57 protein-coding genes (2 of these 57 running past the window's edge) are annotated in these 56,411 nt (G+C 54.8%); 31 read left to right on the top strand and 26 right to left on the bottom strand.

Annotation, left to right across the window (positions count from 1 at the left end; all coding sequences use genetic code 11):
- The 7 genes from IEV29_RS08465 to IEV29_RS08435 form a co-directional block, all read right to left on the bottom strand.
- On the bottom strand, positions 1-303 hold the 5' portion of the coding sequence (locus tag IEV29_RS08465) for a P-loop NTPase family protein (RefSeq protein ID WP_188380756.1). Its footprint begins 57 nt before the window's first position; only the first 303 of its 360 coding nucleotides appear in the window; the start codon lies at positions 301-303; the stop codon falls past the left edge of the window.
- On the bottom strand, positions 300-1,031 hold the full coding sequence (locus tag IEV29_RS08460) for a response regulator (RefSeq protein WP_188380755.1): 732 nt from the start codon (positions 1,029-1,031) through the stop codon (positions 300-302). Before IEV29_RS08460 ends, IEV29_RS08465 begins: the two co-directional genes overlap by 4 nt.
- 61 nt (positions 1,032-1,092) lie before the next feature.
- The gene (locus tag IEV29_RS08455; RefSeq protein ID WP_188380754.1) at positions 1,093-3,387 is read right to left on the bottom strand and encodes a sensor histidine kinase; all 2,295 of its coding nucleotides are present in this window, start codon (positions 3,385-3,387) and stop codon (positions 1,093-1,095) included.
- Positions 3,388-3,390: 3 nt separating this feature from the next.
- The gene (locus IEV29_RS08450) at positions 3,391-3,972 is read right to left on the bottom strand and encodes a DUF4390 domain-containing protein (protein WP_188380753.1); all 582 of its coding nucleotides are present in this window, start codon (positions 3,970-3,972) and stop codon (positions 3,391-3,393) included.
- A 41-nt stretch (positions 3,973-4,013) separates the two neighbouring features.
- Positions 4,014-5,339 carry a 16S rRNA (cytosine(967)-C(5))-methyltransferase RsmB gene (rsmB, locus tag IEV29_RS08445; RefSeq protein WP_188380752.1) on the bottom strand — a complete coding sequence of 442 codons (1,326 nt, stop codon included), beginning with the start codon at positions 5,337-5,339 and terminating at the stop codon, positions 4,014-4,016.
- Between the two features lie 171 nt (positions 5,340-5,510).
- Positions 5,511-5,867 carry a DUF1840 domain-containing protein gene (locus IEV29_RS08440; protein ID WP_188380751.1) on the bottom strand — a complete coding sequence of 119 codons (357 nt, stop codon included), beginning with the start codon at positions 5,865-5,867 and terminating at the stop codon, positions 5,511-5,513.
- A gap of 173 nt (positions 5,868-6,040) precedes the next feature.
- Entirely contained in the window at positions 6,041-6,586 is a 546-nt protein-coding gene (locus IEV29_RS08435; protein ID WP_188380750.1) for a hypothetical protein, read from the bottom strand.
- 101 nt (positions 6,587-6,687) lie between these two features.
- Between IEV29_RS08435 and IEV29_RS08430 the strand changes: the two genes are divergently transcribed.
- Positions 6,688-7,473 (top strand): 5'-3' exonuclease, encoded by a 786-nt coding sequence (locus IEV29_RS08430; RefSeq protein ID WP_188380749.1) that lies wholly within the window; start codon positions 6,688-6,690, stop codon positions 7,471-7,473.
- Between the two features lie 80 nt (positions 7,474-7,553).
- Positions 7,554-7,841, top strand: coding sequence for a hypothetical protein (locus IEV29_RS08425; RefSeq protein ID WP_188380748.1), 288 nt, complete (start codon positions 7,554-7,556; stop codon positions 7,839-7,841).
- Positions 7,842-7,880: 39 nt separating this feature from the next.
- Here the strand turns inward: IEV29_RS08425 and IEV29_RS08420 are convergent, their stop codons facing one another.
- From IEV29_RS08420 to IEV29_RS08410, 3 genes are all read right to left on the bottom strand, one after another.
- The gene (locus tag IEV29_RS08420) at positions 7,881-9,404 is read right to left on the bottom strand and encodes a YifB family Mg chelatase-like AAA ATPase (RefSeq protein WP_188380747.1); all 1,524 of its coding nucleotides are present in this window, start codon (positions 9,402-9,404) and stop codon (positions 7,881-7,883) included.
- Positions 9,405-9,438: 34 nt separating this feature from the next.
- Positions 9,439-9,795, bottom strand: coding sequence for an aminoacyl-tRNA synthetase (locus IEV29_RS08415; RefSeq protein ID WP_188380746.1), 357 nt, complete (start codon positions 9,793-9,795; stop codon positions 9,439-9,441).
- 72 nt (positions 9,796-9,867) lie between these two features.
- Positions 9,868-10,113 (bottom strand): accessory factor UbiK family protein, encoded by a 246-nt coding sequence (locus IEV29_RS08410; RefSeq protein ID WP_188380745.1) that lies wholly within the window; start codon positions 10,111-10,113, stop codon positions 9,868-9,870.
- A 233-nt stretch (positions 10,114-10,346) separates the two neighbouring features.
- Between IEV29_RS08410 and IEV29_RS08405 the strand changes: the two genes are divergently transcribed.
- The 8 genes from IEV29_RS08405 to ptsP all read left to right on the top strand — a co-directional run bounded on the left by IEV29_RS08405 (position 10,347) and on the right by ptsP (position 18,016).
- Positions 10,347-11,066 (top strand): TorF family putative porin, encoded by a 720-nt coding sequence (locus tag IEV29_RS08405; RefSeq protein WP_188380744.1) that lies wholly within the window; start codon positions 10,347-10,349, stop codon positions 11,064-11,066.
- 25 nt (positions 11,067-11,091) lie between these two features.
- Positions 11,092-11,430, top strand: coding sequence for a P-II family nitrogen regulator (locus IEV29_RS08400; protein WP_011869727.1), 339 nt, complete (start codon positions 11,092-11,094; stop codon positions 11,428-11,430).
- A gap of 10 nt (positions 11,431-11,440) precedes the next feature.
- A complete protein-coding gene (locus IEV29_RS08395) occupies positions 11,441-12,856 on the top strand; it encodes an ammonium transporter (RefSeq protein ID WP_188380743.1) in 1,416 nt (471 codons plus the stop codon).
- A gap of 204 nt (positions 12,857-13,060) precedes the next feature.
- A complete protein-coding gene (gene gshA / locus IEV29_RS08390) occupies positions 13,061-14,359 on the top strand; it encodes a glutamate--cysteine ligase (RefSeq protein WP_188380742.1) in 1,299 nt (432 codons plus the stop codon).
- Between the two features lie 113 nt (positions 14,360-14,472).
- Positions 14,473-15,426, top strand: a complete 954-nt coding sequence (gene gshB, locus IEV29_RS08385) for a glutathione synthase (RefSeq protein WP_188380741.1) — start codon at positions 14,473-14,475, stop codon at positions 15,424-15,426.
- Positions 15,427-15,475: 49 nt separating this feature from the next.
- Complete coding sequence (locus IEV29_RS08380) at positions 15,476-15,880, top strand: PTS sugar transporter subunit IIA (RefSeq protein WP_188380740.1); 405 nt, start codon at positions 15,476-15,478, stop codon at positions 15,878-15,880.
- A 50-nt stretch (positions 15,881-15,930) separates the two neighbouring features.
- Complete coding sequence (locus IEV29_RS08375) at positions 15,931-16,200, top strand: HPr family phosphocarrier protein (protein ID WP_188380739.1); 270 nt, start codon at positions 15,931-15,933, stop codon at positions 16,198-16,200.
- Positions 16,201-16,267: 67 nt separating this feature from the next.
- Positions 16,268-18,016 (top strand): phosphoenolpyruvate--protein phosphotransferase, encoded by a 1,749-nt coding sequence (gene ptsP, locus IEV29_RS08370; RefSeq protein WP_188380738.1) that lies wholly within the window; start codon positions 16,268-16,270, stop codon positions 18,014-18,016.
- 6 nt (positions 18,017-18,022) lie between these two features.
- Here the strand turns inward: ptsP and IEV29_RS08365 are convergent, their stop codons facing one another.
- Together IEV29_RS08365 and IEV29_RS08360 are read right to left on the bottom strand one after the other, a co-directional pair.
- Complete coding sequence (locus IEV29_RS08365; RefSeq protein ID WP_188380737.1) at positions 18,023-18,607, bottom strand: chromate transporter; 585 nt, start codon at positions 18,605-18,607, stop codon at positions 18,023-18,025.
- A complete protein-coding gene (locus IEV29_RS08360; RefSeq protein WP_188380736.1) occupies positions 18,604-19,176 on the bottom strand; it encodes a chromate transporter in 573 nt (190 codons plus the stop codon). Before IEV29_RS08360 ends, IEV29_RS08365 begins: the two co-directional genes overlap by 4 nt.
- 355 nt (positions 19,177-19,531) lie before the next feature.
- Here IEV29_RS08360 and galE point away from each other — a divergent pair, with 355 nt between their 5' ends.
- The 3 genes from galE to metW all read left to right on the top strand — a co-directional run bounded on the left by galE (position 19,532) and on the right by metW (position 22,551).
- Positions 19,532-20,554, top strand: coding sequence for a UDP-glucose 4-epimerase GalE (galE, locus tag IEV29_RS08355; protein WP_188380735.1), 1,023 nt, complete (start codon positions 19,532-19,534; stop codon positions 20,552-20,554).
- A gap of 246 nt (positions 20,555-20,800) precedes the next feature.
- Entirely contained in the window at positions 20,801-21,952 is a 1,152-nt protein-coding gene (metX, locus tag IEV29_RS08350; protein WP_188380734.1) for a homoserine O-succinyltransferase MetX, read from the top strand.
- Positions 21,949-22,551 (top strand): methionine biosynthesis protein MetW, encoded by a 603-nt coding sequence (gene metW / locus IEV29_RS08345; RefSeq protein WP_188380733.1) that lies wholly within the window; start codon positions 21,949-21,951, stop codon positions 22,549-22,551. The genes metX and metW overlap by 4 nt, the downstream gene beginning before the upstream one ends.
- Positions 22,552-22,563: 12 nt before the next feature.
- On the opposite strand, the gene IEV29_RS08340 is transcribed toward metW, so the two are convergent.
- From IEV29_RS08340 to IEV29_RS08330, 3 genes are all read right to left on the bottom strand, one after another.
- The gene (locus IEV29_RS08340) at positions 22,564-23,895 is read right to left on the bottom strand and encodes an AmpG family muropeptide MFS transporter (RefSeq protein WP_188380732.1); all 1,332 of its coding nucleotides are present in this window, start codon (positions 23,893-23,895) and stop codon (positions 22,564-22,566) included.
- A 138-nt stretch (positions 23,896-24,033) separates the two neighbouring features.
- On the bottom strand, positions 24,034-25,179 hold the full coding sequence (locus tag IEV29_RS08335) for an MFS transporter (RefSeq protein ID WP_229726284.1): 1,146 nt from the start codon (positions 25,177-25,179) through the stop codon (positions 24,034-24,036).
- Positions 25,180-25,371: 192 nt separating this feature from the next.
- Positions 25,372-26,145, bottom strand: a complete 774-nt coding sequence (locus tag IEV29_RS08330; RefSeq protein ID WP_188380731.1) for an exodeoxyribonuclease III — start codon at positions 26,143-26,145, stop codon at positions 25,372-25,374.
- Positions 26,146-26,363: 218 nt separating this feature from the next.
- Between IEV29_RS08330 and pyrE the strand changes: the two genes are divergently transcribed.
- The 3 genes from pyrE to IEV29_RS08315 all read left to right on the top strand — a co-directional run bounded on the left by pyrE (position 26,364) and on the right by IEV29_RS08315 (position 27,879).
- Positions 26,364-27,032 carry an orotate phosphoribosyltransferase gene (pyrE, locus tag IEV29_RS08325; RefSeq protein WP_188380730.1) on the top strand — a complete coding sequence of 223 codons (669 nt, stop codon included), beginning with the start codon at positions 26,364-26,366 and terminating at the stop codon, positions 27,030-27,032.
- 16 nt (positions 27,033-27,048) lie between these two features.
- Positions 27,049-27,621, top strand: coding sequence for a DUF4124 domain-containing protein (locus IEV29_RS08320; RefSeq protein ID WP_229726283.1), 573 nt, complete (start codon positions 27,049-27,051; stop codon positions 27,619-27,621).
- A 69-nt stretch (positions 27,622-27,690) separates the two neighbouring features.
- Complete coding sequence (locus IEV29_RS08315; protein WP_188380729.1) at positions 27,691-27,879, top strand: hypothetical protein; 189 nt, start codon at positions 27,691-27,693, stop codon at positions 27,877-27,879.
- Between the two features lie 78 nt (positions 27,880-27,957).
- On the opposite strand, the gene gatB is transcribed toward IEV29_RS08315, so the two are convergent.
- The 3 genes from gatB to gatC form a co-directional block, all read right to left on the bottom strand.
- Positions 27,958-29,418: an Asp-tRNA(Asn)/Glu-tRNA(Gln) amidotransferase subunit GatB gene (gatB, locus tag IEV29_RS08310; protein WP_188380728.1), complete on the bottom strand. Its 1,461-nt coding sequence runs from the start codon at positions 29,416-29,418 to the stop codon at positions 27,958-27,960.
- A 62-nt stretch (positions 29,419-29,480) separates the two neighbouring features.
- Positions 29,481-30,953 (bottom strand): Asp-tRNA(Asn)/Glu-tRNA(Gln) amidotransferase subunit GatA, encoded by a 1,473-nt coding sequence (gene gatA, locus IEV29_RS08305; RefSeq protein WP_188380727.1) that lies wholly within the window; start codon positions 30,951-30,953, stop codon positions 29,481-29,483.
- A 130-nt stretch (positions 30,954-31,083) separates the two neighbouring features.
- Entirely contained in the window at positions 31,084-31,386 is a 303-nt protein-coding gene (gene gatC / locus IEV29_RS08300) for an Asp-tRNA(Asn)/Glu-tRNA(Gln) amidotransferase subunit GatC (protein WP_188380726.1), read from the bottom strand.
- 266 nt (positions 31,387-31,652) lie between these two features.
- Between gatC and IEV29_RS08295 the strand changes: the two genes are divergently transcribed.
- The 6 genes from IEV29_RS08295 (at position 31,653) to IEV29_RS08270 (ending at position 38,596) form a co-directional block, all read left to right on the top strand.
- The gene (locus IEV29_RS08295) at positions 31,653-32,696 is read left to right on the top strand and encodes a rod shape-determining protein (RefSeq protein WP_188380725.1); all 1,044 of its coding nucleotides are present in this window, start codon (positions 31,653-31,655) and stop codon (positions 32,694-32,696) included.
- Positions 32,697-32,854: 158 nt separating this feature from the next.
- Positions 32,855-33,841: a rod shape-determining protein MreC gene (gene mreC, locus IEV29_RS08290; RefSeq protein WP_188380724.1), complete on the top strand. Its 987-nt coding sequence runs from the start codon at positions 32,855-32,857 to the stop codon at positions 33,839-33,841.
- On the top strand, positions 33,841-34,356 hold the full coding sequence (mreD, locus tag IEV29_RS08285; RefSeq protein ID WP_188380723.1) for a rod shape-determining protein MreD: 516 nt from the start codon (positions 33,841-33,843) through the stop codon (positions 34,354-34,356). Before mreC ends, mreD begins: the two co-directional genes overlap by 1 nt.
- A 71-nt stretch (positions 34,357-34,427) precedes the next feature.
- The gene (mrdA, locus tag IEV29_RS08280) at positions 34,428-36,347 is read left to right on the top strand and encodes a penicillin-binding protein 2 (protein WP_188380722.1); all 1,920 of its coding nucleotides are present in this window, start codon (positions 34,428-34,430) and stop codon (positions 36,345-36,347) included.
- 4 nt (positions 36,348-36,351) lie between these two features.
- Positions 36,352-37,464 (top strand): rod shape-determining protein RodA, encoded by a 1,113-nt coding sequence (gene rodA, locus IEV29_RS08275; protein ID WP_188380721.1) that lies wholly within the window; start codon positions 36,352-36,354, stop codon positions 37,462-37,464.
- Between the two features lie 76 nt (positions 37,465-37,540).
- Positions 37,541-38,596 carry a septal ring lytic transglycosylase RlpA family protein gene (locus IEV29_RS08270; protein WP_188380720.1) on the top strand — a complete coding sequence of 352 codons (1,056 nt, stop codon included), beginning with the start codon at positions 37,541-37,543 and terminating at the stop codon, positions 38,594-38,596.
- A 24-nt stretch (positions 38,597-38,620) separates the two neighbouring features.
- On the opposite strand, the gene rsmI is transcribed toward IEV29_RS08270, so the two are convergent.
- The gene (gene rsmI / locus IEV29_RS08265; RefSeq protein WP_188380719.1) at positions 38,621-39,541 is read right to left on the bottom strand and encodes a 16S rRNA (cytidine(1402)-2'-O)-methyltransferase; all 921 of its coding nucleotides are present in this window, start codon (positions 39,539-39,541) and stop codon (positions 38,621-38,623) included.
- 12 nt (positions 39,542-39,553) lie between these two features.
- Between rsmI and IEV29_RS08260 the strand changes: the two genes are divergently transcribed.
- The 8 genes from IEV29_RS08260 to IEV29_RS08225 all read left to right on the top strand — a co-directional run bounded on the left by IEV29_RS08260 (position 39,554) and on the right by IEV29_RS08225 (position 47,563).
- Positions 39,554-40,813, top strand: coding sequence for a penicillin-binding protein activator (locus IEV29_RS08260; RefSeq protein ID WP_188380718.1), 1,260 nt, complete (start codon positions 39,554-39,556; stop codon positions 40,811-40,813).
- Positions 40,814-40,821: 8 nt separating this feature from the next.
- Positions 40,822-41,208 (top strand): YraN family protein, encoded by a 387-nt coding sequence (locus IEV29_RS08255; RefSeq protein WP_229726282.1) that lies wholly within the window; start codon positions 40,822-40,824, stop codon positions 41,206-41,208.
- Positions 41,209-41,253: 45 nt separating this feature from the next.
- Positions 41,254-41,850 (top strand): phosphoheptose isomerase, encoded by a 597-nt coding sequence (locus IEV29_RS08250; protein WP_188380717.1) that lies wholly within the window; start codon positions 41,254-41,256, stop codon positions 41,848-41,850.
- The gene (locus IEV29_RS08245) at positions 41,843-42,523 is read left to right on the top strand and encodes a BON domain-containing protein (protein ID WP_188380716.1); all 681 of its coding nucleotides are present in this window, start codon (positions 41,843-41,845) and stop codon (positions 42,521-42,523) included. The genes IEV29_RS08250 and IEV29_RS08245 overlap by 8 nt, the downstream gene beginning before the upstream one ends.
- Positions 42,524-42,610: 87 nt before the next feature.
- Positions 42,611-43,201 (top strand): LemA family protein, encoded by a 591-nt coding sequence (locus IEV29_RS08240; RefSeq protein ID WP_188380715.1) that lies wholly within the window; start codon positions 42,611-42,613, stop codon positions 43,199-43,201.
- 87 nt (positions 43,202-43,288) lie between these two features.
- Complete coding sequence (locus IEV29_RS08235) at positions 43,289-45,295, top strand: M48 family metallopeptidase (RefSeq protein WP_188380714.1); 2,007 nt, start codon at positions 43,289-43,291, stop codon at positions 45,293-45,295.
- A 151-nt stretch (positions 45,296-45,446) separates the two neighbouring features.
- Entirely contained in the window at positions 45,447-46,964 is a 1,518-nt protein-coding gene (locus tag IEV29_RS08230) for a BCCT family transporter (RefSeq protein WP_188380713.1), read from the top strand.
- A gap of 74 nt (positions 46,965-47,038) precedes the next feature.
- Positions 47,039-47,563 (top strand): TlpA disulfide reductase family protein, encoded by a 525-nt coding sequence (locus tag IEV29_RS08225; protein WP_188380712.1) that lies wholly within the window; start codon positions 47,039-47,041, stop codon positions 47,561-47,563.
- Between the two features lie 10 nt (positions 47,564-47,573).
- Here IEV29_RS08225 and prmC read toward each other — a convergent pair whose 3' ends face one another.
- The 7 genes from prmC to IEV29_RS08190 all read right to left on the bottom strand — a co-directional run bounded on the left by prmC (position 47,574) and on the right by IEV29_RS08190 (position 56,017).
- Positions 47,574-48,419, bottom strand: a complete 846-nt coding sequence (gene prmC, locus IEV29_RS08220) for a peptide chain release factor N(5)-glutamine methyltransferase (protein ID WP_188380711.1) — start codon at positions 48,417-48,419, stop codon at positions 47,574-47,576.
- Positions 48,420-48,430: 11 nt separating this feature from the next.
- Entirely contained in the window at positions 48,431-48,904 is a 474-nt protein-coding gene (locus IEV29_RS08215; RefSeq protein ID WP_188380710.1) for a disulfide bond formation protein B, read from the bottom strand.
- A 77-nt stretch (positions 48,905-48,981) separates the two neighbouring features.
- A complete protein-coding gene (gene prfA, locus IEV29_RS08210) occupies positions 48,982-50,064 on the bottom strand; it encodes a peptide chain release factor 1 (RefSeq protein ID WP_188381125.1) in 1,083 nt (360 codons plus the stop codon).
- An 86-nt stretch (positions 50,065-50,150) separates the two neighbouring features.
- Positions 50,151-51,440 carry a glutamyl-tRNA reductase gene (gene hemA, locus IEV29_RS08205; protein WP_188380709.1) on the bottom strand — a complete coding sequence of 430 codons (1,290 nt, stop codon included), beginning with the start codon at positions 51,438-51,440 and terminating at the stop codon, positions 50,151-50,153.
- Between the two features lie 74 nt (positions 51,441-51,514).
- Positions 51,515-53,881, bottom strand: coding sequence for a CHASE2 domain-containing protein (locus tag IEV29_RS08200; RefSeq protein ID WP_188380708.1), 2,367 nt, complete (start codon positions 53,879-53,881; stop codon positions 51,515-51,517).
- 12 nt (positions 53,882-53,893) lie between these two features.
- Positions 53,894-55,300 carry a FecR domain-containing protein gene (locus IEV29_RS08195; protein WP_188380707.1) on the bottom strand — a complete coding sequence of 469 codons (1,407 nt, stop codon included), beginning with the start codon at positions 55,298-55,300 and terminating at the stop codon, positions 53,894-53,896.
- 27 nt (positions 55,301-55,327) lie between these two features.
- Complete coding sequence (locus IEV29_RS08190; RefSeq protein WP_188380706.1) at positions 55,328-56,017, bottom strand: response regulator transcription factor; 690 nt, start codon at positions 56,015-56,017, stop codon at positions 55,328-55,330.
- Positions 56,018-56,340: 323 nt separating this feature from the next.
- Between IEV29_RS08190 and IEV29_RS08185 the strand changes: the two genes are divergently transcribed.
- Positions 56,341-56,411, top strand: partial view of a hypothetical protein gene (locus tag IEV29_RS08185; protein ID WP_188380705.1) — the start only. It continues 121 nt past the right edge of the window; the window shows 71 of its 192 coding nt (coding positions 1-71); it begins with the start codon at positions 56,341-56,343; the stop codon falls past the right edge of the window.

Below are 56,411 nucleotides of genomic sequence, written 5' to 3'. Positions count from 1 at the left end.
TAGCACGTCGCGTAATTGTGCCAAGTGCAAGTCGTTGGCGACCGAAATGAAAAGACGATCCGGTTTGCTGCGCAGCAGTCGGTTTAAGGTAACGCGCATGACAAGATTGCCAGTACAACACATACAGCCAGCGGCAATACGGTGCAGTTGAATGCGGGACACGTCGGGAGAGGGAAAGACATCGCGGCCGTCCGACAGGCCTTCCAGAATGATGGCAGTGTGGAGCGCGGGATCGAGCTGCGAGAGGATGGCGGTATCGCGGTGAAAGGAAGAGCTGCCGGTCACCAAGGTGGTGGGGATCATGTTCCTCGCTTGGAGGCCTTTCCTGGTTCAACACCGAGTTGCTTGAGCTTGCGATACAGATGGGTGCGCTCAAGTCCGGTTTTTTCCGCAACGCGTGTCATGCTGCCGCCTTCACGACCGAGATGATGTTCGAAATAAGCGCGTTCGAATGCATCGCGTGCTTCGCGTAATGGCAGTTCGAACGAGGCGGTGAAAAAGTGCGGCTCTGTGGTGGTGGCTGGTGCCGATACGGGCGGATAGACGGGCAGCGGGGGTGTCGTTTGCGGCAGACCGTTGTCGGTGCCGATGTGACGCACGGAATGAGATTCGTGCTGAGCGATAGGGGCACGTACAGGTGGTGCGGTCGACACGCGTGCCGGTTCCTGACCACGCGTTAAACCTTGTTGTACGGCTTTCAGCAGTTTTTGCAGCGAGATCGGTTTTTCGAGGAAATTGAGTGCGCCGATACGGGTTGCTTCGACGGCGGTATCAATCGTTGCATGGCCGGACATCATGATCACCGGCATGGTCAGCAAACCATCGCGCTGCCATTCCTTGAGCAGCGTGACGCCATCGGTATCCGGCATCCAGATATCCAGGAGCACCAGATCCGGCTTCGCAGCGGCGCGTTCGGCGCGTGCCTGATGGGCATTCTCGGCTGTAGTGACGACATGCCCTTCATCGCCGAGAATTTCGGACAACAGCTCCCGAATTCCCATCTCATCGTCGACAACTAGAATATTGGCCATCAGTTTTTCCCCTTCTTTCGAATGTCACCCTTGGGCTCAATGCGGTTCATGGCAATGGCTCTCAGGAAGATAACTTTAACAGCAAAATTGCCACTCTGGCACCATTGCCGCTACTGCGATTGCGGATATCAATACGTCCACCGTGCTCTTCGATGATTTTTTTCACCATTGGCAAACCTAAGCCGGTGCCGCGCGGTTTGGATGTGATGTAGGGTTCAAATGCATGCGCGAGGATCTTCGGCGAGAAGCCTGGACCGTTGTCCGTAATCGTCAACTGCACGGCATTATTCACTGCCCCATCCGAACTGCGGTAGTGGATTTCTTCAGTAATAATATCAATCTGCGGGCGCACCTTGTCGTCACGATCTTTTTCGTTGACTGCGTCCTGTGCATTTTGCAGCAGGTTATGTATGACCTGACGCAGTTGGGTGGCGTCGCCCATGATCTGTGGCAGACCGCTGGCCAGCGACGCATGGATGATGTCGCGGTCATCGCCCGCCAGATAAAGATGCAGAATTTCCTCGATCAGATCATTGAGATCAAGTGCAGACAGAACGGCTGGTGGCGTCTTTGCATAATCGCGGAAATCATCGACCATGCGCTTCATCGCAGCTACCTGATTGACAATGGTTTCGGTGCTGCGTTCCAGCACCTTGGCATCGATCGAATCCAGCTTGCCTTCGAGCTTCATCTGCAGCCGTTCGGCAGAAAGCTGAATCGGTGTCAGCGGGTTCTTGATTTCGTGCGCCAGTCGTCTTGCCACCTCGCCCCATGCAATCGAACGCTGGGCGGAAATCACGTCCGATATGTCATCGAACACGACGACGTAACCACTTTCCCGCACGGCTGGCAGGCGTGAGCCGCGCGCCAGCAAGGAAATCTCGTTATCACCTTCATTGCTGTTGCGACGCGGTACATCAATCTGATGTTGCCAATGCAAACTGCTGTCGGCTGCATTGCCGGCAGCGGATTGCGCACTTTGCGTGGAAAAAGCCTGGGTGATGATCTGTGCAAATTGCGCGAGTCCCTCAATATCCTTGAGCGGGGAGCCGATGTACTGCGAGAAATCATGCTGCAGGATGCGCTCGACCGATTCGTTGCAGGTCACGAGTTTGAAGTGCCGGTCCAATACCATCACACCGGCCGACATGTTTGCCAGTACGGATTCGAGATAGGCCTTGGCGGCTTCCAGTTCGGTTCGATTTTTTTCCACCGAGGCACGCGCATCGAACAACTGGCGCGTCATGGCGTTGAAGGATTTGGTCAGTGTGCCCAGTTCATCCGATGTGGCAACAATCGGTCGTGGTGATAGATTGCCTTCGGCAATCGCTTTAGTGCCTTCGGCAAGCAACAGCAGCGGCTTGGCGAGGTCGCCCGCAATCAGGAAGCCGGCGGCAATCGCGCCAAAAATGGCGAGAAGCAGCGTCAGTGTCAGAGTGACGATATAGATCTTGCGCAGACCGGTACGTGCGAGATAACGTTCCTGATACTCGCTATACGCAACGCGGAGCGATTCCGCGTTTTGCGCCAGCTGGTCAGGTACTGGCTGAATCAGTTGCAGGTAGCGTTGCTCGGTTTGCAGCGATAACGCGCGGGATGAGTTCGGTATTTCGACCAGGACGCGCAAACGCAAGCCTGGCGGCCCGGTCGAGGGTTTTGTCAGGGTGTTGGCGTCACTGTCAGCCATCGGGCTCTCGGGGAATTCGGTGGAGCCCTCGATGACACCATACGTTCGCATCAATCGTGCCTGACGCATCATTTCGGCGGTGGGAAAGTCCGGAAGTAGTGAACCCAGTTGGGAGCCCGAACTGGCAATCATCTGACCTGTACTGCTAACGATCAATGCATCCTGCATCAGATTCTGATCGCGCATGCGGGACAGTTGCGTGATTTGTGTGGCGTCCGACATGTCGGACAATTCCAGCGCCATATTGCGAGCCTTGACCTGCAGTTCACGCAGGGACGAGTCCAGCGCAGAACGCCCGAGATTGAGGCCCGATTCCAATGCAGATTCCACGCGTACATCGAACCAGGATTCGATCGACCGCGAGACGAACTGGACAGAGACGGTATAAATCACCACGCCCGGCAAAATGCCGACCAGTGCAAACAGCATGACCAGTCGCGCCATGAGTTTGGAGCCGAATTTGCCTGCACGATACCGTTTGTAGAGGCGGAACAGCAGCAGACCGACCAAGCCCAGCAGCGATGCGGCGACGACGGCGTTGAGAACGAGCAACCAGGGATAGTTGCGTTCAAAGAGGGTGGAGTTCTCGGAGGCAGATGCCAGCAGGAACAGAAGGATACTGACGACCGCACCGCCAACAACGAGGAGATAACGTAGCAGTCGTGTCACGGTCTAGTCGGCGGTGAAGGAGAAGCGCTGCCAGTCGGACGACAGGCGCCAGTCGTTGCTGTTCATGGCGTGTACTTGGAACGGCTTGGGTAATTGCGCTACATCAAGCTGCATGCGCACGCCGATTTCATAAGTCTCGCCCGGCTTGAGTATGTTGCGATCGGCCACGACCCAGCGATTGGGGCGGCGTATCATCGACAAGGCATCGTCGAGAGAGCTGAAGCTTTGATGAATGCGTCCGGTGACGGCTGCATAGTACTGGCGTGTCAGCACGTTGTACGAAATGCGGATGGTTTGCGAGCGCACGATTTCCTTCGCGTCAAACCAGTACCAGCGTGGACGGGTAATCTCGACTTCGGTGGTGAAGTACAGCGGGATGCCGCGGTTCAATGCATCTTCCAGGCCGCGATTCAGATCGAGTGTGTAAGCTGCCGACAGACGGTAGCCTTCTTCCGAACTTTCCAGATGAACGTCGCGAACTTCAATATCGTCTGCATGTGCGGTAGGGACTTGCAGCGAGATCGCCAGCAACAAGGCACTGCACAGCCAAAGGAAGAAAAAGCCAGGTTTTCTTTTCACATGCATTACGGCAATGAGTGCCGGACTATTGAATTGATGGCAGGCCGTTATGTCGCCTGTTTATGAAACAGCGCATAAAACAACCCGTCGTGATCGCGATCCGCCGTGGCGCTTGGCAGCAATTGCCCTGGCGCTTGCTGCCGGACTGCGTCCGCATGGCGTGCCACAAAGGACGCCGCTTGCGCTTCCGATTCTTGCGGCCATAGCGAACATGTTACAAACAGCAATTTACCATTCGGCTTGAGCATCTGCCAAAGGTTGTCGAGTATTCCGGCAGAAATGGTTGCCAATTGTGTTGTATCCGTTTTGCGTCGCAGCCAGCGAATGTCTGGATGGCGCCGCACGATGCCCGATGCAGTACAAGGGACATCGGCCAGAATGCGGTCAAATGGTTGTCCGTCCCACCAGTCGGTTTTCCCGGCATCACCGGTCATCAAATTGGCGGACAATTGCAAACGGTGCAGATTTTCTTCGATGCGCTTGAGGCGCAGAGGGTCGTGATCCAGCGCAAGCAAATCGACATCGGCGCGTTCCAGAATGTGCCCTGTCTTGCCGCCCGGTGCGGCACAGGCGTCCAGCACGCGCATGCCATCTTGTACGTCAATCAGATCGGCTGCGCGCTGTGCGCCGGCATCCTGTACCGATACCCATCCCTCTTCAAAGCCGGGAATCTGGCTGACTGGTGTCGCCTGTGCCAGCCGGATGGCGTCCGGGCCAATCTGGCTTGCTGTCAAACCTTGTGCCGACAGGCGGGCCAGATAGTTGTCGAGTGAGGTTTTGCGTCGATTGACACGCAGTGTGAGTGGCGGTGCCTGATTGCCGGCTTCCAGAATCGCTTCCCAGTCCTGTGGGTAGGCGGAGCGCATGCGGTCGATCCACCAGTTGGGATAGTTGAAGCGTGCCATCTGTGTGCCGGCTGCGCTTTTCATCAAGGCGTCGCGCTCCCGCAGGAAACGACGTAAAACGGCATTGACCATGCCTTTGGCATGGGCCATTTCCGGGTCGGCCGCGGCTGCGGTAACGGCTTGATCAACCAGCGTGAAGGTGTTGTAACGTGGAGTGTCGCCTTGCTCATCGGGATCGGATAACAAGCCTAGTGCACAGCAGACCAGGCCGTGTAATACGGCCGGTTCGGTTTGTTTGGTTGTCATCGCATGCAGCAGGGCTTCAGCACGCCCCATGTTGCGCATGCAGTGATAAGACAGATCCTGGATGGCGCCACGTGCCTGGGGTGAGGCAGACGTCTTGCTCCATATTCTGGCAAGTGCCTGTGGCAGGGCGACGCCATCGCCGACGGCAGCGATAGCTTGCGCAGCGCCGTGCAGACTGAAAGCGAGAGAATCCGGGAGCAAGCGGGGGTTTGATGAGGACATGCGTTGTTAATACTTCGTGGTTGCAATGAGTCAAGCGTACGCAACAACGATAATGGGCGAATCGGACTGCCATTGTACCGAGTAACTGTGATGAATCATCACGCGTCAAAAAACAAAATGGCACGCGATGCGTGCCATTTTTGTGACTTGGTAAGAAAATGCGCTGATGCGTTACAGAACGCCCCACAACACATCACGTTTTTCCTTGTTGGCTGCGCGTAGCATTTCAAGCAAAGGATAGGCGCGCGAAGAAAAGCTGACGACTTCCGGTTGTTCGTGTTCGTGGTCATCACCACTTTCGCCATGATGGGCAACGACGTCGCGCTGGATGGCTTCGGAAGTTGCATGCACTTCCTGTGCTTTGACGACTTTGATTTCGGCTTCAAGAATCTGAATGGCCCTGGCTGTTTCTTCAGCCGTGATGACGCCCTGTTTATGATCTTTATTCAGCAGATCGAGAATCCTGTTTGCATGTTCTTCATACATCAGAACTTCTGCACTTGCTCTGGATTTGAATGTAACTAACATGAGCGCCTCCTTGTTTTATGAGCGTGATCAAACGATAGCATGATTTTCTGCCGTGCAATAGCGCAAGCGGCGAGTCGAATGTGAAGAAAAGATTAAATTTTTCTGCACCGTCTTTACCATCGTTACATCCATTTTTTAATGCGATGCGATAAATAGACAGCAGGAAATTATGCTCAGTTCAATTGCAGTGACGAAAAATAGATATCTGACACATCACGGGTCATTTTCTCTTCCGGACCTGTCATGACGATCTGATATACGCGATTGCCCTGAGCGACGAAGCGTGCTTGCAATGTACGTGGCTGATTGTCGATCGCAGTACCTTTTGCGTGCACGTACAGTACCGCCAGCAATCTTTTCTGGCCGTTGATGGTATGTGGCATGGTGAAGGTGGATTCTTCGATGATCGTGCCGCGAATATTACGTACCAACGCAGTTTTCATTGATTCAAGTGCGGTCTGCGGATTGTTTGGCGCTGGTATCGTGGCAGAACCCACCGCAAAAGTCAGCTTGTCTACTTCGGTTGCAGTCATGCTCATGCGGATGATTGCCCCGTCCAGATTAATGTCGCGTGTCACGGTAGTCGGCCGAGCAGGCATCATGATGAGGTAACCGAATTCTTCATTCCGAACCTCGCGCCAATCGAATGTTGGCGAACACGCTGTCAGCAACACCAGCCAGAAGGGCAGAGTCAGTTTTCGCAGTATGAAGGCGATCATTGCGCATTTCCGTGTCGTGATTGCTCATCCTACACCGCGGGATGGCAAATGCATGTGTGGCGCGTAGAATTGTCGGGTTGCTACGGCGTCAGGGATGGTCAATGGGGAAATTGCTTGCAATCGATGCACTCAATATTGTGCGGCGTGTATACGAAGCCAATGAAGAGGTTGATTTGTCGCTCAAGGCAGAAACAGCGCTGCGTCATTCGTTATCCTCTTTTCGCAAGCTGCTCGGTACGCATCAGCCGACGCATGTATTGGCTGCCTTCGATTTCGGTGGCGCGACGTGGCGGCATGATTTGTATCCACGTTACCGTGAGCAGCGGGAAGCGATGCCTTCTGCACTCAAGGATGGATTAATCGATTTTCAGTCGCGATTGGCGGAATGGGGCGTGCAGGCTGTGTCGGTGCCGCATGTCGAGGCAGATGATGTGATTGCGACCTGTGTATTGCGCTGGTTATCCGAAGGCCGGGGTGAGGCGATCGTTGCTTCTACCGACAAGGATTTGCATGTCTTGATTGCAGAGGGCGCCCTGTTGTGGGATCACTTTCGTGGCGAGTGGCATGATCGCACCTGGGTGGAAACAAAATTTGGCGTACCGCCGGAGCAGTTGGCAGATTTGCTGGCGTTGGCCGGTGATCCGACGGACGGCATTCCCGGTGTCAGTAAGGTCGGCGTCAAGACAGCGGCAAAGTTGCTGCAGAGTTACGGTGATATCGATCGTATCATGGCGGGTGCGGGCATTCTCAAAGATGCGATGGGCGAGCGGTTGCGCAAGGATGCGGTGCACCTCGCCTTGTCACGGCAATTAGTTGCGTTGAAAACGGATGTGCGTCTTGGAGTGACATGGAATAAGTTGTCGTTTGATGCAGGGCAGTTCGGGTGAGGCGAGAGCAAGCTGCAGGCGGGAACTTCGATGTGCAATGCGTGCTCCATTATTCATGGTGATCGTCTTCGGGAGATGGCATGAAAAAGATCTTGTTAATGGCAGTGTTGGCTTCTGCAATGACAAACGTGTTCGCGTCAAGCGACGCCGCTTGGGAGGCATTGTATGCGCGTACCGAAAAAGCGTGCCTTAAAAAGAGTAACCTGAACGACCCACAGGTTGTTGGTGAACGCATCGTTTTCGGCAAACATATTCTCTATCGCGTGGAAGGCATTTATCCGCAAGCGCATATGCAGGGCAAAAAGGGCAGCGTGTATTGTCTGCATCCTTATCCAAAAGGGCGCCCGGAAATTGCCGATGTGCCTTGATACAAAAGCGCATGGCGTTCCGCGCGGATAATCGACCGATTACTGCTCTTTCATTGCCCGGCGATATTGAATGGCTTCTGCCACGTGCGGTTGGTTGACGCTGGCCGCCTCACCAAGATCAGCAATGGTACGTGCAACTTTTAAGACGCGATGATAGGCGCGAGCAGACCAGTTCAGCTTGTTCATGGCATTGCGCAATAATTGCTCGCCGGCGCTATCCGGTTTGCAATGCTGGTCGATCTCATTGCCTGTCAGCAGATTATTGAGTTTGCCTTGACGATGCAGTTGGCGTGTCGCAGCTTGCTGAACACGTCTGGCGATGTCGGCAGACGATTCACCGTCGCCTTGTCTGATCAAGTCGTCATGCGGTAACGCGCCGACCTGGATCTGCATATCAATCCGATCCAGCAAGGGGCCGGAGATTTTTCCCTGATAACGGGTGATGTGATCTGGCGTACAACGACATTTGTTTGCCGGATGGCCAAGATAGCCGCACGGGCAGGGATTCATTGCGGCGATCAGTTGAAAGCGCGCAGGAAAATCGGCTTGCCTGGCCGCGCGCGAAATGGTGATCTGACCCGATTCCAGCGGTTCACGTAACACTTCCAGTACGGAGCGGTTGAATTCTGGCAGTTCATCCAGAAAAAGAACGCCGCGATGCGCGAGTGAAATTTCTCCGGGACGTGGCGTGCCGCCCCCGCCAACTAGGGCAACCCCAGAAGCTGTATGGTGCGGCGCACGATACGGACGTGCGCGCCACCTTGCCGTCGAAAAGCCGCTCGTGAGCGATTGTACGGCGGCGGATTCCAGTGCCTCCTCATCTGTCATGGGTGGCAGAATCCCGACAAAGCGGGCGGCCAGCATGGACTTGCCGGTTCCGGGAGGGCCAACCATCAGCACACTGTGCGCACCAGCGGCTGCGACTTCGAGCGCGCGTTTGGCATGTATCTGACCTTTGACATCAGCCAGATCCGGGTAACTTGGCAGAGCGGGCACTAACGACGGAATATGCCGCGACAGCTTGGTGTCTGCATCGCGTGCGGCAAAATGAGCGACGACCTGCAATAGAGAATCAGCTGGCAGGATAGTGATGTCATTCACAAGCGCCGCTTCATCGGCATTGATGCGGGGCAGGATGAAGGCGCGCTGCTTTCCCTTGTTCTCTTGATGACGATGCATTGCATACGTCATGGCCAGCGCGCCGCGAATTGGACGCAGTTCGCCGGACAATGAGAGCTCTCCGGCAAATTCATACTGATCCAAAGTGTCTGCAGGCATTTGCCCGGATGCAGCCAAAATGCCCAGTGCGATCGGCAGATCAAAACGACCGGATTCTTTAGGAAGATCCGCTGGAGCCAGGTTGACCGTTATTCTTCGCGCCGGGAATTCAAATCCCGCATTTTGTAAAGCGGCTCGTACGCGGTCTTTGGCTTCCTTCACCTCGGTTTCGGGCAGACCTACGATGGTGAAGGACGGTAAGCCATTGGCAAGATGGACCTCGACAATGACTTCAGGCGCTTGCATCCCTGTCAGGGCGCGACTGCTCAATACGGCAAGACTCATTGCGCTCCTTTATATAGAGGCAGGCGATCAATGCTTAGTTGCGATGTTGTGTTTGTTCCAGCAGCAGAATGGTCGCCTTGACAATTGCGTGCCGCAAGGCGTGATCGGATGAAGGGTGATCATGGCAATGTACGTGTATATCGCCGATAGACACGACATCACCCTTTGATGCATCCGCATCCGGTTTATGGCTGATTGCTAGTTTATATCTTGCAAGAAGTGGGCCGCACGCCTCCCAGGCACGTGTCCATTGCGGCAGAGCTTGCGTTCCTTCCCATAAAACGCCTGCACTGTCATTCAGCTCTTCTATATTGTTGTGACCAAGCAGGTGCGCCAACCGGCGTTCCAGTGCAACACACGTACGGAAGTACTCTTCGTCACTGTTCTTCACGTCACCTCCCGATCAATCGGCCATTTATTGAACAAGCCGACAGTTTGCGATAACGCACTGGCGCTACGATGATCAGGCCTTGTCCTTCAGCTGCGCTTCCAGAATGGCGACCTGAGCCTCCAATGCTTCCAGCTTTGCGCGCGTGTTTGCCAAGACTTGGCTTTGCACATCAAATTCTTCGCGTGTAACCAGATCAAGTTTCGAAAAACCTTGGGTCATCATGGCTTTGACATTCTTTTCAATGTCCTTTGCTGGGGAGTTTTCCAAGACTTGATTGATCTTGTTTTGCATATCGTTAATAAAATTCGACTTATCCATGATGGCCTCTTATAAAAATGTCAGATTTTTGCACCTTGCAGATGCAATTTATGGCGGAATGCTCTTTAAAGGTGCATATTTATTCTTGCAACTTCTTGGAGCGCTTATTTGACCAGCGATTAATGATAAAAAAGATAATACATTCTGCCAAAAAAAGCTGGCATGAGTTCTGCTAAATGATGACCGAGGACAACCAATATTTGGTTTCTATTTTTAACTTTAAAGGGAACATCATGAAAAAACTGATTCTTGCAGTAGCCGTTGCAGGTGCATTTGCTGGTGGCGTGGCGCACGCACAAGAGGCTGCATCGCCGCATTCTTTCACCGGCAACTTTACTTTGGCTAGTGATTATCGTTTCCGTGGTGTTTCGCAAACAGATAAGTCACCTGCAGTGCAAGGTGGTTTTGACTATGAACATTCGAGCGGCTTCTATGTTGGTAACTGGAACTCGAACATCGATTTCGCCAAATCGATCGAGATGGATCTCTATGCCGGTTACAAATTTGCCATCACTGAAGACTTTGGTATGGATGTTGGTGTTTTGTACTACTACTATCCAGGTACTAAGCGTGATGGTGGCACCAATTACAACACACAAGAATTGTATGTTGCAGGTTCTTACAAATGGTTGACGGCAAAATATAGCCAAGCAATCTCGAAAACGGTGTTCGGTTATGACGACGCTCGTGGTTCGAACTATCTGGAACTGGGTGCTGCCATTCCTCTGGCGGAGAAAGTTAATCTGAATCTTCACGTTGGCAAGACCAATATGAAAAATTACTCGGGCGATGACGATTACTTGGATTACTCGATTGGTGTTGACTATGATCTTGGCTTTGCAACGGTTGCTTTAACGGCCTATGACACCGACAAGGACAATGCATATTCCACCGGTACTTCCAAAAAAGTAGCTGGTTCTGGCGCAGTTTTCTCGATCTCCAAATCGTTCTAATCGAAACCCAACGTAAGAGGTTCTAATGAAGCTGATTACTGCAATTATCAAGCCCTTCAAGCTGGATGAAGTGCGGGAAGCCTTGTCTGCGATCGGCGTACAAGGTATCACCGTGACGGAAGTCAAGGGTTTCGGCCGTCAGAAAGGTCACACGGAGCTGTATCGTGGTGCCGAGTATGTCGTTGATTTCCTGCCGAAGACCAAGATCGAAGCGGCTGTGGATGATGCGATTGTTGATCGCGCCATCGAAGCCATCGAAACCGCTGCACGTACCGGCAAGATCGGCGATGGCAAGATTTTCGTCTACGACCTGCAGCAAGTCGTCCGCATCCGCACCGGTGAAACCGGTAAAGAAGCACTTTAAGGGGAAAATAATGAGTATCAAGAAATTGTTCGCAAGCGCGCTGGCAACAGGTGCTTTGTTGATGGCAGTTGGCGTTGGCATGCCTGCGTTCGCGCAGGAAGGCACCGCTCCAGCCACCACCGAAGCGCCGGCAGCAGCACCTGCTGTTGAAGCACCTGCTCCTGCAGCAGCTGCCGAAGCACCGGCAGAAGCGCCTGCGGCTGAACCTGAAGCAGTACTCAATTCGGGCGACACCGCTTGGATGCTGACTTCGACCATGTTGGTTATTTTGATGACCATCCCAGGTCTGGCATTGTTCTACGGTGGTCTTGGCCGTTCGAAAAACATGCTGTCAGTGCTGATGCAAGTTTTCATGCTGTTCTCGTTGATCCCGATTCTGTGGGTTATCTATGGCTACAGCATGGTGTTTGCAGGCGGCGGCTCCTTCTACGGCACGTTCGACAAACTGTTCCTGAGCGGTATTACGCCTGACACCTTGTCTGGCACGATTCCGGAATATGTCTTCGTTGCGTTCCAGTCGACCTTTGCTGCAATCACGTGCGCTCTGATCGTTGGCGCATTCGCAGAACGTATGAAGTTTGCTGCAGTGATCGCTTTCGCAGTCCTCTGGTTCACGTTCAGCTACATCCCAATGGCACACATGGTTTGGGCTGAAGGTGGTCTGCTGTTTGAAGACGGCGCACTCGACTTTGCAGGCGGTACCGTTGTTCACATCAACGCTGGTATTGCTGGTCTGGTTGGTGCCTACATGGTTGGCAAGCGTATCGGTTTCGGCAAAGAAGCAATGCCTCCGCACTCGCTGGTCATGACCATGATCGGTGCTTCCCTGCTGTGGGTGGGCTGGTTCGGCTTCAACGCCGGCTCGGCACTGAGCGCAAGTGGTGGTGCTGGTCTGGCCTTCATCAACACGATCCTCGCAACGGGTGCTGCTGCGGTTGCATGGATTGCTGCTGAAGCAATGCTCAAAGGCAAAGGTTCGATGCTGGGTGCAGCTTCCGGTGCGGTGGCTGGTCTGGTTGCGGTGACGCCTGCAGCTGGTTTCATCGGCCCAATGGGTTCGATCGTACTGGGTCTCGTCGCTGGTCCAATCTGCCTGTGGGGTGTGAGCGGTCTGAAGCGCATGCTGGGTGCAGATGATGCATTCGACGTGTTCGGTGTTCACGGTATCGGCGGTATCGTCGGCGCAATCCTGACGGGTGTTCTGGCGGCTCCTTCGCTGGGCGGTACGGGTGAAGCAGACTTCAACATGGCGCATCAGTTGATGATTCAGTTGAAGAGCGTTGGTATCACGATCGTCTGGTGTGGTGTGGTGTCGTTCATCCTCTACAAACTGGTTGATATGGTCATCGGTCTGCGTGTCTCCGACGAAGCAGAGCGTGAAGGCCTCGATATCACCAGCCACGGTGAATCGGCTTACCATCACTAATCTTTTTGATGTTCCTGCCCGATCTCGGGCTTTTGAAAAGCGCCTCTTTATGAGGCGCTTTTTTTATTTAGGGGTTTAATTATTGATGGTTGGCCTCATTTGGATAGCCTGCATCAATCAAATAACTGTTTATTAACAAGTATTTGGATGTCTTTCCCTTAAAATTGCGCTTTGATCGCAATCGTATTTTTGCAAAAGGTTTGTATGGTTCCCCATCTTGTCACGGCCGTGAATGGTCCTTTGCTGGATCTCGAGAAAAAAATTCTGGAGGCAACGCCGGCGATTGAGCGCTGGTTTCGGCTGGAATGGCAGGAACATACGCCGCCGTTCTACTGCTCTGTGGATTTGAGAAATGCAGGGTTCAAACTGGCACCGGTCGATACCAACCTGTTTCCAGGCGGATTTAATAATCTGTCACCGGAAATGTTGCCTCTGGCGGTGCAGTCGGCGATGGCGGCGATTGAAAAATATTGTCCGGATGCCAAGAATCTGTTACTGATTCCGGAAGGGCATACCCGCAACACCTTTTATCTGCAAAACGTGTCGCGGTTGATGCAGATTTTTCGGCAAACGGGGTTGAATGTTCGTCTAGGATCGCTTTCACCTGAGGTGAAAGAGCCCACCACGATCGAGCTGCCAGATGGTGCGACCTTGACCCTGGAGCCGCTGGAGCGCTCAGCCAATGGCCGTCGCCTGGGCTTGAAGAATTTTGATCCTTGTACGATTCTGCTGAACAACGATTTGTCATCAGGATTGCCTTCGATTCTGGAAAACGTTAATGAACAGAATCTGCTGCCGCCTCTTCATGCAGGATGGGCAGTGCGTCGTAAAACCAATCACTTTGCTGCCTATGACGAAGTGATCAAGAAATTTGCAAAACTGATCGATGTCGATCCCTGGATGCTGAATCCTTTTTTCATGAAATGCGATGACGTCAATTTCAATGAGCATACGGGTGAGGATCGTCTGGCATCGAATGTCGATACGCTGCTGGCCAAGATGCGCAAGAAGTACAAGGAATACGGCATCAAGGAAAAGCCATTTGTCGTGATCAAGGCGGACGCAGGTACGTATGGCATGGGCATCATGTCTGTGCACGACGCGAGCGAGGTCAAAGGTCTTAATCGCAAGCAGCGCAACAAAATGTCCGTCGTGAAGGACGGTCTTGAAGTCACGGACGTCATCATCCAGGAAGGCGTGCCCACGTTTGAACATATCAACGAGTCGGTCGCCGAGCCAGTCGTTTACATGATCGATCGCTATGTCGTGGGTGGCTTCTACCGTGTGCATGCCGACCGTGGCAATCATGAAAATCTGAATGCGCCGGGCGCGCACTTTGTGCCGCTGGCATTTGCGCATCAACATGCCTTGCCTGACTATCAGGCCAAACCCGGCACGGCTGCGCCAAACCGTTTCTACATTTACGGTGTGGTGGCGCGTCTGGCCTTGCTGGCTGCGTCGCTGGAAATGGAAAAAACGGATCCGAATCCAGAGGTGTACTGATTATTGCTGTCGCCAGACCAAGCTGAAAAAGAGGGTTGGTGGCACAATGCGACTTTACTCGACATTGCGCAGCATCAAGGGCGCTCGTCGATCAGCATATTGGAAAGTTTGCAATGAAACTGGCTTTTGTTACCGATCCCCTCGATGGATTCAAGATTTACAAGGATTCCACTTACGCAATGATGGCCGAGGCGTCACGTCGCGGTCATGAAGTCCACGTTTTTCAGCACAAAGACATGGCCTTTGAGGGAGGCCGTGTCATCGCAAACGTATCGCGCGTTACCTTGACGGGCGATGAGAATGACTGGTTTCGGCAGGATGTGCCGGTCGCACAGATGCTGACGCAATTCGATGCCGTGCTTGAGCGGACGGATCCGCCCTTCAACATGGAATACATCTATGCAACCTATCTGCTGGAACTGGCAGAAAAGCAGGGCGCACGTGTATTTAACAAGCCAGAAGCAATCCGCAGCTTCAACGAAAAACTCGCTATTGCGCAGTTCCCCCAGTTCATCGCCCCAACACTGGTGACAAGCGATGCGACGCGTATCAAGGCATTTCACGCTGAACATCGCGATATCATTCTCAAGCCGTTGGATGGCATGGGTGGGATCGGCATCTTCCGCGTCAAAGAGGATGCGATGAATCTGGGCTCAATCATTGAAACACTGACCAGCAACGGGCACGCCACCATCATGGTGCAGCGCTACATTCCGGAAATTACCGCAGGCGACAAACGTATCCTGCTGATTGGTGGTCAAGTCGTACCATATTGTCTTGCACGTATTCCTCAGGGAACGGAGATCCGCGGTAATCTGGCCGTAGGCGGGCGCGGCGAGGCGCGGGAGATTTCGGCAAGAGATCGTGAAATCGGTGAAAGTCTTGCGCCAACGCTGTTGCAACGGGGCTTGTTGCTGGTAGGATTGGACGCCATTGGTGACTACATGACCGAACTGAATGTGACGAGCCCAACCTGTTTCCAGGAAATTCGTCAGCAAACCGGTTTCGATGTTGCCGCCATGTTTGTCGACGCGCTCGAGAAACATGCAGATAAATGGAATGATTGAATTTGTGCCGAACAACGGCATGGATCAGCTCTGAACGGATAAATAACGGATGGTCGGGATCCTCTTGCTGACGCATGCTCCCCTGGGGCAGGCCTTTGTTTCAGCCGTGACGCACGTCTTTCGTACGCGCCCTGAGCGGCTGGAGGCGATTGACGTCAATGCCGATCAGGATCCCAAGGAGGTGGAAAAGCTGGCGCGCGACGCGATCATCGAACTGGATGACGGTTCCGGGGTGTTGGTGATCACCGATGTCATGGGGGGCACGCCATCCAACTGTACCCTGGGTTTGTGTGGCGTGGAAAACGTGCAGGTCATTGCCGGCATCAGTTTGCCGATGCTATTGCGTGCGATGACATACCGCAATGACACGCTGGATGTGACCGTGGAAATGGCACTGGCTGGCGCACAAGGTGGTGCGGTTCGCGTCGATAATCGTGTCCGGCTGGGCCCTTAATCAATTTCTTTCTCTTCCGAGAGTGACGACAACAAGCGACGACAATAAAAATGATTGAACAGGAAATTGAAATCGTCAACAAGCTCGGCCTGCATGCCCGGGCATCGGCAAAGTTCACGCAACTTGCCACCAAGTACAAAAGTGAAGTCTGGCTCACGCGTAACAAGCGCCGCGTCAATGCCAAGTCCATCATGGGAGTGATGATGCTGGCGGCAGGCAAAGGTTCGATGGTGACGCTCGAGACAAACGGTCCCGACGAGCAGGAATGCTTTGATGCGCTGGTTGCACTGATTCAGGATAAATTTGGTGAAGGCGAGTAAGCAGCAACATTCGTAGTTATGCTGTAATGAATGTAGTCGTTCTCATGCTTTGATTCAGGCCGCTTCGATGACATCTTTTACTCTCCACGGCATCCCGGTATCGCGCGGTATTGCAATTGGTCGCGCGCATATTCTGTCGCCGGCTGCACTGGATGTGCAGCATTACCTGATTGCGGCCGATCAGGTTGAAAGCGAAGTGGCGCGACTGCAGTCTGCCATTGCGACAGTGCACACCGAACTGCAAACCTTGTGGAGTGAGTTGCCGAAGGATGCACCCGCAGAGCTCGGTGCCTTCATCGATGTACATGTACTGATTCTTTCTGATCCGATGCTGTCGGATATTCCCCTCGATATCATTCGCACGCGTCACTACAACGCCGAATGGGCATTGGCAACTCAGATCGAGGAACTGTCAGCGCAGTTTTCTGAAATCGAGGATGCGTATCTGCGCGAGCGCAGTGCAGATATCGAGCAAGTTGGAGAGCGCGTTCTCAAAGTGCTGACGGGCACGGCCAATCTACTGCCCAACGTGGACGTTGGCGAAGGTACGCCAGCCATGATTGTGGTGGCACACGATATTTCTCCGGCCGACATGCTGCAGTTCCGGGATCGTGCATTCAGTGGATTTGTGACCGATCTGGGTGGCCAAAACTCGCATACGGCGATTGTTGCGAGAAGTCTGGATATCCCGGCAACGGTAGGCGTCTCGCATGCGTCCGAACTGATCAAGCAGAATGACTGGCTGATCATTGATGGGGATGCCGGTGTCATTGTTGTTGCGCCTTCGACGCTGGTGCTTGAGCAATATCGCGAGAAGCAGGCCAAGCAGGTCAAGGATCGCAAAAAGCTTGGCAAGATCAAGAAAACGCCATCGGTGACAATCGACGGTACGCCCGTGACGTTGCTGGCGAACATTGAGTTTCCTGATGATTGCCCGCAGGCGCTAGATGGTGGTGCGCATGGCGTTGGCTTGTTCCGGTCCGAGTTTCTGTTCATGAACAGGACGGAAGCACAAACGCAATTGCCGAGCGAGGAGGAGCAGTTTGCCTCCTACAAAAAAGCGGTCATTGCGATGAAAGGGCGACCCGTTACGATTCGTACGCTGGACATCGGCGCCGACAAGCCGATCGATTTCATGGAGCATACGTCGCTCAATCCCGCGCTGGGTTTGCGCGCGATTCGCTTCTGTCTGGCCGAGCCGCAGATGTTTCTGACCCAGTTGCGTGCGATCCTGCGTGCCTCGGCCTTTGGTCCGATCAAGTTGCTCATTCCCATGTTGGCGCACGCGTCTGAAATTGATCAGACGCTGGCGCTGATCGAGCAAGCAAAAAAGCAGTTGCGCAATCAAAAAATCAAGTTTGATGAAGAGATACCCGTTGGTGCCATGATCGAAATCCCGGCAGCAGCGCTGGCTTTGCCCTTGTTCATCAAGCGACTCGATTTCCTGTCGATTGGCACCAATGACCTGATTCAGTATGCGTTGGCGATTGATCGTGTGGATCATGAGGTGGCGCATCTATATAACCCGCTGCATCCGGCCATTCTGTTCTTGTTGTCGCACACGATTGCGACGGCGGCAAAAGCCGAAGTGCCGATTTCCGTGTGCGGCGAGATGGCAGGCGATATCAAGATGACGCGCTTGCTGCTCGGGATGGGCTTGCGAGAATTTTCCATGCATCCTGCGCAGTTGCTGTCGGTGAAGAATGAAATCATCAATAGCGATCTGACAGTGATTGAGCCGGCGACACGCAAGATTCTGCGCACCTATGAACCCAAGGCAATCGTCGACGCCATGGAAAAGCTGCAGCAGATTTAACCGCGCTCAGCTAAGCAGCGTGCTGCCCAGTATGGCACCAATTGCCAGCAGCCACAGTATGTGGATACGTGTGCGTAGCATCAAAAAAATGGTGATCGCAGTGATTGTCCACAGTGGCCATTGCTCCCACGGCAAACCATGGGTGCCAGCCATGATCCACCCCGTAGCGAGTACCAGGCCAACAACGACCGGTCCCATCCCTAAGCGGAATGCACGCACTGCACGCTTATCCCGATTGCGGTGTATCCATCGCGTCGCACCGTAAGTAAACAAGGTGCTCGGTAAAAGAATGCCGATCATCGTCAGTGACATCCCCAACAAGCCGCTCAACATTCCTCCGGCATTCAGGCCGATGTTCCATCCCATCAATGCGATGAACAAAACATTTGGGCCGGGCGCAGCCTGTGCAATGGTGATGGAGCTGTTGAACTGCGTATGTGTCAGCCAATGCTGTTGATCGACCAGAAAGCGATGCATATCCGGCGCTGCAGCCAATGCACCACCCACAGAGAGCAGTGATAAGGACAGGAAATGCAAAAACAGATACAGCCAGTCTGTGTACTGCATTGTCAATGCTAATGGCAGATTCATGGTCTTAGTCGCCAGTAAGCCAGAAGGCAACCGAGCAAGCCAATGCCGAACAACGGATAAACCAGCGGCATACGCAAAATGGCAACCGCTATAAAGCAGAAGGCGGCCAGCAACAAGCACAAGGGCATACCAAGCGGATTATTCTTTAACGCACCGATTAGCCGGACGCCGGTTGCCAGAATCAGCCCTGCGGCAACGGCTCCCATGGCTTTCAACGCGCCACTGACTTGCGGATGGCTGGCAAATGGCGCATAAAGAATGGCAATGATTAAAATCAGGACTAACGGTGCGGCCAGCATGCCGGCAAACGCGGCGAGTGCACCCATCGGACCAAAGTAACGCGCGCCCAGAATGACCGACAGGTTGACGACATTGGGCCCGGGCATGGTTTGCGCAATCGCCCAGTCCTCAATGAATTCCTCTCTGGTCAGCCATTGTTTGCGCTCGACAAGCTCCCGTTGAACGACGGCCATCACCCCGCCAAATCCTTGCAAAGAAAGTAAGGAGAAGGAGATAAAAAGATCTGCTTTGGATTGGGGACGTGCAGACTCGTCACTTAGTGTTTTCATTCGTGGATACAAGCAAATATGGAATGAAATTCGATGGAGAGGGGAGAGTTGTTAAAATTCTGGTCACTTCCTGAATATAGGGGGTGTGAGCTTGGCTTTCGAAATCTAAAATAGTCGATTTAGCAACTGTCGAAAAATCTCACTATTTGCAGACGCGATGGGACAAAGGAATCCATCGTGAAAGACGGTGCTTTTTTACCGAATGCGACGTGATAGTAAGAACAAAAATTTTATCGGGGAGCCTGCTCTTTTAAATTGCGATGTTTAAGGCAGATGGTAAAAATAAAATTCTTACAAAAGTATAAGAATTGAGAACGGTCTTCAGTCAAAGAATGTTTCACCCATCCGTACACAAATGAAAAATACCATATTAATAACAGGTGCGACCGGATACATAGGATCACATACTTGGTGCGAATTGCTAGATGCGGGTTATGAAGTCATCGGACTCGATGATCTTAGTAATAGCTCCATTCTTGTATTGGATCGCATTGCAGCCATCACAGGGAAGAAACCTATTTTTTTCCAAGGCGATGTGAGAAATACCGCGCTCTTGGAGCAAATCTTTGCATCTCAAGAAATCTCTGCAATCGTGCATTTTGCAGCATTGAAGGCGGTTGGAGAGTCGGTTGTAAAACCGCTCGATTATTACAATGTCAATGTGGGTGGTCTGATAGCCTTGCTGGCGGCGGCGCGCGATGCCAACGTCAAAAGATTTATTTTCAGTTCATCTGCCACGGTATATGGGAATCCCGCCACGGTACCTGTTCGTGAGGATTTTCCCGTCAACGCGACTAATCCCTATGGACGCACCAAGCTAATGAGTGAGGAGATTCTGCATGACATGGAATTAGCCAATCCGGAATGGCAGATTGGCTATCTTCGTTACTTCAATCCTGTTGGCGCACATGCAAGTGGATTATTGGGCGAGTCGCCAAAGGGAATTCCCAATAATCTTTTCCCTTACGTTGCTAACGTAGCCATAGGAAATCTGGGCAGCTTAAAGGTATATGGCAGCGATTACGCGACAAGGGATGGAACGGGAGTCCGCGATTATATTCATGTTGTTGACCTGGCTCAGGGGCACGTCAAGGCGATTGACCATGTGCTGAACGGTGGCCCATCTTTTACTGTGAATCTGGGTACCGGCATGGGATACAGCGTGCTGGAGGTGGTTCGGGCCTATGAAGAGGCAAGCGGACGCGTAGTTAAGCATGAATTAGTGGGGCGCAGGCCAGGTGACATTGCCGAATGCTATGCAGATGTGACGCTGGCAAGCCAATTGCTGGACTGGCGGGCTAAACGAGGATTGATGGATATGTGCAGAGATTCATGGCGTTGGCAAACAATGAATCCGAATGGCTTGGAAGGTATCTGAGAGCGAACCTATCTGATTGATACATGAGCGGGCTTGTTTTCTCGTCTAGTTTGACAGCCTTGCCGCGACTTGTTTATTCTTACGCTATTGGCGCCGATTTGATATCAGCTTGCGGGCGCGTAATAAATACGGCTAAAGCGTGCTCACAAGAGTTCCGATTTAGCCCGCAAGCCGACCGCTTTCGGGCTTTTTTGTTTTTCGGTAGCTGAAAAGCGCCATGGGGTTTGCCCCAATTGAATGAATGACATGACTTCTCTCGGAATCGTTTCACCACAATCGATGTTCTTTGCCGAACCCCTGCCTTTGCAGAGCGGGGCACAGATTGCCGATTACACGCTGGTGTATGAAACCTATGGCACGCTCAATGCCGATCGCTCCAATGCCGTGCTGGTGTGTCACGCGCTGAATGCTTCGCACCATGTGGCGGGCACGTATGGCGATGACAAGGGCACCAAGGGCTGGTGGGACAACATGGTCGGGCCCGGCAAGCCGTTGGATACGAATCGCTTTTTTGTCATCGGTGTCAACAACCTCGGTTCCTGCTTTGGCTCGACCGGCCCGATGCACACGAATCCCGCAACCGGCAAACCGTACGGTGCGCATTTTCCGGTGATTACCGTTGAAGACTGGGTGCAGGCGCAAGCACGTCTGGCAGATCGTCTTGGTATCGAACAGTTTGCGGCGGTCATGGGCGGCTCACTGGGGGGCATGCAAGCCTTGTCGTGGAGTATTCAGTTTCCCGAGCGTTTGCGTCACTGCCTCGTGATTGCGTCCACGCCAAAACTGACCGCGCAGAATATTGCATTTGATGATGTGGCGCGTCAGGCAATTTTGACCGACCCGCAGTATCACGGCGGTGATTTCTACGAGCATGGCGTAGTGCCGAAGAATGGTTTGCGCGTCGCGCGTATGCTTGGCCACATTACTTACCTGTCCGACGACGACATGGCGGCCAAGTTTGGGCGTGATTTGCGTTCGGGCAGTTATCAGTTCGGGTATGGCATTGATTTTGAAATCGAATCTTACCTGCGCTATCAGGGCGACAAGTTTTCGGAATACTTCGATGCCAATACCTATTTGCTGATCACCAAGGCACTGGATTATTTTGATCCTGCGCGTGACTTTGGCGGTAATTTGTCGAAGGCGCTGGAAGGCACGCGCGCCAAGTTTCTGGTGGTGTCTTTCTCGACCGACTGGCGTTTTGCGCCGGAGCGCAGCCGCGAGATTGTCGAAGCCCTGGTCGATAACCAGCGCATTGTCACCTATGCAGAAATCGATGCGCCACATGGCCATGACGCCTTTCTGCTCGATGACGTGCGTTACATGAATGTGGTGCGTTCATACTTTGATCGCATGGCGCTGGAAATCGGCGTGACGAAAGCCGGAGAGGCCGCATGAATTTCGAACAACTGAGCCTGTTGCGCCCGGACCTCGCCTTTATTGCGCACTGGATCGACCACGGCGCGCGCGTCCTTGATCTGGGTTGCGGCAATGGCGTCATGATGGATTATCTGCAAACCGACAAGCAATGCACCGGCTATGGCATTGAAATCGATGACGCCATGATCCCGCTGTGCGTCGATCGTGGCGTGTCCGTCATTCAACGTGATCTGGAAACGGGTCTGTCGATCTTTGGTGACAACACGTTTGATACGGTGCTGTGTCTGTCTGCCTTGCAGATGATGAAGGATGTGGAAGGGGTATTGCGTGACATCGCGCGTGTCGGTGGTGATGCGATCGTCTCTTTCCCCAATTTTGCGTACTGGCCGCATCGCATTGCGTTGCTGCGCGGACGGATGCCGGTGTCCAAGAGTCTGCCGTATGAATGGTATGACACGCCTAACCTGCGTTGCGCGACGATTCGTGATTTTGAAGAACTGGCTGAAGAAGTCGGCTTGCAGGTGATTGATTGTGTGGCACTCGACGATGGCAAGCCCGTCGAGTTCCTGCGCAACTGGCGCGGCAGTCTGGCGGTATTTCGCTTGCGCAAAAAGTAAGGCGCAAAACGCTTATCCAGTTTTTTTGCTTGGTACGACACGTGCTGCCAGCCACAACAGCAGGATCACCGGTACGCCGAGCAAGGCAGTCGCCGTAAAGAAATTGGCGTAGCCAAACGCATCCACGTAGGCGCCGGAGTAGCCGGCGATAAATTTCGGCACCAGCAGCATCATTGAACTGAACAATGCGTATTGCGTGGCCGAATAGCTGATGTTGGTCAGGCTGGACAGATAGCCGATGAATGCCGCGCTGGCAATGCCGCCGGCCAGATTGTCTGCCGATACCACCAGCATCAAAGCCGTGACGTCATGGCCGTGCTGCGACAGCCAGACGAAGAGCAGGTTGCTGGCTGCGCTCAGAATTGCGCCTAGTGTCAGAATTTTCATCATCCCAAAGCGCATCGACAATGAGCCGCCAATAAAGGCGCCAGCCAGCGTCATGATCACACCGAACACCTTGGTCACTGCGGCCACTTCGTCCTTGGTGTATCCCATGTCGACATAGAACGGATTGGCCATGATGCCCATCACGACATCGCTGATGCGATAGATGGCGATCAGCGACAGAATGATCACGGCTTGCCAGCGATAGCGCAGGATGAATTCGCGGAACGGTCCGATTACCACATCGTCCAGCCATGCGGCGACGTTCTTTGCCGGTGGTAATTCGCGACGTGCCGGTTCCTTGCAAAACAGAACGGTGATTACGCCCACGATCATGGAGGCTGCCATCACCAGATAGGCAACACGCCACGCTTCCGGTTGATAGTTGCCGACATCTGCGACTTCAGCGCGTGCGGCAATCCACAACACACCTGCCCCCGCCCAGATCATGGCGAGGCGATAGCCGGTTTGATAATTGGCAGCCAGTGCCGGCTGGCGATCGGTGTCGGCCGATTCGATGCGGAAGGCATCCAGTGCAATATCCTGCGTGGCGGAGCCAAAGGCAACCATCAAGGCGCACCAGACGACGGGTTCCAATGCAATACGCGGATCGTTGAAGGCCATGCCGCACAAGCCGGACATGATGGCGAGTTGCGACAGCAGCAACCAGCTACGACGGCGGCCCATGCCTTTGGTGAGTAGTGGAATCGGCATGCGATCGACCAGCGGTGCCCATACCCATTTGAATGCATACGCCAGGCCGACCCAGCTCAGATAACCGATGGTGCTGCGATCAATACCGGCTTCGCGCAACCAGAAACTTAAGGTGCCAAGCACCAGCATTAAAGGCAAGCCAGCAGAAAAGCCAAGGAACAACATGCGTAACGTGGCCGGTTCCAGATAGACCTTGAAGGTGTCCGACCACGAGCGTCGGTCGACGCTGCTGTTGCGAAAGATCATGTTTGTTGCCTTGCCGTGAATGTGATGCCGCGATGGACTCGATCAGTCGGTGATGCTGACACAAGAGTATGGCGTCAGCAAGGTCTGTCGTCAGGCGATGCGGCGGTCTGACTCATTCAATGCGGTTATTCCTGGCAATTATTCCAGCCAGCGTGCGCGGCTGGCAGCTACTGAAATGGAAACGGCAAGAATGCCGACAAACGCTAGTCCGGCCTGCAATCCCCAGCCTTGTGCAAGAAATCCGATGACAGGCGGCCCCATCAGGCCACCGCTGTAGCTAAAGGTGGCGACAGCTGCCAGCGCTGTTGAGCCATGTCGGCCAGCTGCGCTGAATACAAAGGGAAACACCGATGCCAGTCCGGCCCCAGCCAGCGCAAAGCCGGCGATGGTCAGCGGCACGTTGATCGCCAGTACCGCGATAAAAATGCCAACGGCGGCAATCAATGCGCCGAGTGCCACAATGCGGCGCGCACCAAAGCGATCCTTGAGCGGATCGCAGATCAGGCGTGCCAGTAGCATCAGACAGGCAAAACCGGCAAATGCCAATGGTGCCACGCCGTCATGTACATGCAGTCGATCGGTCATGAAGATACCGCTCCAGTCTGCGATCGAGCCTTCTGCTACCGCACCGCAAAAACCGATGATGCCCAGCATCACCAGCGGCCCATGTGCAATGGCAAACAGTTTGCGGGTCGGGTCATGCGGAGCGCGGGTGGAAGGCAATGCATGAGAGGAAACATACAGTGCAGGTAGTAATACCCCGGCCACGATGCCGAAATGCATCAGCGGCGTAATTGACAAGCCGGCCATCAACGAGCCAAGTAATGCGCCGGACAAGGTGCCCACGCAAAACCATGCGTGCAGCAACGACATCGTTGAGCGTCCCGCCTGTTTTTCCTGTTCGGTACCGATAGCATTGATCGCAACATCAAAACAGCCTGAGCCGGCGCCGAGGCCAAACGCAATCATGATCAGCAGGATAAGATTCGGTGCCAACGCCAGACACGGCAGGATTGTCAGCAATCCCAGTCCTGCATACCAGGCTGCACGCGGACCGCCAAAACGATCCACCATCCACGCAGCAAGGGGGAACGACAACACGGCACCAAAACCCGCGCCCAGTAAAACAAGTCCCAGTTGCGCCGGATTCAGCAACAAGCCATCGCGGATGGCAGGAATGCGGGCCGCCCACGATGCATAAATGACACCCAGCAGAATAAAAAGAAAAGGCGCTGCAAAGCGCGCGAGGCGCGAGGCAGGAAGGGAAGGGGCGATGGCGGACATGATGCAGCAGAAACAGACGAAAGACAGATTGTAGGTGGTTCGAGGGCATGGCGTCTGCCTGACCGCCGCCGTTTCTCATGACAATGCAGACATGCCATGCGGATGTCATAGAAAAGCTGATGCATGCAGATGTCTCAGCCTTCCAGTGTGGCGCGGCTCTGTGACGCCTCGAGGAAACGGTCGAATGGACGTTTATCTTGCCCAGTCGTAATCAATGGTCAGCGGCGCATGATCACTGAAGCGCTCATCCTTGTAGATCGACACTGCCTGGGCCGTCGCCGCAAATTCCGGAGTGGCGATCTGATAATCGATGCGCCATCCAACGTTCTTGGCCCATGCCTGACCGCGATTGCTCCACCATGTGTATTGATCTGGGCGCGCGTCGATCTTGCGGAAGACATCGACCAGACCAACTTCATCAAAGATCCGTGTCAGCCAGGCGCGTTCTTCCGGCAAAAAGCCCGAATTCTTTTTATTACCCTTGTAGTTCTTCAGATCGATTTCATTGTGGGCGATGTTCCAGTCGCCGCAGATCACGAACTCGCGGCCCAGTGCCTTCAGCTCGATCAGATGCGGCAGAAACAGATCCATGAAGCGGAACTTGGCTTGCTGGCGTTCCTCGCTCGACGAGCCCGACGGGCAATAGACCGAGATGACACTCAAATTGCCGAAATCGCACTGCACGTAGCGCCCTTCCGCATCGAATTCCGGGCAGTTGAAACCGATTTGCACATTGTCTGGCTGGGTGCGGCAATACACGCCAGCGCCCGAATAGCCTTTCTTTTCGGCGTAATGGAAGTAACCAAAATAGCCTTCCGGGGTGAGAAATTCGGTCGTCATATCGGTTGCCTGCGCCTTGAGTTCCTGGACGCAGACGTAATCGGCATTCTGTTTGGCCATCCAGGTAAAGAACCCTTTTTTTGCTGCCGAGCGGATGCCGTTCAAATTGGCGGAAATGATTTTCATCGAATGTCTATTAAGAGCCTGATACAAAAGAGGTCAACAGGATAACCGATTCGGTGCGCCGGGCAGTGAATGCGCTCTGACTGAGCGTGGAGAGAATGTTGTCAAATCAGGCACAGGCTTTGCATTCTGATCAGCAACGTTCCAGAACGATTTAAAATGTGACCCTCGTCGCCACGGAGCGACAAATTTCGTCACTTTTAGCTCGTTACGGAGTCGTCTTGAACAATTTACGGCAGGAATTCATCAGGTTTTCGGTAGACACCGGTGTGTTGCGCTTTGGGGAATTCATCACCAAAGCGGGGCGTACGTCTCCGTATTTTTTTAACGCCGGCCTGTTCAATCAAGGCGGCACGTTGGCGCGCTTGTCCGAGTTTTATGCACAGACGCTGATCGATTCCGGAGTGGAATTCGACATGCTGTTTGGTCCTGCATACAAGGGCATCACGCTGGCATCGGCAACCGCAGTAGCGTTGGCAAACAAGGGGAAGGATGTGCCGTTTGCCTTCAACCGCAAGGAAGCCAAGGACCATGGCGAAGGCGGTACGATCGTCGGCGCCAAACTGGAAGGCAAGGTCGTGATCATTGATGACGTGATCTCGGCAGGCACCTCGGTGCGCGAGTCGGTTGACATGATCCGTGCAGCAGGTGCCACACCGTGTGCCGTGCTGATTGCACTGGATCGCATGGAACGCTCGGGTAAGGATGACGCATTGTCGGCCCATTCGGCCGTGCAGGAAGTCAGCAATACCTACGGTATTCCGGTCGTATCGATCGGAAATCTGGAAGATTTGTTCGAGTACATCTCGAATGCAGGCGCAGCGCCGGAACAGGCGCAGTACAGGGAAGCGGTTGCCGCCTATCGCAGGAGATATGGCGTGACCGGATAAATCGTCAGGGAGTGGTATGGCTGCTGTAATCAGAAGTTTGATTGTCGTTGCAGTAATGAATCCGGCGCTCGCACATGCCGCCATCTACATGTGCAAGGATGCCAGCGGCCGTACCATCACCTCCGATCGTCCCATTCCGGAATGCGCTGATCGCACCATGCGTGAACTCAATAACGCTGGTGCGCTCAAGCGTGAAATTGTGCCGCCGCCAACGGCAGAGCAAAAGCGTCTTGCCGAAGAGCAGCGCAAGCAGCGTCAGGCGGAAGAGCTGGCTGCCATCGAGCAGCGACGCAGCGATCAAGCCTTGCTTGCCCGCTACCGCAATGAAGAAGAGATTGAGAATGCGCGTGCGCGGGAAACTGCATCCCTGTCCAATCTGATTGTGCAGCAAAAAGCAGCCTTGCAGGTCGCACGCAACGACTGGCGCGCCGCTGCCGGCAACAAGAGTAAACAGGATCTGGCTGCAGAACGTGTGCAGGAAATTGCGGCGGGTATTCACGACAGCCAGAGCGATCTGGACACTCTGAATGCAAAATATGACGGCGTACTCAAACGCTATCGCGAATTGAACAGCGTCGCGTCACGTTAAAGCGACACAAAAAGATATTTGTTCGTCTTGTTGGAAAGCTCGTTGTCGCAATGATGACGGGCTTTTTTGATGGATATCTTCTCTGTGACGCGTTACCAGGCAACGCTGGATCAGGCTGCCGAACTGGGCCTGCTACGTGGCAAGAAATTCGAGATCGAACAATGGTTTGACCGTCGCTTTCTGAATGCAGCCTTGAAAGAGTTGAAGCTCGAAAACTACTGGCAGCCGCTTGATGCAAAAGGTGCGCGTGCCAAGTAAAAGCTTGCCAGGGCAATGGCAAATAAAAAGCCGCGTCACCTGAAGGTGTACGCGGCTTTTTTATCCGGCGAGAGGAAATCAGCCAGCCAGTTTTTTCTTCAGCAGTTCGGTCAGCTGGGCAGGATTTGCCTTGCCTTTGCTGGCCTTCATCGCTTGTCCCATCAGGGCGTTAATGGCTTGCTCTTTGCCAGCACGATATTCGGCAACGGATTTTTCATTCGCGGCGAGGACCTGGTCGACAATCGCTTCCAGTGCACCGCTGTCGGAAATCTGCTTCAGGCCCTTGGCTTCGATAATCTCATCTGCCAGTGTGGCGCTGTCCGATTTGGCTTCCCACATACCGGCAAAGACTTCCTTGGCGATCTTGTTGGAGATGGTGCCGTCGGTGATGCGTTGCAGCAGTTGCGCCAGTTGTGCGGGCTTGACTGGTGCCGCATCGATTTCGGTATCTTCACGATTCAGCGTTGATGCCATATCACCCATCAGCCAGTTGGCGATCGGTTTGGCTTGGGCCTTGCCTGCCGCTGCCACGGTGGCTTCGAAGTAAGCAGCCATGGCTTTCGATTGTGTAAGGATGGTCGCATCGTATTCCGACAGGGCGTAATCCTGCACAAAGCGTTCGCGCATGGCAGCGGGCAATTCAGGCATCGCAGCTTTGACGCGTGCAATCCAGGCTTCGCTGATCACGAGCGGCGGCAGATCGGGGTCAGGGAAGTAGCGGTAATCTTGTGCATCTTCCTTGCTGCGCATTTCGCGTGTCTCACGCTTGTCCGGATCGTACAAACGTGTTGCCTGCACGACGCGACCACCATCTTCGATCAGTTCGATCTGGCGGCGCACTTCATAGTTGATGGCATCTTCGAGGAAACGGAACGAGTTGAGGTTCTTGATCTCGCAACGTGTGCCGAATTCCTTCTGACCGACCGGCCGTACCGACACGTTGGCATCGCAACGGAACGAGCCTTCCTGCATGTTACCGTCGCAGATGCCCAGCCATGTCACGAGCGAGTGCAATGCCTTGGCATAGGCCACGGCTTCAGCGGCGCTGCGCATGTCCGGTTCCGTGACGATCTCAAGCAAAGGTGTGCCGGCCCGATTGAGATCGATGCCCGTCATGCCTTGATAATCTTCGTGCAGCGACTTGCCGGCATCTTCTTCCAGATGCGCACGTGTCAGTTGCACGGAGCGGATTTCAGTTTTGCCATCCACTTCCAGCGGGAAGGAAACCTTGCCGCCTTGCACCACCGGCAGATCCATCTGGCTGATCTGATAACCCTTCGGCAGATCAGGATAGAAATAGTTTTTGCGTGCAAAAACGGAATGCGGCGCAATGTGCGCATCGATCGCCAGACCGAACTGAATCGCGCGTTCAACCGCACCGCGATTCATCACTGGCAATGAGCCCGGCAATGCCAGATCAACCGGCGACGTTTGTGTATTGGGCTCAGCGCCAAACTGGGTCGGCGACCCACTGAAAATCTTGGATTGGGTGGTCAACTGCGCATGCGTTTCCATCCCGATGACTACTTCCCACTGCATAATTTCCTCACTCGCTTATGTGCGTTGCGCTGCTCGATGTACGTGTTGTCAGAGGCTGACCGTTAGATGCCCGCTGGCTTGCGTTGATGCCAGTCAGTCACTTGCTGGTATTGATGCGCGACATTCAACAGTCGTGCTTCATCGAAGTAGTTGCCGATGATTTGCAATCCGACTGGCCGCTTGCTGTTCTTTTCGCCCTGACCGAAACCGCACGGCACCGACATGCCTGGCAAACCGGCCAGACTGGTCGACAAGGTAAAGATGTCAGCCAGATAGTTGGCAACCGGATCGTCGGCTTTGGAGCCCAGATCCCATGCTACCGTCGGCGCAACCGGTCCCATAATGACATCGCATTGTTTGTCTGGGCCTGACAGTACTTGCTGAAAATCCTGCGCGATCAGGCGACGGATTTTTTGCGCCTGTACGTAATACGCGTCATAGTAACCGTGCGACAGAACATAAGCGCCAACCAGAATGCGGCGCTTGACTTCATCGCCAAATCCTTCCGAGCGGGTCTTGCGATACATGTCGGCCAGATCCTTGTAATCGTTGGCGCGATAGCCGTAACGCACGCCGTCGAAGCGGCTCAAATTCGACGATGCTTCTGCTGGGGCGATGACGTAGTAAGTCGGGATCGACAGCTCGGTTTTTGGCAGCGAGATATCGACCAGTGTGGCACCGAGTTTTTCAAACTCTTGCAACGCGGCACGCACCGCTTGCTCGACATCTGCGGCCAGACCTTCACCAAAATATTCCTTTGGAATGCCGATGCGTAGCCCTTGCAGTGGCTGATGCAGATTGCGCGTGAAGTCTTCAGTTTCGCGTTCAATGCTGGTTGAGTCACGGGGGTCGAAGCCACACATCGCATTAAGCAGCAGGCCGCAATCCTCCGCCGTCTTGGCGATCGGGCCGCCTTGATCCAGTGAGGAAGCAAACGCGATCATGCCATAGCGCGAGACGCGACCATAAGTTGGCTTGATGCCGGTCACGCCGCACAAGGCTGCGGGTTGGCGGATCGAGCCACCGGTATCGGTTGCGGTTGCCGCAGGCGTCAGGCAGGCCGCAATCGCCGCCGCCGAGCCGCCGGAAGAGCCGCCAGGTATGGCCGTCTTGTCCCACGGATTTTTGACCGCACCGAAATAGGAGTTTTCGTTCGACGAACCCATTGCAAATTCATCGCAGTTCAGCTTGCCGAGCGTGACGGTACCTGCCTGATTGAATTGTTCAACCACGGTCGCGTCGAACGGGCTGACGTAGTTTTCCAGCATCTTGGATGCGGCAGTCGAGCGCCAGTCGCGTGTGACGAAAATATCTTTATGTGCAATCGGGATGCCGGTCAGTACCGTTGCATCACCTGCCGCAAGACGTTTGTCTGCGTTGGCCGCTTGTTGCAGTGTCAGGCCTTTGTCGACATGCAGGAAGGCGTTGAGGTCGCTGGCTTCGATGCGCGCAAGGAACAGCGATGCCAGTTCGGTCGCTGAAATCTTCTTGGCGTGCAGCAGATCGGAGAGCTCTTTAAGGGTCTTGTTGTGCATGATGAAAAACGGAATGTTGTGACGACGATGAAGCGCGAGACAAGAGGGAAGTTATGGTGTCAGGCGCATCAGACGTTTTCTATCGATAAGAACTGGGCGACGATTGATGAGACCGGTCGCTGCCTCACTCTTACTCGATGACTTTTGGTACGAGGTACAAGCCATCCTGTGACGCCGGTGCCGGCTTTTGATAATCCTCGCGACGATTTGGCTCGCTGGCGACATCATCGCGCAGGCGCAACGACAGATCGGGTTGCATGGCAGCGATCGGATGATTCAGCGGCTCGATGCCTGCGGTATCCACTGCGCGCAATTGCTCTACCAGCGAAAAGATGCCGTTGAGCTTGTCGAGAGTCTGGGTGGACTGGGTTTCATTCAGCTCGATCTGCGCGAGGATGGATAAACGTTTGACGTCGGAAAGTTCGAGGGACATGGTCGAAAACAGCAAAAATGCTGACAAAATATTAAGAAAACCGGATTCAGACAAATGCATGCCTGTTATTACCAGTTGGCGACAAGATCGCGCATAAGCTGCATGTTTTTTGCGATTTTTATGGGTCAAATCAAGCGGAATTATAAGGTAGAATACGCCGCTAATGCCTTGCTGGCGCTCAGAATACGGGCAGGCCGCGGCACGAAGTTCCCCATTTGTAATTTTTTATCGACCCATGCGCGCCTGTTCGCGCCTCAGGACAATTCATGTTTGGATTCTTACGTAGTTATTTTTCGAATGATCTGGCGATCGATCTGGGCACCGCCAATACCCTGATTTACGTCCGCAGTGCTGGCATCGTGCTGGACGAACCTTCGGTTGTTGCGATCCGTCAGCAAGGCGGTCCGAACGGCAAAAAAACCATCATGGCCGTTGGCAAGGAAGCCAAACAGATGCTGGGCAAAGTGCCTGGCAACATCGAAGCGATCCGCCCGATGAAAGATGGTGTGATTGCCGACTTTACGGTCACCGAGCAAATGCTCAAGCAATTCATCCGCATGGTGCACGACACCAAACTCTTCAAACCTTCCCCCCGTATCATCATCTGCGTTCCTTGCGGTTCTACCCAAGTTGAGCGTCGTGCGATTCGCGAATCGGCGTTGGGTGCTGGCGCGGCTCAGGTCTATCTGATCGAAGAGCCAATGGCAGCAGCAATCGGTGCTGGTTTGCCGGTCGCCGATGCAACCGGTTCGATGGTGGTGGATATCGGCGGCGGCACGACCGAAGTCGGCATCATCTCGCTGGGCGGCATGGTCTACAAGGGCTCGATCCGCGTCGGCGGCGACAAGTTCGACGAAGCCATCGTCAATTACATCCGTCGTAATTACGGCATGCTGATTGGTGAACAGACTGCCGAGGCGATCAAGAAGGAAATCGGTTCTGCATTCCCGGGTTCTGAAGTACGCGAGATGGAAGTCAAGGGGCGCAATCTGTCCGAAGGCATTCCGCGTTCGTTCACGATTTCGAGCAACGAAATTCTCGAGGCTCTGACCGATCCGCTGAACAATATCGTTTCTGCCGTCAAGAACGCGCTGGAACAGACACCACCGGAACTCGGTGCCGATATTGCCGAAAAAGGCATGATGCTGACCGGCGGTGGCGCATTGCTGCGCGACCTGGATCGTTTGTTGATGGAAGAAACCGGTCTGCCCGTGATCGTTGCAGAAGATCCGCTGACCTGCGTGGTACGCGGTTCCGGCATGGCGCTGGAACGCATGGACAAACTCGGTTCGATTTTCTCGCACGAATAATTTTTACCATTCTTTGCACCTCCTTCTGATGACAGCATGGTCCGATGAAGAAAGTCAGTAGCAAAATGGAGTTTGTTGCCGCAGTCGGTGTACTCGATGTATCAGGTCCGACTCGGCAGCGCGTCCCGGCAACCTCCTGCAGGTCCCCCAGGCATTAAATGGAATACAGCCCACCACCGCTTTTCAAACAAGGTGCTTCGGCACGCGCAAAAATGGTGTGCTTCGCGCTGATTGCGCTGGTGCTGCTGACGGTTGACTCGCATATGCGCTCGCTGGGCGTGGTGCGACAAGTGGTGTCGACCGCGCTCTATCCTTTGCAGGTGGTCGCCCTGGTGCCACGCGACGTGTTGCTTTACGTCGGTGACTACTTCACCTCGCTCTCTGAAATCAAGAAAGAAAACCTTCTGCTCAAGCAGCAGCAGACTACCGACGCCCAGGCTTTGCAGCAAGGGCAGCATCTGGTTGCCGAAAATGCGCAGTTGCGCCAACTGCTGGATGCCAAGGAGCGTGTGCCGGTCAAATCCGTGATGGCGGAAATTCTTTACGATACGCGAGATCGTTTTACCCGCAAGATCATGCTTGACCGGGGCAGTCAGCATGATGTCGAGCGCGGTCAGCCGGTGATTGACCATGTCGGTGTGGTCGGGCAGGTCACACGTGTTTTCCCTTTCAGTTCCGAAGTGACGCTGGTGACGGATAAAGATCAGGTCGTGCCGGTGCAAGTGGTGCGCAACGGTTTGCGCAGCGTGGCGTATGGTCGTGGCCAGTCCAATCTGCTTGAGTTGCGTTTCCTGCCGCCGAATGTCGATATCGAAGAAGGCGACATGCTGGTGACCTCAGGCATCGATGGCATCTATCCGGCGGGGCTGATGGTGGCCAAGGTGACGGAGGTGGACCGCAAGTCCGATTCCTTTGCACGCATTGTTTGCACGCCGCTGGCGGGGGTGGATCGCAATCGCCAGTTGCTGATCTTGCTGGTTGAAAACCAGTTTGAGCCGCGTCCTGAAGATGATGCCAAGCAGGCGGCCAGGAAAAAAGGGTTGTTGGGGCATGCCAGCAGCCGAGGCGATGTGGTGGAAGAGAAAAAGCCGGACGCGTCGGCCTCGCCCGCCTCCGAATCAACACCTGAACAGAAGGCGCCGTGATGAACCAGCATCCGCATTACATTCTGTTGCCGGCCAATGGATTCTTTATTGCATTCAGCCTGCTGATCGCTTTTCTGCTGAACCTGCTGCCATGGGGACAGTGGGTTGGTGTGCCGGATTTCGTCGCGCTGACGCTGGTGTTCTGGAGTATTCATCAGCCCCGCAAGGTTGGTATCGGCATTGCATTCTTCATGGGTTTGCTGATGGACGTGCATGACGCAGCGTTGCTTGGCGAAAATGCGCTGTCCTATACCTTGCTGTCTTATTTCGCCATCATGATTCACCGCCGTGTGCTGTGGTTTCCGATGGGCGTGCAGGCGCTGCATGTATTCAGCTTGTTGCTGGTGGCGCAAATGGTGGGACTGATCATCCGCGTATTCGTGGGTGGTGCGTTCCCTGGCTGGATGCTGTTTCTGGAAAGCCTGATAGCCGCCGCACTGTGGCCGGTCGTGACCTGGTTGCTCCTGGCGCCACAGCGCCGTGCGACGAATCGCGACGATACCCGTCCAATCTGAGTCGTGCCGGCTCAGATGGATGAAACGATTTTTACAGATCGCTGCACTGCGCGATTTGCGATTGAGAACGCATGACTGAATTCAAAGATACCGAACGTGAATTACAGCGCTTTCGTGTGCGGTTGTCGGTCGCGGGTGCACTGGTGTTTTTGCTGTTCGCCGTACTGGCAGTGCGTTTTTTCTGGCTGCAGGTCTATCGCCACGATGCCTATGTGGCGCAGGCGGAAGACAATCGTATTTCCGTGATTCCGGTAGTGCCCAACCGGGGGCTGATTACCGACCGCAATGGTGTGGTTCTGGCGCGCAACTTTTCTGCTTACACGCTGGAAATTACCCCCTCCAAGATTCAGGGCAAGCTCGATGATGTCATCGAAGAGCTCGGAAAAATCATCGAGATCCAGCCGCGTGATCTGCGTCGTTTTCGCAAACTGCGCGAAGAATCAAGAAATCTGGCCAGCTCGCCGATTCGCGTGCGCCTGACCGATGAGGAAGTCGCCCGGTTTTCTGCGCAACGCTATCGTTTTCCCGGCGTGGAAGTGCAAGCGCGTCTGTTCCGTCAATATCCGCAAGGTGCCACAGCGGCGCATGTAATTGGTTACATCGGGCGTATCAATCAGCGCGAGGCTGATCGCATTGATGAAGCGGGCAATACGGCGAATTACCGCGGCACCGAACACATCGGCAAAGAAGGTGTCGAGCGCAGTTACGAAGAATATCTGCACGGTAAAACCGGCTATCAGGAAGTGGAAGTGTCGGCTGGTGGTCGTCCGGTCAGAACGTTATCGCGCACGTCCGCAACGGCAGGTTCCAACCTGATTTTGTCGATCGATATCGAATTGCAAAAGGTTGTCGAGCAGGCGTTCGGTAATCGGCGTGGTGCGTTGATTGCGATCGAGCCGGAGACTGGTGACATTCTGGCGTACGTTTCCATGCCGACCTTCGATCCCAATCTGTTTGTGGAAGGAATTGATCAGCAAAGCTGGGACGCGCTCAACAACTCGCCTGACCACCCGCTGTTGAATCGTCCGCTGTCCGGCGCGTATCCGCCGGGATCGACGTACAAGCCTTTCATGGCGCTGGCCGCGCTGGAAACCGGCAAGCGCAAGCCGTCGGATGCCATTTCCGATCCCGGTTATTTCTGGTTCGGCAATCATCGCTTCCGCGACGACAAGGTGGGTGGACACGGGATTGTCGACATGTACAAGTCCATCGTGGAATCCTGCAATACCTACTACTACACGCTGGCTAATGATCTGGGCGTGGATAGCATTCACGATTTCATGAAGCCATTCGGGTTCGGTCAGAAAACCGGCATCGATCTTGATTTTGAGCGCACGGGCGTACTGCCATCAACGACATGGAAGCGCGAAGCATATCGTCGCCCCGAACAGAAACGTTGGTATGCAGGGGAAACCATCTCGATCGGGATCGGTCAGGGGTATAACTCCTTTACGCCGTTGCAACTGGCAAATGCGGTTGCCGTTCTTGCCAACAATGGTGTGGTGATGAAACCGCATCTGGTCAAAATGATTGAGGATGGGCTCACCGGTCAGCGTGCATTGACGGTACAGAAGGAAAGCTATCGCATTCCGCTCAAGCAGGAAAACATCGATTTCGTCAAACGTGCGATGGCAGGTGTGGTGAAGGAAGGTACAGGTTCGCGCGTCTTCCGTAATGCCGGATACGAATCCGCGGGCAAGACCGGCACCGCACAGGCGATCACGATTGCTCAGAACGACAAGTATGACGCCGCCAAGCTGAAGGAGCGTCAGCGCGATCACTCGCTCTACACGGCTTTTGCGCCAATCGACAAGCCGAAGATTGCGCTGGCCGTGATTGTCGAAAATGGCGGATGGGGTGCCGCAGCGGCGGCACCGATTGCCAAGGTGGCGCTTGATTATTATCTGCTGGGCAAGCGTGCGCAGGACAAGGACGGCAACCCGATTGCTGCGCCGGTTATCGTGCCGGCTGCCGGCGAGTTGATAGAGTAATCCCATGGCCAGCCTCGATAAGCGCTCCCTCCTGCAACTGATCGGCCCGTATGTGCGGGTATTCGATGGTCCGTTGATGCTGATCGTCTTTCTGATTCTGGCTGTCAGCACGGTCACGCTGTATTCGGCCGGTATCGATTTTCCTGGCCGTATCGAGGGGCATCTGCGCAATATTCTGCTGTCGCTCCTGGTGATGTGGGCGGTGGCGATTATTCCGCCGCAAGTGCTGATGCGGTTTGCCGTGCCGATGTATGTGGGCGGGATTATTCTGTTGCTGGCGGTGGCGCAGTTTGGCTTGATTCGTAATGGCGCGCGGCGCTGGGTGGATCTCGGCGTTGTGATCCAGCCGTCCGAAATCATGAAGATCGGGATGCCGATGATGCTGGCGTGGTTTTTCCAGAAGCGTGAAGGCATGACGCGATGGCGAGAATTCTTGATTGCGGGTCTGTTGCTGATCGTGCCGGTTGCGCTCATCATGAAGCAGCCGGATCTGGGTACTTCGCTGCTGGTGCTGGCTGCCGGCTTGTACGTGATTTTCTTTGCCGGACTGTCCTGGAAAGTCATTGTGGCCGGCATCGTGGTGGTGCTTGCGAGTCTGCCGATTGCATGGTCGATGCTGCACGATTACCAGCGTGGCCGTGTGATGACGCTGATTGATCCGACGACCGATCCTTTAGGCAAGGGTTTCCACATCATCCAGTCGATGATTGCGATCGGCTCCGGCGGGCTGACAGGTAAAGGCTGGCTGCATGGCACGCAGGCACATCTTGAGTTCATTCCGGAACGCACGACAGATTTTATCTTTGCAGTGTATTCGGAAGAGTTTGGCCTGATCGGCAACATCATTTTGTTGATTCTGTATCTGCTGCTGATTGCACGCAGCATGGCGATTGCGGCGCATGCGCCGACTTTGTTCAGCCGCCTGCTGGCGGGATCGATCAGCATGATTTTCTTCACCTATGCCTTCGTTAACATGGGCATGGTCAGTGGCATCCTGCCGGTGGTAGGCGTGCCGCTGCCGTTCTTCAGTTATGGTGGCACGGCGTTTGTCACGCTTGGTCTGGGTGTTGGCATCCTGATGAGTATCCAGCGGCACAGAAAGCTGGTGCAAAGCTGAGTGCGAGTTCATTTTCTCTGATTGCTGCACGGCGATCTTGATCCGGCTGCGTTTCTTGCAGCCATTGGGAGTTGCGATGTTTTTCCGCTCTATCAGATGGCCCGAGCTATCGATTGTCGTATCCGGTTTATCTCTGCTGATTCTCACTGGTTGTGGCACGACGCCACTATCCACGTCATCAGCATCCAAGCCGTCGCCGACTTCACATTCCGGCAAACCATCTTCCTATCCCGTATTGCCGCCCGCTGGTTCCGGTCGCGGCGGTTACTATCTCGATGATGGCCCGGGTGACGATATCCCGGAGGGTTTGCTGGATGTGGCTGATGCGATACCGAAAGTTGAGCCTTATTCGCGCCGCGGCAACAGTCCATATGTTGTGTTTGGTAAGCGTTACGAGCCGTTCACCGATGATCGGCCTTACAAGGTGCGCGGCCATGGCAGCTGGTACGGCAAGAAATTCCATGGACAGAAAACATCGTCCGGCGAGTTGTATGACATGTACAAGATGACGGCAGCACATCCTACCTTGCCGATTCCTTCTTACGCGCGCGTGACGAATGTCAGTAATGGCAAGCAAGTCATCGTGCGGGTCAATGATCGTGGTCCTTTCCGTTCCGGTCGTGTGATCGATCTGTCTTATACCGCGGCCTTGCGACTCGGTTATATCGGACACGGTAGTACAGAACTGGAAGTAGAACGGTTGTTGCCGGAAGATATCGAGCGCATTGTCGCGAATCGAAATGCCAGCGCCAGCAAGATGCAGTCCGATAGCGGCGGCGATGCGTTGATGCCGGTCGTGCAAGCAGCAACGCTTGCACCTGCGCCTGTGGTACAGCAAACGGTACAGGCGCCACCATCTGGTTCAGCACCGACGTCCCAATTGGCGGCACCTCAGCTCGCTGCCGGATACTACTTGCAGTTTGGTGCCTATGCGCAGTCGGTGAATGCCGAAACGGCTCGTGCGCGAATCGCGCAGACCACTGGCAATATTTTGTATTCCTTGCGCGTCGAGTCCGTTAACAATCTGTATCGCGTTTACAGCGGTCCGTTTTCAACCCGCGATGACGCGGCCTCGGTCGCAGCGCGCGTCGAGCAGAGCAGCGGCATCAAGCCATTCATTGTGCAGCACTGATGTGTGCAGAAGCGGGCGGCGTGATCAGGCAAGCTGACTGTCATCGCTGCTGCTAGCCTTGATTTCCAGCGCGCGATCATAAAGCGCATTCTTCTTTTTGCCCGTGATGCGGGCGGCCAGTGCTGCTGCTTGCCTGACCGAGCATTCTTCCAGAAGAATGGTCAGGATGCGTTCGGCTTCTGCCTGCTGCGTATCAATATCGGTCGCCACACCTTCTACCAAAAGAACAAATTCGCCTTTCTGGTGATTGGCATCGGCACCTAGCCAAGATAAGGCATCGGACAATGCGCATCGATGCATTTCTTCAAACAGCTTGCTCAGTTCGCGCGCAAAGACGATCTGGCGTTGTGGCTCGAAGACCGAAGCAAGCGCGGCAACTGTTTCTTCGATACGGTGCGGCGCTTCGTAAAAAATCATGGTGGCCGTCACCTGCGTAAGGCCATGCAGCACGGTGTCACGCTGCCCCGCCTTGCTGGGCAGAAAGCCGACGAAGTGAAACTGGTCATTCACGAGTCCGCTCGCAGACAACGCTGCCAATGCGGCCGAGGCGCCAGGCAAAGGCGTGACGGGGAGCTTCGCCGCACGTACCGCATCGACGATGCGTGCACCCGGGTCGGAGACAGCAGGCGTCCCCGCATCCGAGACCAGGGCAATGCGTTCCCCTGCCTGCAGGCGGGCAATCAGTTTGTCGGCAATTTCACGCTCGTTGTGCTGATGAGCGGCGATCAGTGGCTTGTTCAAACCATAACGGGATAGCAACTGTCGCGTGTTGCGTGTGTCTTCGCAGGCAACCGCATCGACCAGATTCAGCACATGCAGCGCGCGCAGCGTGATGTCACCGACATTTCCTATCGGTGTGGCCACCACATATAATGTGCCGGGTGGGAAGGTTTGCTGTGCGACATCATGCATAATCGCAGAGACAAGTGTAACAGATTCAGCCATGGGAGGATTCGGATGTTGGGACATTGGGCGCGGCGTGTTGTACTGGCAGGACTGATCAGCGGATTGTGCGCTCCCGTTTGGGCAAACGCAATGTTCGATGGTGAGGTAGCCAATAGTGTAACCGCCCAGATGCAGGTCAGGTCGCTGGATGGCATGCAACTGGCACAGACCGATCTGACGCTGGAAGCGCTATCGGACGAGTTTGTCGGCGGTGCCATCGCCGAGTCGATTGAGGCGCCTGTTGTCATGCCGATCACGCCACCAACCAGAATTGCATTGCTGCTGCCAAGTCGCTCCGAGGGACTGTCGCAGGTCTCGGATGCGGTACGCGCCGGTTTCATGGCGGCCTGGCAGCATGAACGCGCCAATATTGTTGTCAATCTCATCGAAACCGGCGAAACACCGGAAGACGTGCTGGCTGGCTATCAGAATGCTGTGGCCGGAAACGATATCGTCGTGGGCCCGCTGACACGTAGTGGCGTGACGGCCATCGTGCAGAATCGTGCCGTCGTCAAGCCAACCATCGCACTGGCACAGCCGGATGCAACCGAAGCCACGTCTTCCAATCTGCTGGCGATGGGTTTGTCGGTCGAGGATGAAGCACGGCAGATTGCTGCATCGGTCGGTGGTGGCAGAACAGCGATGAAAGCCTTTGCGATTTCTACCAACGTATCGTGGCAGCGTCGTGCTGCAGCGGCGTTTGCGTCTGCCTGGCGTGGAATGGGGTTGCAGGTCGAAACAATCGAACTGGCGATGACGAGTGGCTTCATCAATCCCAATGGCTTGCTTGATTTGCGTAATCGGATTCAGACCGCTCGCCCTGTCGTGCTTTTTGTGGCGCTGGATGCCGCGCAAACCGTGCAGTTGCGCGTAGGTGTGGGCGGTGAAGTATCGACTTATGGTATTTCGCAATTGAATCCGCATTCGCTTGCTGACTGGATGGTGGCCACACCGTTGCTGGATCTGGAAGGCGTGCGCCTGCTCGACATGCCATGGCAGTTGCAAGCTGATCATGCGGCTGTGATGACCTATCCGCGCCTGCCGCAGAATCCGGATCAACGTCGGAGTCCGGATATCGAACGTCTCTACGCACTCGGTATCGATGCGTATCGTGTGGCACACAATATCGCGATTCGCCAGACCGATTTCGATCTGGATGGGGTGACAGGCAAATTGTCGATTCGCTTTGGGAGCAACGCCACGCGCTTCAAGCGCGTGATGCAACCCGCCGTTTATCGCCAGGGTGTCGTGCAGCCGCTGGAAAATCAGTAACGCAATCAATGGGTCTCTTCATTGTGCGTATGCCCTCCTTGCTCAAGCCGCGTACGGCCAGACAGATCGAGGGCAGTCGCGCCGAAGATGCCGCGCTGGTCTATCTGCAAGAACAAGGGCTCACACTGGTTGAGCGTAATTACTTGTGCAAAGGCGGCGAGATCGATCTGATCATGCAGGATGGATCGATGCTCGTGTTTGTCGAAGTGCGCAAACGCAGTCACACCACTTTTGGTGGCGCTGCTGCAAGTGTGACGCCCGCCAAACAGCGCCGTCTGATTACGGCGGCACAACACTTTCTTCAGCGTTACCGCATGCCATCGGCGTGCCGGTTTGATGTCATTGCAATGGATGGAGACACCATGCAATGGCTGAAAAATGTACTGGATGCCTGATCGCTGGCAACCTGTCTGCAAGCTCTGCTCTATAATCGCCGCAACATGAACACACAACGCATCCTCGGGCATTTTCATGAAAGTGCCGAACTCAAGATACAGGCTGCTTCGCAGCTGGCGCAACCCATCATGCAGGCAGTGGAACTAATGTTCGGCGCCCTGTCTAACGGAAACAAGATTCTTGCCTGCGGCAATGGTGGGTCGGCCGCAGATTGTCAGCATTTCGCTGCCCAGCTTGTGGGTCGTTTTGAACGGGAGCGTCTTCCCTTGCCGGTGATGGCATTGACGACGGATACCTCGATTCTGACAGCAATCGGCAATGACTACAGTTATCAGGACATTTTCAGCAAACAGGTACAAGCCTTCGGACAGTACGGCGACGTATTGCTGGCGGTATCGACATCGGGCAATTCATCGAATGTCACTGCCGCCATTGATGCGGCATTGGAGCGCGACATGCGGGTAGTCGCGCTGACTGGCAAGGGGGGCGGTGCGATTGGCAAGCTGCTGACCGATGCGGATGTTCATATTTGCGTGCCGCATGACCGGACGGCACGCATCAAGGAAGTACATTTATTAACGCTACATTGTTTGTGCGACGGTATCGACGTTGCACTTTTCGGAGGGGATGAGAATGATTGATCTGAATCGCTGTCTGGTGGCGATGCGTCGCCCGGTTGCGACCGCATTGTTGTGTGGTGCGGCTGTCTTGACGTTGCAAGGTTGCGCGGGCGTTTTGCTCGGTGGCGCGGCAGTCGTCGGCTCACTTGCCGCGACGGATCGCCGCACGCTGGGTACGCAGGCTGATGACAAAGCCATTTCATTCAAAGGCGATCAACGTGTGTACAGCGTGATTGCGCCGAGCGACAACGTCAAGATCACCAGCTTCAACCGCCGCGTTCTGTTGACGGGTGAAGTGCGCGATGAAAATTCCAAATATGCAGCCGAACGCGAAGTCGCCGCAGTGGAAGGCGTGCGTGAAGTGATCAATGAGCTGGCGGTGTCCGGTACGGCAGGTTTCGGTTCACGCTCCAACGACACACTGATTACCGGCAAGGTCAAGGCATCGCTCATTGATGAGAAGGGTTTGTATATCAATTCGATCAAGGTAGTGACGGAGCGTGGTGTTGTGTATCTGATGGGCCGCGTGACGCAGCATGAGGCCGATCTGGCGACACAGATCGCACGCGGTGTCGGTGGCGTGCAGAAAGTGGTGCGCGTATTCGAATATCTGAGCAATGAAGAATACAACGCGCTGGCCAATACACCGGACACGCAGCGCAAGGCAGAGAAAGATGCGCAGCTCGATCATTGAGTAACGTATTGCGGTAAGCATTCTACGGAGTGTTATATTGAAGCCGCCTGACCATTGTCGGGCGGCTTTTTTCTTTTGGGAGAGAACATGACAGCAGTGCTTATTCTTCTGGCGGTGGTGGCCGTGGTGGTGTTCTGGGGAATCGGTGTTTACAACCGCATCATCGCCTTGCGCAATCATTTCAAGAATGCGTTTGCGCAGATCGATGTGCAACTCAAGCGACGTTACGACCTGATCCCGAATCTGGTGGAAACCGCCAAAGCCTATATGGCACACGAGCGTGAAACTCTGGAAGCCGTGATCATGGCCCGGAACCAGGCTGTGGCAGCAACCAGCAAGGCGGCCGGGGATCCTGCCGATGCGGCAGCGGTGCGCCAAATGGCGAATGCGGAAGGCGCATTGGGCGCAACCCTTGGTCGTTTGTTCGCCTTGTCCGAATCCTATCCGGAGTTGCAGGCGAATCAAAACATGATGCAGTTGAGCGAAGAGCTGACCAGCACGGAGAACCGGATCTCCTTCGCACGTCAGGGCTACAACGACAGCGTCATGAGCTATAACACGGCGATCGAACAGTTTCCCGGCTCATTGATTGCCGGTTCCTTTGGCTTCAAGCAAGCCGAGTTGCTGGAGTCAACCGAATCGCCGGAAGAACGCAAGGCAGTCAAGGTATCGTTCTGATTGGTTTCCTTGCGCACGCCACGCCGTCTACGTACAGGGGGCTCTCATTGATCTGTCCCTGCGTACTTATCTCGTCGTAAATTTTCCATGAAGTTCTTTGAGCAACAGGACGAAGCCCGTCGCCAGACCAAGAAGCTGGTGATCCTGTTCGTGCTTGCGGTCATTGCCATTGTCATCGCCGTCAATGTGGCGATGGCTTTGCTATGGAATGGATTGCAGACCTATGCCGGCGGGCAGTTTTATGCGACACCGTATCCTCCCGCTTTCTTCCTGACCAATACGCTGGTGACGCTGCTGCTGATCATCGGCGGCACATTGATCGAAATGTTCCGTTTGCGTGATGGCGGCGACGCGGTCGCACGCATGGCAGGCGGCCGTCTGGTCGCCACCGATACCAGCGATACACGCGAGCGGCGTCTGATCAATGTCGTGGAAGAAATGGCGCTGGCGTCGGGCATCGCTTGCCCCAAGGTCTATGTGCTGGACCGCGAGCAATCCATCAATGCCTTTGCCGCTGGCTATAACCTGAACGAAGCGGTGATTGCCGTGACGCGCGGTACGCTTGATCGCTTGTCGCGTGATGAGTTGCAGGGCGTGGTGGCGCATGAATACAGTCATATCCTTAATGGCGACATGCGTCTGAACGTACGGTTGATTGGTGTGCTCTTTGGCATTCAGATGGTGGCCGGATTTGGCCAGCAGATGATGGGCATTGGCGCGCGCGCTTCCATGATCTCGGCACCACGTCGCCGCGACAATAACAATGGTGTGCCGATTCAGCTGTTTATCGTTGGTGCAGGTGCAATCCTGTTTGTGATCGGATATATCGGCATTTTCTTCGGTCGCCTGATCAAGTCGGCTGTATCAAGGCAACGCGAGTTTCTGGCGGATGCCAGCGCCGTGCAGTTCACGCGAAATCCGGATGGCATTGGCAATGCCCTGCGCAAAATTGGCGGATTGACCAAGAAAGGCGGCGAAGAGGCGCGCATCCTGCATGGCAATGCCGAGCAGCTTTCGCATCTTTTCCTGAGCGCGGTGCGACCGAGTTTGCTGGATGGCTTGTTCGCGACACACCCCAGTCTGCAGGAGCGCCTGCGTCGCATCTATGGGCGCGATATGACTTTGATGGATGCGCCGGTCATTGCGCAGCCTGCCTTGCCGCCGGCAGAGCGGTTGCCCGATTTGCCATTTGTCGCCAGCGGATTTGCCGAGGTGCAGGCAGCGCGGCAGCAGGCTGTGGCGGATATTGCAGCGACCGCCGCGCTGACCAGCGCCCCCTTTGGTACCGATCAGGAAAAGGCACCGGTGCTTAGTCCGCTGGAACAGATCCGGCGTATGCCGGATATTGACCGTGCCGTGCATGATCCTTATGCGGCAGTGTCGCTGGTGCTTGCCTTATTCATGGAAAGCGATGCGATGCAGAGTGAGGAAAAGACAATCTTTGTACGCACGCATCTGCCAAGGCAGGCCGAGCAGATCGTGGCAATGGCGGCTGCCATACGGCAATTGCCGCGCAATGCACGGTTGCCTTTGCTGGATATTGCGATGCCTGCGTTGCGTCGTTTGCCGGTCAATGCGCACATGGATATGCTGGACAATATCAGTCGTCTGATCAACAGTGATCAGTGCGTGACCTTGCATGAGTTTGTATTGCAGACGGTACTGGAACGCCGACTGGACGCGCGCGCCAATCGCGCTGTGCCGGTTCGCTTTCATGATCTCCATGCCTTGCGTCAGGAATGCCTGAAGCTGTTTTCTCTGGTCGCCCACGTGATGGCCAAGCTGGAGAAGCTGCCTGCGGAGCAGACATTTGCGCGTATCGTGGCGCAGGCGCCCTTCGCATTAACACCGGCGGATCTGCAACCGGTTTCTGCCCTGAGTTACCAGGAAATCAAGCAGGTGCTGGATCGTGTCAATCAGCTTGCGCCATTAAGCAAGCCTGCCTTGATCAAGGCATTGTTGAACGTGTCGGGATCGCAGTCGCTACCATTGACCATGGCGGATCTGCTGCGCGCCATCTGTGCCGCACTGGAAGCACCGATGCCGGCTGCCGTTGCGCGTATCTATACCGAAGCTGGCTGGCCGGAAGCATGAGACAGCGAACCCTCTCCAACTGGCATTGTCCAATCGGCGTAGAATAGCCATCCTTCTTTTGTTGTGAGTCGCTCGGCTCGCCGGTCGCAGACCGGTTTGTTTTTATCCGCAAGCCCGCTTTGCGCATCTTGTTTGTTTTCAGGAGAGAGATATGCAGCTGCTTTTCCCGGCATGCCTGATATCGATCGTTGTGCTGTGGGGAATCTTATCTCCGACGACGCTCGGTTCCACTTCGCACCTCGTCATGACGGCGATCACCAAGAATTTTGGGTGGCTCTATCTGTGGGTAGTGCTTGGATTGGTGCTGTTTTCCCTGTTTCTGGCAACCAGTCGCTACGGCAATCTCAAGCTCGGCAAGGAAGATGAAGAGCCAGCCTTCTCGCTGCCTTCGTGGTTTGCCATGCTGTTTGCAGCGGGGATGGGCATCGGCCTTGTGTTCTGGGGCGTGTCGGAGCCGCTCTCGCATTACGCAAAGCCACCGCCAGGTATCGTTGCTTTCACGCCGGATGCGGCGGGTGCCGCGATGCGCTACAGCTTTTTCCACTGGGGCGTGCATCCTTGGGCGGTGTACAGCGTGGTTGCTCTGGCGATTGCCTTCTTTCTTTATCGGCGCGATGGCGTGTCGCTGGTAAGTGAATCGACCAATGCCCTGCCATGGCGGGCAGTACAGAAAATGAGTGGCGTGTTCAATGGACTGGCTGTAATTGCAACGGCCTTCGGTGTGGCTGCATCGCTGGGCATGGGTGCGTTGCAGATCAATGGTGGTTTGTCCGTGGTGTTTGGTGTGCCGGTCTCGGTAACCGCGCAGGTTGGTATCATCATTGTGACGGCTGCCCTGTTTATTACCTCTGCAGTCAGTGGTGTCGAACGCGGCATTAAATGGCTGTCCTCGATCAATATGATCGTTGCGGCATTTCTCGCATTGCTGGTATTTCTGCTTGGCCCAACGATCACCATCATCGACACGCTGACCAGTACGCTGGGTAATTATCTGACCGAATTCGTTCGCATGAGTTTGCGGATGACGCCATTCCGCGATAGTGAATGGATAGGCGAGTGGACCGTGTTCTACTGGGCATGGTGGATATCGTGGTCACCATTTGTCGGCTTGTTCATCGCGCGCGTATCACGTGGCAGAACGATACGCGAATTCGTGATCGGTACCGTGCTTGCGCCATCGATAGCCGCCTTCATCTGGTTTTCGGTATTTGGCGGTACAGCATTACACATGGAAATCTGGCAGAGCCTGCCGATTTCAGCTGCAGTGCAGAATGATTTGTCTACAGCGCTCTTTGTCATGCTGGGTCAGATGCCGCTGGGCTTTATCATGTCCATCGTGGCCACTGTTCTGGTGCTGGTGTTTTTCGTAACATCGGGGGACTCGGCGATTCTCGTTCTGGGCATGATGAGTACCGGCGGCAAGAGCGAGCCGGCCAATCGCATAAAAATCATCTGGGGTGTGCTGATTGCCGGTATTGCGATCAGTCTGCTGCTGGCTGGTGGATTGGATGCCTTGCAGACGGCAACCATCGTATTTGCCTTGCCGTTTACACTGGTAGTGATACTGATGGCCTTGTCGCTTTGGCGTGCCGTACGCGATGACTGGAAAGAGGAGCAGCGTGCAGAGCGTGAGTTGCGTCGTCGCATGCGCGATTTCATGTCGAAATAACTGATGGCGATCACGAACCTGCAAATCCACTGACTATAATGGTTTTTCTTTCTCCATTTTGATGCGGAGCGATCATGCAAGATAACCAGAACGCCGCCCCGCGTAAACGCGGCTCGCTTGTCATACTGCTGCTGGTCGTGGCAGTGATTGCCATGCTTGGCTATGCGGCGATGACCAAGAAGGAAAACATGCCCGATGTGACCTTCACGGATCTGCAAGGTAACAAGATCACGTCGCAGGATCTGCGCGGCAAAGTCACGATCCTGAATTTCTGGGCGACATCCTGTGTCACGTGCGTAAAAGAGATGCCGGATCTGGTTGCGACCTACAACAAATTCAATGCACAAGGACTGGAATTGATCGCTGTGGCGATGTCCTATGATCCGCCCAATTACGTTCTGAATTTTGTCGAAACAAGGCAGTTGCCATTCACCATCTCACTCGACCCGAAAGGGGAGCTGGCGCAGGCATTTGGTGATATCAAACTGACGCCGACGACATTGGTCGTCGATAAGCAGGGGCAGGTGATTGCCCGTTATGTTGGTGAACCAGATTTCGCCGCCTTGCATCGGCTGCTGGAAAAAGCACTGGCAGCCTGATAGAAGCGAGTCAACCGTCGGTAGGCAGGCGCCCACCACTGACACGTTCAATTGCAGCCAGATCCCGCCAGCTTTGTACATCTGCAAACTGGTTCTGCATCAGCAACTGTCGTACGGCATCGGCCTGATCGTAACCATGCTCCATCAATAACCATCCATCGCTGTGCAGAAACGATGCTGCATGCCGGCATAGCGTGCGTAATGCGGACAAGCCATCTGCATGATCGGTCAATGCACTGATCGGTTCAAACCGCAGATCGCCCTGAGAAAGATGCGCGTCACCTGCCACGATATAGGGCGGATTGGATACGATCAGATCGAATGCAGGGCGCGCCTGCCGAGCATGCAATGCCGTAAACCAGTCGCTCTGCAGAAAGTCGATGTGCACCTCATTGCGTTCTGCATTCTCGCGCGCCAGAGCGAGTGCATCGGCACTGACATCCAGTGCCGTCACCTTTGCATCAGGACGCGCATGCGCGATGGCGATGGCGATGGCACCGGAGCCGGTTCCCATATCGAGCAGGCTGCCATTCCGGGGAAGGCGTTGAATCGCCAGTTCAACCAGCAATTCGGTTTCCGGTCGTGGAATCAGGACCGCCGGTGTAACACGGAAGGACAGGCCAAAGAATTCACGTTCACCGAGCAGATAAGCCATCGGCTCGCCGGCCATGCGGCGCGTGATCAATGCCGATAATTGCTGTGTTTCCTGTGCATTCAGGATCCGGTCGGATTGGGTAATCAACTGCACACGGGTCAGCTGCAGAATGTGACCGAGCAGCATGCGCAATTCCAGCGGGGGCAAACAGGCAGAACGCAGCACGGTGTCGAGCGTACTGCCTGAAGGAATCATGCTCATGCGAGGGACGATTAGCGGCGTTTAAGCGCAACGCGCATCATCGCCACACTCAGCACGGCAAACCACAGCAATGCCCATTGTGGCAGCGACAGGCCGAGGATCGGTGCATAGTTGGTGCTGCACAAACCATCGGCCTTGAACAGAAACGGCATCAGTTCGGCAGTGGGGATGGTATTGAGTGTCGTCTCCAGCGGATCGATCCCGCACGATACATCCGGACTGGATTTGACGTGGATGTGCCAGCCCGCAACGCCCGCACCAGCGATGGCGGTCAACGCACCTAACGCGGCACCCGCACGCTCACCGGCAGGCGGCAGTGCAGCAGCGATCAGGCAGAACAAGGCAATCGCGGCAAAGGCATAGCGCTGGATAACGCACAACGGGCATGGTTGCATGCCTTCGATGTGTTGCAGATACAAGGCGAAGGCCAGCAGACCGATCGCAATGAATGCGACGGTGATCAACATGGTTTTGGTGGTGTTCATGAATGAGTGTACGTTCCGAATGAGAGTGAAGCCAACAGGTTGTGTTTGAGACAGGCAGGCACGGTGAATGGTTGCACCTAGCTGGCGTCGGCCAGCGACGCCAGCAATTCTGCCTGATGTTCGGTCGTCAGTGCGGTAGTCAGCTCCGTCAGGTCGCCATCCATGATGAAGTCCAGTTTGTACAGCGTCAGATTGATGCGGTGATCCGTCATGCGGCCTTGCGGGAAATTATAGGTGCGGATGCGTTCACTGCGATCACCGGAGCCAATCAGGGACTTGCGCGTTGCCGCTTCCTTCGACTGTTGTTCGCGCAATTGCACATCCTTGATCCGTGCAGCCAGCACTTTGAGTGCGGACGCCTTGTTCTTGTGCTGGCTGCGATCATCCTGGCATTCGACCACGATGCCGCTCGGAATATGCGTGATGCGAACGGCAGAGTCGGTTTTATTGATGTGCTGACCACCGGCGCCAGACGCGCGGAATGTATCGATGCGCAGATCGGCCGGATTGATGTCCACGTCTTCCACTTCATCCGCTTCCGGCATGACCGCAACCGTGCAGGCCGAGGTGTGGATACGGCCCTGAGTCTCGGTCGCGGGGACGCGTTGCACACGATGGCCACCCGATTCGAATTTGAGTTTGGAGTAGGCGCCGATACCGATGATGCGTGCAATGACCTCGCGATAACCGCCCAGCTCGGAATCTGACGAGGAAACGATTTCTACCTGCCAGCGATTGCGTTCGGCAAAGCGGGTGTACATGCGCAGCAAGTCGCCAGCAAAAAGCGCGGATTCATCGCCGCCAGTGCCTGCGCGAATCTCCAGAAAAATGTTGCGCTCATCGTTGGGATCCTTGGGCAGCAGCATCTTTTGCAAATCGAGTTCCAGCCTTTCCATGCGTGATTTGGCAGCGCTGATTTCCTCCTGCGCAAATTCCTTCATGTCTGCATCGGCCAGCATCTCTTGTGCCGCGAGGATGTCGGCATCGGCTTGTACGTAATCCTTGTACAACGCGACCAAGGGACCAAGGTCGGCATGCTCGCGCGTCATTTTGCGATACTGATTGATGTCGGATGTTGCGTCTTCCTGCATGAGCAGGGCATCCAGTTCGGCCAATCGTTCTGTCAGTTGATCGAGCTTGGCAAGCATCGAAGGTTTCATCATGAGTGTAGTCCTGAGGGAATTCTTGAAGCAGGCAGCGCGTGGGTTGCCGGCGTATGCTGATGCGGTAACGCGAGAAAAATACGCTAGCGCTTGGTGCGGAAGAGTTGCGGCAGCAAGGCGGCAAGGCGAGCACGTTCGTCACCTTGCGCATTGTTCAGAGCTTGTTGCGGGCCATGCAGGAATTTTGCAGTCAGACCTTTGGACAGAGCTTCCAGAACCGTATCGATATCCTCGCCGCGCTCCAGCAGGCGACGTGCGCGCTCCAGCTCGACCATGCGCATGGCTTCGCTGCTTTCATGCAGATCCTGGATCAATGGCACGACAGCGCGCGCATCAACCCAGTGCATGAATGCCTGAACGCGATGTTCAATGATCGCTTCCGCTTGCGCCACGGCAGCCTGACGGTTCTCGACACCGCTTTGCACGAAGGCACCCAGATCATCAACGGTATAGAGAAAGACGTCATTGAGGCGTCCGACCTCTGCTTCGATATCGCGTGGCACGGCCAGATCGACCATGAACATCGGCTTATGTTTGCGCGCCTTGATCGCGCGTTCAACCATGCCGAGACCGATGATGGGCAGTGACGATGCCGTCGAAGAGATGACGATATCGTATTGCGCCAGTTGATCTGGCAGATCAGCGAGGCGAATCGATTTGCCATGCAGACGATGCGCCAGCGTTTCGCCCCGTTCCAGGGTGCGGTTGGCAATCGTCAGCGATTTGGCGTTCTGTGCTGCAAAGTGCGTGGCACACAGTTCGATCATTTCGCCGGCACCGATGAACAGGACGTTCTGTTCGGAAATCTTGTCGAAAATGCGTTCGGAAAGCCGTACTGCGGCCGCCGCCATCGACACACTATGCGCGCCGATCTGCGTTGTGCTGCGGACTTCCTTGGCAACCGCGAAGGTGCGCTGAAACATCTGGTGCAGATAGGTGCCCAGACCGCCTGCCGCATCCGCTTGTCGCACGGCGTTCTTCATCTGGCCGAGGATTTGCGGCTCGCCCAGTACCATTGAATCAAGCCCGGATGCCACGCGGAACGCATGGCGTACCGCATTTTCCTGCGGCAAGGCATACAGATAAGGACGCAGATCCGAGTAGGACAACTGGTGATAATCGGCGAGAAAATGCGCCGTCAGATCGATGGCTTCATTGACACCGCCCGGCAGATGGCTGGCGGCATAGAGTTCGGTGCGATTGCAGGTCGAGAGGATGGCTGCTTCGTCGCTATAGACTTCCGGCGCGTGATTGCCATACCAGGCGCGTGCGGACGCAACCGCCTGACCAATCTGATCAGCCGGAAAGGCAACCTTCTCGCGCAGTGAAACTGGCGCAGTAGTGTGATTGATGCCGACGGCGACAAGTTGCATGAATGGCACGCATCTCTGGAGTAACGGCTTATTATAGCCCGCCAGCATTGTTTGGATCGTAGACGATGTCGCTTTCAGACTGCAGGGCAGGCGGGGATGAGGACCGTAAATGTAGTGCCTTGCCCGACGGCACTGGTGAAGTTGATATCGCCATGATGGCGTTCGACCACGGTCTTGACGAAAACCAGTCCCAGACCGACGCCGTCATGACGGGCCAGGTCGGGTGATTCCATATGCTGAAAGCGCCGGAACAGGCGTGCCTGATCTTCCGGGGCGATGCCATAGCCCTGATCGCGGATGCTGCAGATGATCTGCTGATCCTGACGCGTTACGGCACAATGGATTGTGGTGTGTTCGGGGCTGTAGTTGATGGCATTGGACAATAGATTGATCAGTGCGCGCGTCATCAGGGTGCGATCGACATTGACTGGACAGTCATCGTACGCATTGTCCACTTCGACCGTGATGTGCTTGTTCTTGGCGAGTGACCAGACTTCATCGGCTGCATCGAACAGCAAATCGTGGAAGTCCATTTCTTCCAGACGGTACTCGTCTGACTCGGCACGCGCCAATTGCACAAAATTGTCGGCCAGACCGAGTGTGCGGCGGGATGCTTTTTCGATACGCGCAAACAGCTCCTCCAGCGGCAGGGCGGACGACGTTTCCTGTTGCAGTTCCAGCAAGGCCAGAATCGATGCTTGCGGGCCCCGCATGTCGTGTGACAGGAAGCGTAATGTTTCATCGCGACTACGCTCGGCTGCACGTACGGTGGAGATATCGATGATGCTGACAATCCAGCCGGTCAGCAGCGTTGCCGACGAGTAGGTTGGTGCGCTCTTGATCAGCAGATCATGTCCTTGCGCATCGTGTACGGCAATGCCATCGACAAGATTTGCCGCTTGTTGCAAGTCCAGCAAATCTGCCCACTGGAACGATGTATTGAACTGCTGGCCAAGCGGTTTGGGTGTGCTCAGACACGCTAGTATCGGCAGGATGCTGGCACCTGTGACTTGTGGGTAGCCGAGTAAGCGGCAGTATTCGATGGCATGCCGGTTGGCGAGCACGATATTGCCTTCGATACCGGTGACCAGCGTTGCATCCGGCAGACTGTCCAGACTGTCGGAAACAAACTGCCGCAAATCGCGGACGCGGCGTGCAGCCCGCTTCATGGCGGAGATGCGCTGCGTCAGCACATCGACGACTTCTTTGGATTTCGGTGCCGGTGGTTCCGGCAGCAGATGCGGTTCGCTGTCGAGGCGGATGAACTCCTGTCCGAGATAGGTGATGGCGGCTTCGAGCCGTCGCCAGCTCCACAATGGATAGGACAGTATCAGGACAAGAATGGCAGCAGATGGTGGCAGCCACATGCCGGCCCGCAGACTCAGGTAACTGGCCAGCAACGTGATGAAGATCCATCCGGCCATGCCGAGCAAAGAGAGCCGTGGAGAAAGCAGCAGATACCCGAGCAACACCATAAAAACCGGCATGAGATTGAACAGTGCGGTCTTCCATGCTGGTGGAATGGTGATGTGATGGTTGTTGAGCAGGGCGGACAACACGTTTGCGTGAATCTCAATGCCGGGCATGGCACCCGATGAGCCGGATACCGGCGTGGGATAAGAGTCCGCCATGCCGAGAGCGGTGGCACCGATCAACACGTATTTGTTCTGGAAAAACGAGGCAGGTACCTCGTCACGGAGCACCGAGATGTAAGGAACGGTGGGGAACTGGCCAATGCCGCTTTCGAACGGAATGTGAATCTGGTCGGCTCGCGACCACTCATCCGGCATACCGATCTGCGGTTCGGCAGCATGATGCGTATTTTTCGTATTCCTGCCGGTACCGATTGCAATCAATGCTTCTGCAAAATGCGGCCACCACACGCCATGCTGACCTTCACGCAGAAAGACGCTGCGCACCACGCCATCGCTATCGTGCTCCAGATCGATATGCCCGAGTGCGCGCGTGGCTTGCGCCAGTGCAGGCGTTGGCAAGCCGGCGATCAGACCTTGACCTGCACTCATCATCACGACCGGCAGCACCGTGCGCTGACTGCGCTGCAAGACGGCGGCCAGCGACTCATCGCCAGGGCGTTGTCCTTGTGCATCTGGTATTTCCGGTTCGGAAAGGATCACATCCACGCCGATTGCCAGCGGTTGAGCGCGATTGATTTTATTGATCAGCTCGGCATGGTGAATGCGAGGCCAGGGCCAGCGCCCCAGCTCGGCAATGCTGTAATCGTCGATGGCGACGATGATGATGTCGTCGCGCACTGGTTTGGACGATGCCGACAGAAAAAGGTCGTACAAGGATTGGTCAAGGCGTCCTAACCCGTTTTGCCAGCCGAGTGCCGCGACCAGCGCGAGGAGGCTGACAAACAGTGCCAGCCACTCGCGCAGAGCAAGCCGGCGCACAAAGGGGGAGGACCAGCGATTTTCCATTACTGGACGGGATCAGCGGGACGCGCTATTTGCGGGCGACTTGGGGCGCAGTGGTTGCCCGTCATTGATGATCCATTGATCCGTGACGATCAGTGTCTGTGCAAAAGAGTAGGCATTGCCGCTGCCATCTGGGTTGATGCTCTGCACACGGGCAAAGTAGGTGCCGAAAGATGGTCGTGGAAAACGCACTTCGTTGCCGGTCACGCTGGCGTTGTAGGTGAGCCAACTGAATTCGCTGTCGCGAGCGACTTGCACATTGTATTTTGCCGTTGCAGAGCCGGGCCAGCGCAAGAGTAGCTCTTGCGGATTACTGCTGGCGACGGTTGGTGCGGGTTGTGCCGGCGTATAGGTCTGTGGTTTGACGCGATCGCGGATTGTCACGGCCATTACGCGTGGCATACCTTCCAAACCGAGCGGATCGATCGCGGTCAGGCGCGCAAAGTAATTGCCTTCAGCGATGTTTTCGAGAATCACATCGCCAGCCTTGCCACTTCCTTCTGCAATCAGGTCGAGCATTTCGCTGTCATGCGCGAGTTCGACATGATAGGACACCGCATTGGGTAGTGGCATGAAGGCGAAATGGGCATGTTCGCCAAAGCGGTAAGGCATGTCGGCAAGTTGTGGTGGTGCCAGTAGATCAACCGTAGGGCCAAGGCTTGTGCGTGTCGTGATGTTGCCTTTGGCGCGTGGCAGTAAACGGCCATTATCTTCGCGCTGCAGGCTGGCCAGAACACGCCCATCCAGTACTTCGGTTGCGACTTCTTTGTCACCTAGCCGAACACGGAATTCGGTGCCACGTACACCGGCAACAGAGAGTGGGGTACGAACTTTATAACTGCCTTTGTTGGTTTCAAGTGGCGACACACGCGACAGCACACGGCCTTTCTGCAAGGCGACTTCTACGCGCGGGCTGGCGGTGTACAGCGTTTTTCGCAATGTCGTGATTTGTACATTGCTGTTGGACGGAATCGAAACACGGGATTGATCCGGCAAACCGATCGTCACGAAGCTATTGGTGCCCGTGCTGACTTTCACGCCCTCGACGATCCGATTGCCGATATTGAGCACGCCGGTCGTGCCGTCGGTGTACGTGGCCGTGACCAGACCATTGCGGGCAATGACTTTGCCTTCGCTTGGTTCATCTTGCAGCAGGTCGGCAGGGATAGTAATCGGCGTGCCGATCGGAATACCGGTGTCTTTGGCGATATTGTTGATAATGCCCAGCGTGATCCAGTTAGCGGCGCGGGTGGTGTAGGCGCTGGCAATCGACATCAAGGTATCGCCTGCCTTGGCGTGATACACAATGCCGGAAGGGAGTGTCGTGATGCTGCCCGGTGTCTGGGCAAAAGCGGAAGAAAGCAGGACGGCACTGACTAACAGTGCCGTAAGAACTCTCAGTTGAATCAGGGTGATGCGCATACTTCCTCTCCGCGCAACCCGGCGCGCTTATGCGGTCACTTGCTCCAGTCGGTAGCCATAACTGTAGACTGGGGCTAAACGAAATCCATGCTCCGGGCGTAATTGTAGCTTGCTCCGTACGCGGGATACATGAGTATCCATCGTTCTGGACGGAATTTCGATGTCACGCGACCACACTGCTTCCAGAATATAGGCGCGAGACAGCGGACGCCCCAGGTTGCGGAAGAACAGAAGAGCCAGATCAAATTCCTTCTGCGTGACTTCAATTTGTGCGCCGGAGACTGTCAGTCGGCCGGTGCGTGTTTCGAAAACAAAGTTGCCAAACTGGATTTGCTCGACAGGATTCTGGCTTGGGTAAGCCCGTCGCAGCAGGGCCTGAACGCGCGCTAGCAGCTCCCCTCGGCGAATCGGCTTGATCATGTAATCATCGGCGCCCGCTGCCAGACCAGCGACGATATCATCTTCGCCAGACCGGCTGGTCATAAACAGAACCGGCAAATTCGCCGGCAGTTTTTCACGTGCCCACAAAAGAACATCTGCGCCACTCAGATCCGGCACCTGCCAGTCGATGATGAGCATGTCAAAGCTCTCACGACGCAATTGATTCAGCAATTCCTTGCCACGCTGAAAAGGGTGGCACGCATGACCGGCGGCGCTAAGCACCTGGCACACCAGATCTGTCTGGCTACGATCATCATCAAGTACGGCAATTCGCATGGTATTTGGCGCGTTCAGCAAGTTGTTGAATTAGGTCAAGCCTAATTTAACAAAACTCGTTTTTTGACGGCACAGGTTTTCTTGTGGTGTGACAATAGTTCACAAATAATGCAGCCTTAAAGAAACATTTGTGACCTATTTGAATGCAAATTTTGCATTTTAGCTATGAATTCCAGTACGGATGCGGAGGTCGGCGTCAAATCACTTGCATGGCCGCGACACAAATCAATGTGAAGAAAATGTGAAATTTTGATTGATAACTGACAAAAATTTTCTATATTGGAATCGTAGTACCCATGAAGTCAGACCAACAGGAGGTAATCATGAATACGCATATTTTTGATTCCTGGCATCTGCCTCACATGCCCCAAACCCGTTTGAACCTTCGCGACAA

The sequence above is a fragment of the Oxalicibacterium faecigallinarum genome (assembly GCF_014635705.1).
GTDB lineage: Bacteria > Pseudomonadota > Gammaproteobacteria > Burkholderiales > Burkholderiaceae_D > Oxalicibacterium > Oxalicibacterium faecigallinarum.
This window is presented reverse-complemented; position numbering and strand designations above follow the sequence as displayed.

Bases quoted from the DNA above. Each gene is read 5' to 3' on its own strand.
- IEV29_RS08190 (WP_188380706.1), bottom strand. From the start codon at position 56,017: ATGCGAATTGCCGTACTTGATGATGATCGTAGCCAGACAGATCTGGTG.
- rsmI (WP_188380719.1), bottom strand. From the start codon at position 39,541: ATGGCTGAATCTGTTACACTTGTCTCTGCGATTATGCATGATGTCGCA.
- IEV29_RS08320 (WP_229726283.1), top strand. From the start codon at position 27,049: ATGGCTGCTGTAATCAGAAGTTTGATTGTCGTTGCAGTAATGAATCCG.
- IEV29_RS08410 (WP_188380745.1), bottom strand. From the start codon at position 10,113: ATGGATAAGTCGAATTTTATTAACGATATGCAAAACAAGATCAATCAA.
- IEV29_RS08330 (WP_188380731.1), bottom strand. From the start codon at position 26,145: ATGAAAATCATTTCCGCCAATTTGAACGGCATCCGCTCGGCAGCAAAA.
- IEV29_RS08315 (WP_188380729.1), top strand. From the start codon at position 27,691: ATGGATATCTTCTCTGTGACGCGTTACCAGGCAACGCTGGATCAGGCT.
- gatA (WP_188380727.1), bottom strand. From the start codon at position 30,953: ATGCACAACAAGACCCTTAAAGAGCTCTCCGATCTGCTGCACGCCAAG.
- IEV29_RS08400 (WP_011869727.1), top strand. From the start codon at position 11,092: ATGAAGCTGATTACTGCAATTATCAAGCCCTTCAAGCTGGATGAAGTG.
- IEV29_RS08295 (WP_188380725.1), top strand. From the start codon at position 31,653: ATGTTTGGATTCTTACGTAGTTATTTTTCGAATGATCTGGCGATCGAT.
- IEV29_RS08340 (WP_188380732.1), bottom strand. From the start codon at position 23,895: ATGATCTTTCGCAACAGCAGCGTCGACCGACGCTCGTGGTCGGACACC.
- IEV29_RS08365 (WP_188380737.1), bottom strand. From the start codon at position 18,607: ATGAATCTGCCATTAGCATTGACAATGCAGTACACAGACTGGCTGTAT.
- IEV29_RS08260 (WP_188380718.1), top strand. From the start codon at position 39,554: ATGTTGGGACATTGGGCGCGGCGTGTTGTACTGGCAGGACTGATCAGC.
- IEV29_RS08430 (WP_188380749.1), top strand. From the start codon at position 6,688: ATGGGGAAATTGCTTGCAATCGATGCACTCAATATTGTGCGGCGTGTA.
- IEV29_RS08360 (WP_188380736.1), bottom strand. From the start codon at position 19,176: ATGAAAACACTAAGTGACGAGTCTGCACGTCCCCAATCCAAAGCAGAT.
- rsmB (WP_188380752.1), bottom strand. From the start codon at position 5,339: ATGTCCTCATCAAACCCCCGCTTGCTCCCGGATTCTCTCGCTTTCAGT.
- IEV29_RS08395 (WP_188380743.1), top strand. From the start codon at position 11,441: ATGAGTATCAAGAAATTGTTCGCAAGCGCGCTGGCAACAGGTGCTTTG.
- IEV29_RS08255 (WP_229726282.1), top strand. From the start codon at position 40,822: ATGGGTCTCTTCATTGTGCGTATGCCCTCCTTGCTCAAGCCGCGTACG.
- IEV29_RS08215 (WP_188380710.1), bottom strand. From the start codon at position 48,904: ATGAACACCACCAAAACCATGTTGATCACCGTCGCATTCATTGCGATC.
- prmC (WP_188380711.1), bottom strand. From the start codon at position 48,419: ATGAGCATGATTCCTTCAGGCAGTACGCTCGACACCGTGCTGCGTTCT.
- ptsP (WP_188380738.1), top strand. From the start codon at position 16,268: ATGACATCTTTTACTCTCCACGGCATCCCGGTATCGCGCGGTATTGCA.
- IEV29_RS08270 (WP_188380720.1), top strand. From the start codon at position 37,541: ATGTTTTTCCGCTCTATCAGATGGCCCGAGCTATCGATTGTCGTATCC.
- IEV29_RS08435 (WP_188380750.1), bottom strand. From the start codon at position 6,586: ATGATCGCCTTCATACTGCGAAAACTGACTCTGCCCTTCTGGCTGGTG.
- IEV29_RS08440 (WP_188380751.1), bottom strand. From the start codon at position 5,867: ATGTTAGTTACATTCAAATCCAGAGCAAGTGCAGAAGTTCTGATGTAT.
- rodA (WP_188380721.1), top strand. From the start codon at position 36,352: ATGGCCAGCCTCGATAAGCGCTCCCTCCTGCAACTGATCGGCCCGTAT.
- prfA (WP_188381125.1), bottom strand. From the start codon at position 50,064: ATGAAACCTTCGATGCTTGCCAAGCTCGATCAACTGACAGAACGATTG.
- IEV29_RS08420 (WP_188380747.1), bottom strand. From the start codon at position 9,404: ATGAGTCTTGCCGTATTGAGCAGTCGCGCCCTGACAGGGATGCAAGCG.
- hemA (WP_188380709.1), bottom strand. From the start codon at position 51,440: ATGCAACTTGTCGCCGTCGGCATCAATCACACTACTGCGCCAGTTTCA.
- gshA (WP_188380742.1), top strand. From the start codon at position 13,061: ATGGTTCCCCATCTTGTCACGGCCGTGAATGGTCCTTTGCTGGATCTC.
- IEV29_RS08240 (WP_188380715.1), top strand. From the start codon at position 42,611: ATGACAGCAGTGCTTATTCTTCTGGCGGTGGTGGCCGTGGTGGTGTTC.
- gatB (WP_188380728.1), bottom strand. From the start codon at position 29,418: ATGCAGTGGGAAGTAGTCATCGGGATGGAAACGCATGCGCAGTTGACC.
- gatC (WP_188380726.1), bottom strand. From the start codon at position 31,386: ATGTCCCTCGAACTTTCCGACGTCAAACGTTTATCCATCCTCGCGCAG.
- IEV29_RS08230 (WP_188380713.1), top strand. From the start codon at position 45,447: ATGCAGCTGCTTTTCCCGGCATGCCTGATATCGATCGTTGTGCTGTGG.
- IEV29_RS08195 (WP_188380707.1), bottom strand. From the start codon at position 55,300: ATGCGCATCACCCTGATTCAACTGAGAGTTCTTACGGCACTGTTAGTC.
- mrdA (WP_188380722.1), top strand. From the start codon at position 34,428: ATGACTGAATTCAAAGATACCGAACGTGAATTACAGCGCTTTCGTGTG.
- IEV29_RS08245 (WP_188380716.1), top strand. From the start codon at position 41,843: ATGATTGATCTGAATCGCTGTCTGGTGGCGATGCGTCGCCCGGTTGCG.
- mreD (WP_188380723.1), top strand. From the start codon at position 33,841: ATGAACCAGCATCCGCATTACATTCTGTTGCCGGCCAATGGATTCTTT.
- IEV29_RS08375 (WP_188380739.1), top strand. From the start codon at position 15,931: ATGATTGAACAGGAAATTGAAATCGTCAACAAGCTCGGCCTGCATGCC.
- IEV29_RS08335 (WP_229726284.1), bottom strand. From the start codon at position 25,179: ATGTCCGCCATCGCCCCTTCCCTTCCTGCCTCGCGCCTCGCGCGCTTT.
- IEV29_RS08225 (WP_188380712.1), top strand. From the start codon at position 47,039: ATGCAAGATAACCAGAACGCCGCCCCGCGTAAACGCGGCTCGCTTGTC.
- IEV29_RS08235 (WP_188380714.1), top strand. From the start codon at position 43,289: ATGAAGTTCTTTGAGCAACAGGACGAAGCCCGTCGCCAGACCAAGAAG.
- galE (WP_188380735.1), top strand. From the start codon at position 19,532: ATGAAAAATACCATATTAATAACAGGTGCGACCGGATACATAGGATCA.
- mreC (WP_188380724.1), top strand. From the start codon at position 32,855: ATGGAATACAGCCCACCACCGCTTTTCAAACAAGGTGCTTCGGCACGC.
- IEV29_RS08460 (WP_188380755.1), bottom strand. From the start codon at position 1,031: ATGGCCAATATTCTAGTTGTCGACGATGAGATGGGAATTCGGGAGCTG.
- metW (WP_188380733.1), top strand. From the start codon at position 21,949: ATGAATTTCGAACAACTGAGCCTGTTGCGCCCGGACCTCGCCTTTATT.
- metX (WP_188380734.1), top strand. From the start codon at position 20,801: ATGACTTCTCTCGGAATCGTTTCACCACAATCGATGTTCTTTGCCGAA.
- IEV29_RS08450 (WP_188380753.1), bottom strand. From the start codon at position 3,972: ATGCATGTGAAAAGAAAACCTGGCTTTTTCTTCCTTTGGCTGTGCAGT.
- IEV29_RS08250 (WP_188380717.1), top strand. From the start codon at position 41,254: ATGAACACACAACGCATCCTCGGGCATTTTCATGAAAGTGCCGAACTC.
- gshB (WP_188380741.1), top strand. From the start codon at position 14,473: ATGAAACTGGCTTTTGTTACCGATCCCCTCGATGGATTCAAGATTTAC.
- IEV29_RS08380 (WP_188380740.1), top strand. From the start codon at position 15,476: ATGGTCGGGATCCTCTTGCTGACGCATGCTCCCCTGGGGCAGGCCTTT.
- IEV29_RS08200 (WP_188380708.1), bottom strand. From the start codon at position 53,881: ATGGAAAATCGCTGGTCCTCCCCCTTTGTGCGCCGGCTTGCTCTGCGC.
- IEV29_RS08425 (WP_188380748.1), top strand. From the start codon at position 7,554: ATGAAAAAGATCTTGTTAATGGCAGTGTTGGCTTCTGCAATGACAAAC.
- IEV29_RS08405 (WP_188380744.1), top strand. From the start codon at position 10,347: ATGAAAAAACTGATTCTTGCAGTAGCCGTTGCAGGTGCATTTGCTGGT.